Here is a 57,671-nt window from a genome sequence, read left to right as displayed (position 1 = left end):
TTATCCCAGTTGCGGTTTGCAGGCTCCGACCACAATGCTTCGGCGATTGCGAATGAACGTGGATAGGTCATGTATTGAAGATGGCGGTAGTTGAACAATTGCTCCGACCATAAATTAGCCTGGCCTCCTTTGACCAATTTAGCATCTACGCCTTCAGGCACCGGATTAAAGGCATAAGAATCGCGCAAACGAACCGTTTTATAAACCGGAGGTTCAATGGCTTTATCACCTTGCATCAAGTCGATGTACACATGGTTATTGGGTGTCATCACAACCTCGTGACCGTCTTTCGCGGCTTGGATTCCCCCTTGCATGCCACGCCATGACATCACGGCAGTGTTTTTCGGCAGACCACCACCCTCCAAGATTTCATCCCAGCCCATCATGCGTTTGCCTTTGGAAGTAATGATCTTTTCTAATTTTTGAACGAAATACGCCTGAACTTCTTGAGAGTTTTTAAGACCTAATTCCTTGCGCATGGCCAAGATTTGAGGGTTTTTATCCCAATAATTTTTAGGACACTCATCCCCACCCATATGAATGTATTCGAAAGGGAATAATTGAGATATCTCTCCAATGACGGAATTTAAGAAGGTATACACTTTCTCATTGGCCGGACATAAGGTATTGTCCTGCAAAGCCTCGGGATGCCCATGCGACCAATCGATAAATGGCTCACCGGAGATTACTTGGTAATTCACCGCTTCGGGCGTACACGATAATTCGGGATAGGATGCTACTGCAGCCATTGAGTGACCTGGCACATCAATTTCAGGCATGATGTTGACAAATCGCTCCTGCCCATATTTCACTAATTCTTTGATATCTTCTTGTGTATAGAAGCCACCATAGGTACGAGGCTCGCCGGGAAGTGGCTTCGAGAAGTCGGTGAAATGACCCACCTTTTTCACGTTGAAAGCTCCTTTTATGGTCAGATTTGGAAAGGACTTTATTTCCACGCGCCAACCTTCGTCGTCGGTCAAATGAAAATGTAAGACATTGTATTTGTAAGCCACCATCTCATCGATAAAACGCTTCACTTCTTCTTTGGTAAAAAAGTGACGGGCTACATCGAGCATGATTCCTCGCCAAGCAAAACGGGGTGTATCGGTGATGTTGGCATAGGGAATGGACCATTTAACACCAGTAACCGCTTTGTTCGACTCGATTTCCTTTGGCATTAATTGCAAAAGGGTTTGAATGCCGTAGAATAATCCCACCGGTTTATTCGCCGTAATTTGAACACCCTTCGCATCGGAAGTCAATTGATACCCTTCATTACCGAGCACAACATCGGCATTCCTATTTAACTTAAATCGAATGGCCGCTAAGGAAGCGGTAGAACCTTGATCATACAACCATTGAACCTTTTTGCCAGCTACCCGACTCAATTTATCGGTCAAATTAGCGTAGGTCGTTGTCAAAGCTGCGTCTTTAGGACCAGCAATGATGATCGAACTCGCGAGTGTATAGGAGCCCTTCGAATAAACAGCCTTGGAAGGAACCGGTATAATGTAAGGATTTTGAGCGAAAACAGAACTTGCCAGCAAACAAGTTATCCCGATGAGGGTGATTTTTTTAAGCATGTTGAATAGGTTTATAAACTTGATTAAAGTTCAAGTTAATTGCGATAAATTCCAAATCGTTTTTTATTTTTGCAAGGATTAAGCATTATATACTAATAACAAAACCATGAATGAATCTGCTACCCTTGCTGCTCAGCAAGCGGAATTAACACATGCCATTGATACGGTTTGGGTCGCCATCTGTGCGGCGCTCATTTTTCAAATGGAAGGCGGTTTTGCCCTCTTAGAGGCAGGATTTGTCCGTTCGAAAAACGCCGTCAGTATTATCGCCAAAGTGATGATTGACATCATGTTCGGTGGAATCGCCTTTTATTTAGTGGGCTTCGGAATTGCTTACGGCCAATCGAATGGCTATTGGGCATTCGATACCGGAATTATGGAAGGTGATTTGGGCTTGGGATTAACCATTTCAAATTCATTATTCTGGTTCATCCAAATGGGATTCGCAGTTGCCGCGATTTCGATCGTCTCGGGTGGTGTAGCAGAACGGATGAAGATGTGGTCCTATGCAGTTTATGTAACTATTTTCTCGGCGGTGATGTATCCCTTGGCGGCCAATTGGGTTTGGAATCCCAACGGCTGGTTGGCACTACAAGGCTTTAACGACTTCGCAGGATCAGCAGCCATTCACGCGATGGGTGGATTTGCAGCTTTGGCGGGAGCAATTGTATTAGGACCTCGTATAGGTAAATACAATGAAGATGGAAGCCCTAATGCGATTCCAGGTCATAACTTGACATTATCTGCCGTGGGTGCCTTTATCCTGTGGTTTGGTTGGTTCGGATTTAACCCAGGATCTACCCTGGGTGCCGTAGGCAAATGGGATTTGATCGGTTCCGTGGCAACAAACACATTTTTAGCCTCTGCATCGGGTGGTATTGCGACGATCTGTTATACCTTTTTACGTTACAAGAAGGTTGATATCACGATGGTGATCAATGGCGTATTAGCCGGTTTGGTTGCGATTACGGCAGGATGTAACGTAGTAAGTCCCAATTCAGCTCTCTTAATTGGCTTGGTAGCTGGAACGATTGTAGATATCGCCGTCGTATTGGTGGACAAAATGAAAGTAGACGATCCCGTAGGAGCCGTGGCGGTACATGGCGTGAATGGATTTTTTGGAACGATTGCAGTAGGACTATTCTCAACAAAGAATGGTTTATTTACAACCGGACAATCGGAGCAATTTATGACGCAATTAACTGGTGTAACGGTCATTTCAATCTTCTCCTTTGTCTTAACATTTGTGATATTCAAGGCCTTACAAAAGACGATGGGAATTCGCTTGAGTCACAAGGAAGAATCGGCGGGAATCGATGCGGTGGAATTTGGGGTGGAGTCATATACAACATTTGAATAAGAACTATGAAAAAGATAGAAGCAATTGTAAAGCCGTCCAAATTAAAAGCCATCCAAAAGGGCCTAATTGACGCAAATATTCCATGTATGACGGTGGTGCCGGTGCGTGGTGCGGGGCTCCAACAAGGTTATTCGGAGATCTATCGGGGTACCGAGAAATCCATGATCTTATTGCCCAAGGTGATGATCATCTGCGTCGTAAGCGACGAGAACTTAGAGAAATGCATTGATGTGATCTTGGATAATGCTTCTGAGGGTAACACCGGCGATGGCAAAATCTTTATCTACGATGTGCAAGATGCGATTCGGATCAGAACGAAAACGAGGGGGGTGGAAGCGATAAGGTAGGAGACAGTAGTCAGTGGGCAGTAGTCAGTAGTAGATAATCGCTTTTACCTATAGGTAAGGAAAAGTTAAGTGTTTACATAGAAATAGCCAAAGTCTGTTTTAGGATTGATTTTGGCCATTTTAATTTTAATCAGAAATATATTTGGGTACTGAATAATGCCCACTGACTACTGCCCACTGACTACTGAATACTGTTTTACCACCTTCATCCTCACAAACATCTCCTCCTTATACCAATCATATTTCCGGGTCTTCTTGATCATCGGAGCGTGTTCTTTGCTTTGATAGGCAAATTGGTCTAATCGCTTTGCAGAATCCCAAAGCGAGAAGGTGGCTTGTTCCAATAAAGGGAGTTCCCCTACCCCTTTGGCGTAGATCAAGCCCTCCTTGCCTTTCAAATGTTTACTGGCAGAGGGAACGTTCCACCAAAAGAGTAAGGCTTTCGACCAACGTATACTTGCGCGCGTGATGACCGCAATGGAACCCGTCCAATCCGCATCCGCTTCCGAAAAATCAAATGGAGACAATTGGTTCCAAGTTCCTTTGCCTTTGAGTGGTTCACCGTCCCAACCGCTTATTTCCTCGGATAGGCTAATTAAGGATAACCAGCGAGAATCCGATTGAAAAAACGTAACAGCGGATTCGGGTGTATCCCATACACCCAACCAGGCATATAGACCAAAATCAGGGAAAATCGAGAATCCATTGCCTGCACCGGTTCCGAGGTGTTTGGCGAATACTAAACCAGGTGCCGACCAGCTTAAAAACAACGAGCGGCCCATTTCTGAAAAGGCCGCTCGACGGGCTTTGAAACCCGAATATTTTATAAATCGTATCGTGATATACTTCCCGTTTGTCAAGTTCTTGAATTTGAAATTAAAGCTATTCAATTTCAACGCACGAGACAAATGTTCTATAGGCTTTTATCATTAATTATTCGTGTACAATAAGGCAGTCGTCGTTGTCGTCCCTTTGATACCCGTTACCTTTCTAGGAGTTGCCACGGTCTTAATATAAGTCTGAACCTCCGCTGGAGTTTTCGTCGTGTTCACGGATAAATATTGAGCGACTACACCCGCCACGTGCGGTGTTGCCATCGATGTTCCACTTAAAGCACGAATGGCGTTGTTGTCACCGATATAAGCCGAGTTGATACTCGAACCCGGTGCAAATAAATCAACCACCGAACCAAAATTCGAGTAAGTTGCAATCGCATCGTAAGACGTTGATGTAGTTGTAAATCTACCTGTTGCCCCAACAGTTATCGCATTTTTAACACGGGCAGGTGAATAACGACCTGCATCTGCTGAATTATTTCCTGCGGCAACACACATGACAATGCCGTCTTTAATAGCATTTTCAACTGCTAAATCCAAAGCAGATGACGCACCACCTCCCAAAGACATATTTGCAACAGCAGGTTGGCCCGCAATATGATCTGAAATTGCCCAGTTAATACCTGCAATAACTCCCGAATTTGTTCCAGATCCATTCGCGTCTAATACACGAACAGCCACCAAGGTTACATCTCTCGCAACGCCGTAATTCAATCCACCAATCGTACCCGCCACATGTGTACCGTGCCCATTACCGTCAATCCAATCCGTTGCTGTATTTATCGCAGAAAAACCACCAATCGCTCGTCCACCAAATTCACTGTGTGATAGTAAAATACCCGTATCAATTACATAAGCTTTTACACCTAATCCACTATTAAAATAGGTAAACGAATAAGTCAAAGGTAGATTAGCCTGATCAATTCGATCGATGCCCCAAGATGTAACGTTTGTAACCGTCGCATTCAAGGAAACCTCTTGATCTTTCTCAATAAAATCAACCATTGGATTCCGACGTAATTCCGCTAATGCGTCAGGAGATAAACGTGCGGCGAAACCTTTGATCGCTCGTGAATAAACATGATCAGGGATTGCATTGTAGCGTTTCTCAAGACCTGCTACTTCCTTCTTTAATTCGGTTATCGTAATTGAATCCTTATAAACGACAATATATGAGTCATCTGGGATACCTACTTTGTTTTTGACAACGGAAGGTTCAACTAATTGAATCGAAGCATTTGGTGGCGAAAGTTTTTCACCATTTTCTAAGAATTGTTCTGTACAACTAGCTAAGAATAAAGTTACCGAAAGTAACAGAAGAGAGGGTAGTCGAAAGTATCGCATGGCGTGGTTGGATTTGGTTTATTGAAATTAATTCAAATAAAAACCATACTCAAGACACATAAAAGCGAATATGTACCAATGTTAAAATCTAGTCCAAATTTATTTAGGATAACGTCAATGAACGATATAATTGATAATTCTTACTTACCGATACAGAATTTCCCAAAGATGTTCTTCAACAAATCGTCATTCGAAATTTGACCCGTAATCTCACCCAAATCATGCAAAGCATAACGAAGATCCTGCGCGATCAAATCCCCTGTCAAACCTACTTGTAATCCCCTCAAAACAGACTCCAATGTTTCCTGCGTTTGTAAGAGGTGTTGGTAGTGACGCAAATTAGTTACCAAAGTCCCTCCGGTACTCACTTGGTCCAAACCAATAATGTCCAGCAAAGCCTTTTCAAGATCCGCTAAACCTATTCGGTCCTTCGCCGAAATTTCAATCAATTCAGGGATACGCGATTTAAATGTAGCTACCTGGGAGTCATCTACTTGATCTACTTTGTTCAACAACTTAATAACAGGAATATCAATCTCTCCCAAAGCTGCAATGGCCTCGCGATATCCATCAGGCGTTTCTGTGACAGCATCTGCTAAGTAAATAACAACCTGCGCCTTTTTAACCCATGCCTGCGTTCGTTCGACGCCCATCGCCTCAATCACATCTTCCGTCTCACGTAATCCCGCCGTATCAATCAAGCGAAATTTAATACCACCCAACAACCAAGTATCCTCTAAACTATCGCGCGTCGTCCCAGCGATATCGGATACAATCGCACGATCCTCATTTAATAAGGCATTTAAGAGAGTAGATTTTCCCGCATTCGGCTTCCCAACGATGACCGTAGCCACGCCGTTCTTAATGGCGTTACCCGCCCGGAAACTCGCTACTAAAGGTCGGATCGCCACAAGCAATTGGTTCACCAAATCTTCCAAATCCTTACGATCCGCAAATTCGACATCCTCCTCACCAAAATCCAACTCCAATTCAATCAAGGAGGCAAAGTGAATCAATTGCTCTCGTAATGCCGCCAATTCATTCGAAAAGCCACCGCGTAACTGATGCAAAGCCGCAGCCTGCGCAGCCGCTGAATCTGCCGAAATTACATCCGCCACCGCCTCAGCTTGGGCCAAATCAAAAGCCCCGTGCATGAACGCACGTTGGGTAAACTCACCCGCCTTGGCTAAGCGTGCTCCCTTTTCGACAAATAACTGAATAATACTCTCCTGAATAAACGGAGAGCCATGACACGATATCTCGACCACATCCTCCTTGGTATAACTTTTTGGAGCGATGTAAAGACTAACAACAACCTCGTCATAAACCCGACCCGCATCTTCGATCCGCCCATAATGTAGGGTATGCGAAGACTGCTTACTTAAATCCTTGGGTTTAAAGACCGAATTGACTATAGGGATCGCGTTAGGACCAGATAAACGGATAACACCAATCGCCCCCACCCCAGCGGGTGTAGCCAATGCGACTATCGTGTCTTGAAATAACATTACAACAAGTTTTGAAGCTTCATAGCAACGGACATGTCGCCAGAAATTTTCACTTTACCTGTCATCACAGCCATCATGGGATTCAATTCACCTTTCAATAAAGCGGTAAAATTTTCTTCCGTTGCCGCAATCGTACAATCTGCATCCACATTTTCATTGGTCACAGATCCATCACCATTAACCACAATGATACCCGAAGGAAAAGCAAATTTAAAGGATACGCCCATGCCACCCTTTTCAGCAGCTAGAGCACTAATACGTTCGTTGATTTGTTGAAATGTCATATTGATAATTTTAAAACACAAAACTACGACTTAAATCTCCCGATGGCAAATTACCTTGAAGTCACAAAATTGACAAGCATCCAAATCTTTTGTCTTTTCAAAGGCAGTCGTTCGATCCAGAATCCGATTAATCCAAACTTGAATGACCTTTTCCGAATCGATCAGGAATTCCTCCATGCTTTGAGCCTCCGAAAACCACAAACCAGTACCCGGCACGGTTAATACCTTAGCACCTAAATTTCGGAATGAAATGATTCCCGGCTCTACCTGAATTTGACGCCAATCCAAATCGGCAAAAATTTCATGTGTTGCCGCCTGAACCGACTTGACTAGTAAATATTTATATAACCACAATTGTAAAAGCTTCCCCTTTAAGTCCTCAGACTCCAATTTGCCCTTCAACCCAATCTCTCCAATCGTTAAATCCTTCTGCTCCACCTTACCCGTCTTGTAGTCTATAATCCGATAAACAGAGGCTAAGCGATCTAAACGATCGACACGCCCTTTTAATTTGACTTCAAATGACTGACCCTCATATTGAACCGGAACCATGGTATTTAAATCCAACTCCGTATCCAACAACTGCACACGTTCCGTATTCCACGAACGCTCTGCTTGATAATAACGCTCCAATAAAGTTTTGGCAACCTCCTTCAAAACAAAATTAAATCCCTTCTCCATCTCGAAAACCCCTTCACGCTCTTGGATTTCAGCCATCGCTTCGTCCAACAAGGTATCAAGATGCTGAATTCTTTCTTCCACATTCGATTGATCTACCCAACCCTGATGCTCTTCCAATATTTTCTGATCAACATTCTCCAATACCTTGTGAACCCACGTACCGAAAACATCCGCCCCCATCTCATCCTCAAATTCTTTCTCTTTCCGCAAATTCAATACATAGCTGTAATAATACTGCAAACTACAAGTCGCAAATTGATTCATCGCTGAAGGCGATAGCCCGCGCTGTTCCAAGGTTATTTTCAAGCGCTCAATGACCTCATCCGTTTTCTCAATTCGGTGGACATAATCCACTTGATTACGCTCCTCCAAGGCAAAACGAACCTGTGGCTCAGACCACCGTAAATTTGGGTTCTGATTGGGCCAGTCCAATCGCAATTGCTTGATGAACCGACTCATTTCTTTGATACTCGATTTCTCCGAAGGTTGAACATAAATCAATTCCACCTGACGAGGTCTTTGCAATAAACGATGAAAGTGATAAGACGTTACCGCATCGGCCTGCGTGAACGTAGGCAAATCAAAGGTATTCATTTGCGCAATGTCCAAAGGAATCAAACTTTCCCGCTTCCGCGTACCCGGCAAACTTCCCTCATTTAACGACAAGACAATTACCCGATCAAAATCCAAGGTTCTCGTCTCCAAAAGACCCATGACATGCAAGGTTCGATTCTTTTGCTCCGCTACCTCAAAAGTCAATTTCTGTTGTTGGACCAAATTCAACAACAATTTCAAGCCCACCTTCATCGAAACTTCCTCAGGTAATTCTTTCAACGACTCCGACAAATTATCAATCACACGGCTTGCCTGCGTTACTGCTTGCGCATCAGCCCCCCAATCTGCATTGGGTATCTCCTTTAAAATCTTATCTATAGCCTTGGTTAAATTTGACAAAAGCGTTTTGAAATCCCCAAATTGAAACAAATCAGCCAACACAGGTAAGGCGACCAAAGATCGTATGGACTCTGTCGAAACATACAAATCCTGTTTCCCAAATAAAGCCCTCCAATCCCGATTCAAATCCTTCGATGCTTTCTTCGATCGACCATCGATGTAATACTGCATAATGGGATGCTGCATCAAGGATTGAAAAACACCAACGGGAATGCGCGACTGAACCGGACGCTTATAAATCTCACCAATAAGATTCAAGAATGAATACGCAGGAGTCTTCTTCAGCGAATAACCCATCGTAATGTTCAGTCGGTCCTTAAACTCTCCCACAAACAACAATACCTGGTCCAATAACGACTCATCCCCCAAAACCAAAGCCACCTGTTCCTCAGCGCCATATTCAGCTTGCCAAGATCGTATCAATTCCATGGCCACAAATACCTGAGCACTCGGATTCGCTACGCCCAAGATATTTACCTCCTTTGGATTTTGGGCGAAATGCCTTTCCATCCATTGAAACTTATTTTTCCCTAAAAATTTAGCATGACTCGGATCTGAAAATTCACGTAACCAATTTCCTGCACGATGAAAGGGGTTAGTTACATAGTATTCATCCGCATCCCAAAGTGTCTCCGCTAAATCCAATTTGAGTAATTTACGAATGATCTCTTCCTCTCCTTTAGATAAGGCGTTAAAACCTACAAAATAAACTTTCTTATAATTTTTGGCTAAAGGGCGGTTTTCATCCAATCGGGCAACTAATTCCCGGTAGGCCATCCCACGATAGACCAAACCTCGATCTTTCATTCGTGCCTGTAAACGACCATATACTTCCAATAAATGGTCATAGAGCTTGAAATAAGCCTGGGTATGTTGGGTAATGTATTTACTCGTATCCTCCTCGCCATAGGCCTCTCCCCAGCGTTCCAACGATTTCACTTCAGATAGAAAAGAGAAGATTTGATAGGGCTCGACTAAATACATGTCGAGCGTATCAAAATCCTTAAGCATCATTTGGCCCCAGCCCATGAATCGATCAAAGTCGACCAAAGGATCAACTTCCTTAAAACATGTGTAGGCCTCAAAAAGCAAATCGATCGGATCAATCAACGTCGAATCCGTCATCTGCAAAGCAAACTCCTCAATCGTCATGAAGTCGGGCGCTAAAAAAGGACGATCGCCTAAATAGGCCAACTCCTTTTTAAGGTACAAAACGCCACGCTGGGAAGGCATCACCACGGCAATGTGCTGCAACTCCTCCATTCCATGCGCCTCCCACAAATACTCGGCCGTCTTCCTTAAAAATGACTTCATTGACTAGATATTTCCTTTACGCATCTCTTTTACTGCATAATCAACTGCACGAGCCGTTAAGGCCATATAGGTCAAGGATGGATTTTGCGTCGAAGTAGAGGTCATACAGGCTCCATCCGTCACAAAAACATTCTTCACCGCGTGCATTTGATTCCACTTATTCAACATCGATGTCTTAGGATCAGCCCCCATGCGAACACCCCCCATTTCGTGAATATCCAAGCCCGGAGCTTGTTTTGAATCACGTGTACGGATGTTTTTAAATCCGGCTTTCGTGTACATCTCCGTAAATTGTTCGATGAAATCTTGAACCATTTTATCGTCATTGTCATCGTAGGAAACATCCATGTGCATGATCGGTAAGCCATGTGCATCCTTCTTTGACGGATCTAAACGAACCTGATTCGTTTCCTTCGGAATCGTTTCCCCCATCATATGAGATCCCGCATACCAATTCGTATTTAATTTCGGATTCAAAAGGGAATTCTTCAAACTCTCCCCGACTGAATTTTGATCCGAGTGACTGCCTCTTCCCGCACTCATTCCCGCCGCATAACCCCTTAAGAAATTCGTTTCTTGCTTGTATAAGTTACGGAAACGTGGTACATAACCGGATGTTGGACGGGAACCCTCTGTTTTCGAATCCAAATAACCCTCATACTCTGCTGACAATGATGCTCGGTAATTATGGAACGCAATGTATTTGCCCAACACACCACTGTCATTACCCAAACCATTCGGGAAACGATGTGATTTAGAATTCAATAAAACCGCATTCGTATTTAAGGCCGCAGCCGTTACAAAAATCACTTTTGCGTAGTATTCCACCATTTCATTGGTATGCGCATCAATCACTCGAACTCCCGTCGCACGCCCCTTCTTCTCATCGTATATGATTGATTCTACAATCGAATCCGGACGTAAAGTCATATTTCCCGTTTTCGCAGCCCATGGCAATGTCGAGGCATTGGAACTGAAATAGCCCCCATAAGGACAACCACGTTGGCATAAATTACGGCTCATGCAACGCCCACGACCTTGTTGGTAGTGAATCTCCCGTGGCTCCGACAAATGCGCACACCGCGCCACGATCACATGACGATCCTTGTAATGCTTCTTCATTTCGGCCTGGAAATGTTTTTCCACACAGGTCAACTCATACGCCGGCAAGAAATCGCCATCCGGCAAGGAGTCCAATCCGTCCTTATTTCCTGAAATTCCCGCAAAATGCTCTACATAACTGTACCATGGATCGATGTCCTTGTAATTAATCGGCCAAGGCGTCGCGAAACCATCACGTGCCGGACCCTCAAAATCAAATTGAGACCAACGCTGGGTTTGACGTGCCCAAAGCAAGGACTTACCCCCGACTTGATATCCCCGGATCCAATCAAAAGGTTTATCCTGTACATAAGGATGCTCTACATCTTTCACCATGAAATGCTTCGCATCTTCGCGGAAAGCATAACATTTACTCACAATTGGATTGGCCGCAATTTCCTCATTTGTCAATCGACCGCGATGTTCAAACTCCCAAGGACTCATTAAAGTCGTCGGATAATCTTCATTATGTGTCACCTTACGGCCTCTTTCCAGTACCAAGGTTTTGATACCTTTGTCACAAAATTCTTTGGCAGCCCAGCCACCCGCGATACCGGAACCAATGACAATGGCACCATAGGTACGCTTCTCCGCATGATTTAAAATTTCCATTGTCTATTGTTTTACAGGTACACAAGGGTTCCAAAATCCAGGTGCCATTTGATAATTTAAATGATTTACCATGACATATTCGCTCGTCACATAGCCTTGAATGGTCAAGCCCTTCAATGTCGACATCGCCTTCTTCGCGTCTGCCCCATGTTTTCCGTTATCTAACTCAAACAAGAACGCCTCCAAGGCAGGTCCATTTGCCTGCGACCAATCCCCTTTGAATAGACTTGGTATTTGCCCTAAAACACTTCGGAATGTTTCCTGAGCCTTCGGTTCATAACAGTCTTTCAACATCGTTTTGACAAAGACCGGCACCCCTAAACTCAGCGCTCCGGGAATAGAAGATTCTGGGATAATTCCGCCAATCCAGCGATTGAGGGTATCTTCTTCGGCAATCGATAAAGAAAAAGAGGTGGGTTTGGATTTAGCCGACAAATCATAATAGGCAACGGTTCCTAGGGCTGCTAAGGTCATCCCTTTTAACCAATCACGGCGACTCGACATTCTCATGTTTGATAGGTTTTAAAATACCCTACAAACATATTAAAAATTAATCAAATAAAAGCCACTTGACACCAAAGGCGAAGCCCCGACTCATGGCAGGATACAGATAGGCCGAATAATAATTATCCGTCAGGATTCCTTGCGTCACATTGGCCATTTTGAAGAAGACACGTACGCGATTGATACGAAGTGAAACATACGGATCCACCTGAACGAAAGCTGGCAATTCATACCGATTTTGCAGGTGATATTGCTGAATAGCAGGTTGATAAGTATCCCCAAAATAGGCTGATTGATGAATCACATCCAAACCAAATTGCATGTAGAGTAATTTCTTGTATTGAACGTTCAAGGCCAAATTCGCATTGGCCACCAAGGCCGGCATACGCATCACATCAGGTCCCGTCTGCGTATTAGCATGTACATTCGTGCTCCATTCAAATTTCCCCACATTTCCACCCATGGTCAGGGAAGTCCTAAACACGGCAATGGCAGCATTGCTTTGATGGGCGGTAGCTAAACTATCGTAATAAACCCAAGAGCCGATTCGCTGAATCGTCACCGAAGGCTTAATATTAAAATGCTTGGATTGAACTTCGATTCCTCCAGCTAATTCATCAAATTCAATGTTCTTAAAATCATTCTTCCAACGGTAAGACGAGTTATATACCCATTGATTCACCAAGGTCGGACTCACCGAAGTCCGCTGATATTTCGCCCAAAACCAAGGAGAACTCAAATTTGCTTTCAGTAAATAATCTGAACCAATTAAATACTCCCCTTCGGCTTGAAAATCGAGATTCTTGCCCACTTGTTGGCGCAACCATAAACCCACATAATTTTCCAACTTATCTAAGGTCGTTTCATTGAGCGGGTTATATGCTGACCAATATCTTTGCTTGACATGCGCACGATAGGTAAACTGACGGAAGATTCCTTTGATACCCGTTTGGTGACTGTACATTTTCCACTGATTCTCATTATAAAGCGAATCGTCCGTAGGTGCTTGAATGTAATTAATGTAAGTGCGTGGATAAAAACCTGTGGATAAATTCGTTTGATAAGCTAAATCCCTGTATTTCACCTTACGTGTTTCGGCGTCAAGACTTTGAAATAACTGCAAGCCTTTGAATCCAATAAATTCATGGTAGAGATGTAACTTTAAAAATTGATCATTCGATTGGGTTTTCGAATCAGGTAAAAGAGCCGTATTATCGATGTATTTGAGCGCAGCAGCAGGTGTTTGACCGCTGGTTAATTTTATTCCACCTTGATCATTTGTTCCTTGATCGAAATAATTGATATGCCCCAAAAAACGGTAGCGCTTATTTTTGGAGGTCAAATTCGTATGCAAAACAACTCCCCATTGTCCCGTCAAGCTTTGATCACCCGATTTAAATGCAACATCGGTCAAGTTTTTATCAGCTACCAAACGTTGCAATTCAATTCCTACATTCCATAAAGAATCGACATTACGCGCAAAAGCAAAGTTGAGATTTGTTTGCCCACCGGCCCCCAAATTATAGGTCACGTCCGAATAGGGCGATTTCGTTTGATAGTATTTAATCTGGTCGGCTTGAAACGAATAAGGCAAATAGGCATTGTAACCTAATTGTGTACCTATATTTCGAGGCGCTAGGGTAAAAATATGCCGGTATGCGGTTCCTTGATTGCCGAGATTTGTGGATAAAAAAGCATCCCTTTCTTGATATAAATAACGATGCATGAACGTTAAGGACGTATCAACTCGGCGTTTGATCACATCGCTATTAATGGCATCCGACTCCAAAAAATAGTGCACTGTATTCGGCCCATAAATTTGTTTGGTGGAATCATCCAAAGCTGCCCGACCGGTTTTATTGGAGGTATTTTGCCCTGTATTCTTCTGTAATTTGGGGTCAGGAAATCCAGCATTCGCGGGATTGATAGCACCTTGTTGGTTCGTAGGGAATTGACCAAATACCTCCAAGGAAACAAAAAGCAAAACAAGAAAGGGGTAAATCGACCGCATTTTCACAGCGCAAAGGTAATTAATTATTTTTAGCGCTTCAGGCTTTGCTTCATCCAAGCCCAAAATTCTGATTCCGATGAAACAAATTCCATCTGCATCGGTAAATAATATAATCGTTGAGCAAGGGTTGGATATCCCGACAAACGTTCCTGAAAACGCATGTAATCCTTGTGAGTCGTTAAAATGGCCGTGTCCGATGAACATTGCTTCGCTATGTATTCCCAATATTGAAAATCAGCCTCATAAAAGGCATAATGATCCTCATAGGATTCTTGGCTTCGAATATCCCCTAATTGCTTGGCATGTTTAAAAAAGGGCATGGGATCCGCAATGCCTGCCACTAAATGCCATTGATTTATCTCTTCCAGATTAGCCCCATCGGGCATTCCATACGTTACTTTTGTATAAAAAACAGGTTGACCGTAGGACTCAAATGCTGCTTTCTTTTCGGCTGATAAAACATCCGGACAGCGATTGACGATAATGGCATTCGCTCTCTTGATTCCTTCCACCGATTCACGCAATCGGCCTAAGGGCAACATTTTATCCGCAAAAAAGGGTTTATCGTAGGTTGTACAAACAAAATTCAAATGGCCTTTAATGGCACGATGCTGGAAGGCATCATCTAAAAATAGCATATCCACCTCGGATTGCAATTTTTCAACCCCCATCACGCGTTTTTCACAAACTGCCACCGTCATCTCGGGCATCATTTTTTTGTAGGCCAAAGGCTCATCCCCCACTTCGCTGGCAGTAGAATCTGAATTGACCATTCGAAAGCCATGGGTCTTCCGACCGTAACCTCTGCTTAAAATCCCTAAACGTTCGTCAAAGGGCCAATTTTGTGCTAAATAAGCGACAAATGGACTTTTGCCGGTACCGCCAACCGCTAAATTCCCGACCACAATCGTTTTTGGCTTTTCGAATGAAGTCGATTGGAAAATGCCATTATCATAGAGCGTGTTTCTCCAGGCAGTAATCTGACCGTAGATTTTGGCTAAACAATAAAAAAGGAGGCGTTTAAACATTCGTTAAAACTACTAAATAAACAATTCAATAGAAAATAATAACTTGCAGGCATGATTCAACTGAAAGCCCATACTTTACATTTTCACTTTGAAGCGGGTACTTCACGGGGTGTATTGACCGAGAAAACAAGTTACTTTATCCAGATTGAAAAAAATGGAAAAAAGGGAATCGGGGAAGCGGGGCCCTTGAAGGGATTAAGTCCGGAATTTGAGGCAGATTGTTCAGAGACCTTTCAGCGAATCATACAATCCTTACCCGAGTTGCCCACATCGTTTGATGCTATCTCAAACTATATTGAAAACATCCCTTTTGAATATCCTTCCCTTCGCATGGCCATGGAAATGGCTTTAATTGATTGGATGAATCAGGGCAATGGGCTCTATTTCAGTAATCCATTTTCCTTACAAGAGCAGCCGATTCGGATAAATGGCTTGATTTGGATGGGGAATCCCGCCTTCATGCGAAAGCAGATTGATGCCAAATTGGCGGATGGTTATAATTGCCTGAAACTTAAAATAGGTGCCATTGATTTTGAACAGGAGATTGAAATCCTGAAGGAAATCAGAAATCGCTACAGTCCTGCAGAGCTGGAAATTCGAGTGGATGCCAATGGGGCTTTCCGGGTCAAAGAAGCTGAAGCCAAACTCGAACGCCTCGCGGCATTTGATTTGCACTCGATCGAACAACCCATTCACGCCGGCCAATGGGACTCCATGCGCGAATTATGTGAACGTAACATCCTTCCCATTGCCTTAGATGAGGAATTAATAGGTGTTCAGAAACGAAAGGAATTACTGGAGGCCATTCAGCCGCCCTACATTATCCTTAAGCCTACTTTATTAGGCGGATTCCAAGCGACAAGATTATGGATTGAGGCAGCAGAATCCTTAGGAATTAAGTGGTGGATTACCTCGGCTTTGGAATCGAACATGGGTTTACAAGCGATCGCTCAGTTCACGGCAAGCTTCTCGAATCCATTACCCCAAGGATTGGGAACGGGACAGTTGTATACCAATAATTTTGAAAGTGGCCTTTATATCCAACAAGGGAATATTTACCAAAAAACTGATGTACAAAGAGCCACGCCTTTTGACTAAAAACGCTATCTTTGTTTTGCAAAAATTAAACTTATCCGCATGAATACGATTGACGAGGCGATGATTGCCATTTTAGAGCAACGATTGAAATTAAGTAAGTTAAGCTACTCAGATGATACCTACGATGATGTAGAGGAGTTGTTACATGACTTAGAAGATGATTTCAACGAAAAATATGGTGATCAGCTCGAAGAGATATTAGAGAAAGTTCACTTGAAACACTGCCCAGAGTCGGACGTATTGCTTCCTACGGCATACTTAGCGAAGAAATTCGTAGAGACGGAAGATGGTGAAGTGGAAATCAGTAAGAAAGAAGGCGTCGAAGTTGAATGGATCGAGGACCCGGCTGCAGCTGCTCGTTTGGTCTTGCTTCCCTCACCTACCCGCGTTTTACTCATGACGCCCAAAGGACTCGAAATTGTCTGGGAAGAAAAGAAATAAAGAAAAAAGGTGAGGAACGAAATCCTCACCTTTTTTTATGCTAACCAATCAATTCCCTTTTTTAAGAGATCCAAGGTTTGTTGGCCCTCTGGATACCCCGAGGCATCATACATATACTCCCAGGATGCCAAAGGAGGTAGACTCATGAGAATCGACTCCGTCCGGCCGTTCGTCTCCAAACCAAATTTGGTTCCGCGATCGTGCACTAAATTGAACTCGACATAGCGTCCCCGACGTAATAATTGAAAATTACGTTCTTGCTCACTTACCGCTTTATTGGCATTTGCCAGCATTAGATGGCTGTAAATAGGCACAAACGATTCACCTACCGACTTGACAAAATCGAAAGTCTTTTCTTTATCCTCTTTTAAATAGTCAAAGAAAATCCCCCCAATCCCACGCGTTTCGTGTCGGTGGGTATTGTAAAAGTAATCATCTGCCCAAGTCTTGTATTTGGCATAGACATCGGGACCGAATGCGTCGCAGGACGCTTTAACTTGCTGGTGAAACCACTTCGCCTGCTCCGGAATAATAATATGTGGGGTCAAATCGATTCCACCGCCAAACCAGGATTGTCCATTACTCAATTCAAAATACCGAACATTCATGTGAATGATGGGTACCCAAGCGTTTATGGGATGCATAACAATGGATACCCCCGTTGCGAAGAATTCAACTTCCTCTGTAACGTTCAAACTCGTGACCATTTTGGGATGCAATGGACCTGATACGGCTGAAAAATTAACTCCTGCTTTTTCTAAAATAGAGCCATTTTGAATCAAACGGGTTCGACCGCCCCCGCCTTCAGGACGATCCCAAAGGTCTTCCACAAATTGACCACTTCCATCGGCAGCCTCAATACCCCGACAAATTCGATCTTGTAGATCACGAAAGTAATCAGCTATTTGCTCTTTAACCATAATTAATTAGGGGAAGAAGTACTGGTATCAGCAGATGACTCCGTTTCCTCAATAATTGAATTTAATGAATCTAACTCAGCGTCAGAAACCTGTAATGAATCAGGTAAAATACTTTCTCCTGCGCCGCAGTCAAAATCCTTTTTGACAACACGTTTATCTAACTTATCGAAAGGCACAGGTTTATACATGGCTAGGGCTGGGTCATTAACCACTTTGATCATAAAGCGCTTGAAAATAGGCAATGCCGTTTTTGATCCTTCACCCAAAGCCCCCGTTCGGAAGTGGATGGAGCGATCATCTCCGCCTACCCAAACACCCGAAATCAGGTTTTGTGTCATCCCAATAAACCATCCATCCGAGTGATTCGAGGTTGTCCCCGTCTTGCCCGCAAAATTATGTGCATATCGATTGTTCCCTGTGGGTAAAAGAACAGCACCATCCCCCCAAAGCAATGAACTTGCTGTTCCTCCTTCGTGTACGACGCCTTCTAACATATATCGCATCAATTGAGCGGATTCTTTTTTAAGAACTCGCTCGGTCGTTGGCTCAAAATTCGCCAACACCTTTCCATTCTGATCTTTAATTTCGGAGATAATCATCGGCTCGACATGAATGCCCTCATTCACAAAGGCCGAATAGGCTCCTATCATCTCGAAGAGAGAAACATCAATTGAACCCAATCCGATCGAGGCAACTGCTTTCATGGGACTTTTGATTCCCATCTTTTTGGCATAATACATGACGGTATCGGGACCTACTACTTCATTGGTTAATCGCGCCGCAACGGTATTTACGGATTTAGCGATGGCACGTTTCAAAGGCATGTGACTGTAAGAGAATGTTCCATCCGCATTGTGGGGATTCCACATTTTCTTTTCACCATTTTCCCCAATGACTTCAATGCTATATGGCGCATCCTCAACCGTAAAGCAAGGTGACACATCCCTTGGCCCATCAATGGCCGCCGCATAAACAAATGGCTTAAAGGTTGAACCTGCTTGACGTTTACTCTGTTTAACGTGATCGTATTTGAAATATTTAAAATCCAATCCCCCAACCCATGCCTTGATATGTCCCGTATACGGATCCAATGTCATCATTCCCGCTTGAAGAAAACGCTTATAATAATTAATGGAATCGAGTGCACTCATTTCCCGCTGCTCCTCGCCCATGGCATTTCGCGAATACACCCACATTTTGCGTTTGACATTTTTCATGTAATGCCAAACCGAATCGGGATTTTTAGGAAAACGAGTCACCAATGCCTTGTAATAATCTGTCCGCTTGGCAGCTGAATCTAAAAAGCCAGGAATTTCGCGTCCCGCTTCATCCACCCAAGGATTTTGTCCCGACCAATGATTATCGAAAGACTTTTGCGTACTCCGCATTCCATCTTCCACGGCTTCCTCCGCATGAATTTGTAGACGCGAGTCTATCGTAGTCATGATTTTCAAGCCATCTCGATATAGGTCAACCTCCATCTCATTGGCTTTTGCCCAATCCTGAATGTATTTCGCGACAGCAACTTTAAAATAATTACCCGTTCCGTCATAGGGAGATTCCTGATTTTCATGCAAGACAATAGGCATAGGTGCCAAAGAATCATATTCCGATTGCTTCAAATATCCCGCCTTAACCATTTGAGCCAAAACAACATTGCGGCGTTTCCAAGCCTTATTTTCAGCCAAGGGCTTACCATCGTAACGTTTTGGATTGTAGGTTGTTGTCGCCTTTTGAAGGCCTACTAAAATAGCCGCTTCTTGAATAGTTAAACTATCCGGTGAAGTATTAAAATAGGTTTTCGATGCGACCTTAATCCCATAGGCATTATTGCCATAGTCTACCGTATTTAAATACCATAAAATAATCTCATCCTTTGTGTAAAAGCGCTCTAATTTGATCGCTGTGACCCACTCTTTGGATTTATAAATGAGTTTATTTAAACCCGGGATATACCCCAAAAGACCCGTTTTGGTGAAACTCTTTTTCGTGCGGGTTTTAAACAAATTCTTCGCCAATTGCTGCGAAATGGTACTTCCTCCTCCGCGATCACCGCCTTTAACAATCCCCACCGCTACACCGGCCCACGCTTGAAAGTCGATCCCCGTATGATCATAAAAACGAGCATCTTCCGTAGCGACTAAGGCCTTCACCAAATACGGTGAAATCAATTTAAAATCACGAATTGGCGTACGGTTTTCCGCAAAATACTTACCTAAAAGAACCCCATCCGCTGAATAAATTTCAGATGCCTGGGATAATTTAGGATTTTGAAGATCATCCACACTTGGCATCGTGCCCGTTAACCAAAAAATATTTGTCTCAATGACAAACAGATAAATACAGATATACAAAAATGTCTTACCCGCAATTCGCCAAACTCGCACAATGGGCTTGTAATATGGGGATTCCTTATCGACACGCGTATCATAATATGCTTGTAATTGATTCCATCTTGACTCATACTCGGTACGAATTAAAAGCACAATGGCTTCCAATTTTGCATAATTCTTTTGCCCCAAAAGCTTTTGCATACCCTTTAGAACAAGGTTAATTAGAATGATCAACATTCGTAACACCCCGTCTTTCAGCAAAGAGTAATAGTTTTTTATCTTTTGAAACATAACTTATTCGGTTTCTAGTTTTTCTAAGATATTCATTAAATCGGTAAAATCCCGAAATCCTGGTCGGTCTTCTTCTCCCGACATCAATCCAATCCCTTTAATCGAGCTTTGCTCAATCCATTCCTCCAAATCATCCTCGGGAATCTCTAAACCCAAAATAATCGGATATTGCGCCGACCAAATTTCGACGGACCCTTCCATTCCTTGCAAGGAATCTGGCCCCTCACCGACTAACAAAAAATGGCTAACATAAGGCGCTGATGCGGCAAATACCGCTGGAAGATTATCCGTATCGATATTAACACGTAAAATTTTAGGAATATCGATATCTTGAATGGCAACTAAATTCACCTTCGTGTCAATTTCTAAAACGTCAGGCTTATATTCTTCAACTTTCGCTTTAATTTCCGCTGCATCGTGTGTAGAAAATTCGCCTACGATTTGCACACCGGCCAACCAGTTACGAATTTCCGTGAATTGATCAATTGAAATTTTCCCGAGCGGGAAACCCAATAAATCCACTCCCATTCCCGCACAATAACGGGCATCGGAAAGATTAGTGATGGCAGAAACTTTAACGAGAGTTTTTAACATAGGGTTTAATCATGCTTAGACGTAAGAACAAAACTACGCTTTCAGAAAAATATATCCTAACTTGCAGGAAATTTTCAACAGGCTTTGAACCTGGATCAGAATATGGAATCAAAAGGACGCGTTTTAGTCGCCATGAGCGGCGGAATCGACAGCTCAGTCGCAGCTGTTTTGTTACACGAACAAGGATATGAGGTCATTGGGATGACCATGAAAACTTGGGACTATGCAAGTTCCGGGGGTGATAAAAAAGAAACCGGCTGTTGTTCCTTGGATTCCATCAACGATGCGCGCCATATTGCCGTTTCACTTGGATTCCCCCACTATATTTTAGATATCCGCGAAGAATTTGGGGATTCTGTGATCGACTACTTTACACAAGAATACGTGGATGGGCGCACCCCCAACCCTTGCGTTATGTGCAATACGCACATCAAATGGGATGCCTTACTCCGCAGAGCAGATCAACTTGGTTGCGAGTTCATTGCAACAGGACACTACGCGCAGATTCGCAAGGAAGGTGGCCGTTACATTATCTCTAAAGGTGTAGATAATTTAAAAGATCAAAGTTACGTGCTTTGGGGTGTTTCTCAATCGAGTTTAGCACGAACCATTCTCCCCTTGGGAGGACTGACTAAAGCCCGCATTCGTGAAATGGCTACCGAACGTGGATTCGTCGACCTCGTCAATAAATCCGAAAGCTATGAAATTTGCTTTGTGCCCGACAATGACTACCGTGGCTTCTTAAAGCGTCGATTACCCGAATTGGAAGCTCAAGTAGCCGGTGGAAATTTTGTGGATGTAAATGGAAAGGTAATAGGCAAACATGAAGGATACCCTTTCTACACAGTTGGCCAACGAAAAGGCTTGGGTAAAGCCTTTGGTTTCCCTGCTTATGTCATTGAAATTAGAAAAGAAACGAATGAAGTTGTGATAGGTCAAGTAGAGGATCTAAACCGTACGGGAATGTGGGTAGGCCAACTGAACCTTCAAAAGTACGCCGAAATACCATCCGATGGAATTGAAACCTTGACCAAGGTACGCTACAAAGATGCCGGAACGGATGCGATCATTCACCAATATTCAGATAAAATCAACGTGGATTTTCACGATGCTGTCAGTGGCATTGCACCGGGTCAAGCAGCCGTATTCTACGAAGGAAATGATGTTATCGGTGGTGGATGGATCCTTAAATCGTACCAGCAGGGTTCGGTATTTGAAAATTACCAATCTTTTGAAGTAAACAAAGCCTAAGTGTAGCTCAAAGCAATTTCGCTTCCTCAGGAGATAATTTCACCTTGATACGTGGCATCTGGATAACTTCCATGTCAAAGATCCGCGAACCATCAATCTTAAATCGCAATGCCGTTTGCTCCGGATGAAAACCATGTTGGCCCGCCGCCCCTGGATTCAAAAAGAGCATATTATTTCGTTTCGCATCCCTTTTCACTTGCAAAATATGGGAGTGTCCACACACGAAAATCATCGGCAATCCCATTGAAAATGCTTCCAATGCATCCGGCTTGTAATTAGAAGGGGCACCGGCAATATGCGTCATGGCGACCGTCACATCTTCACAACGAAAACGCTTGATTTTGGGATACATGTTACGAATCGTTCGATCATCAATGTTGCCATAAACCCCAGCGATAGGCTTCCCATACGCTGCTAATTTATCCGCTAATTCCACCGAACCCCAATCTCCCGCATGCCAAATTTGATCACACTCCTTTAAATGTTCATCTAGGCGAGGGTCTAAATAACTATGTGTATCCGAAAGCAAAACGACCTTAACCATCCCTATTCTGAACGTTTTCCTTTTAATGAAATCAACTTTTCTGAGCTAATTAATTCATTTTTCTTCCAAATAACTCGCTCTTGGTTCAAAGCATCGACCACTTTCGCTTCCTGCTTCACCCAAGCAGGTGAGCCCGCATCCTTCCAAGCGGAATACCAAAAGGACGCTACCCGAGATGAGGCAAGCATCATCCGCTCCGGAATAGAACCCCCCAATTTATTACCATAAGATTGAATAAATGCTTTCGTATAGTACCGTTGCTGCCGGCCATTTCGCTCCACCATCTCAAACGAGCCTGCTTCTCCCAATTCAGCTCGCACCTCTTTTTCTGCGGCAAACATGCGAGGCAACATCGCGTGTGATTCCAACAAAATTTGAAAGATAAAATCTTGTGGTTTAGCGATATATTTAACTCCTTCCACTTGATTCAGCGCATAGGTAGCTAATTGAGCTTCCGGCACCAAACTCTCCCATAAGACGTGCATCCCTTTCTGACCTGTTAATTGACCATCGTGGTTCGCCGTTGTATGCAAAGGCACGTGCGCATCTGACACATAATGGCCTAAATCAGCTGCATAAAAAATAACGGAATCCCGCATCTCATTTTTAAAAGAATGCACCAAACGACCATAAACGCGGTACACCTCCCAAGGCACCAAACCCTCTTTACGCAAACTATCCATTCCATACTTTTGTACTGCCTTTACAAAATCATGCGGTATGGATGTTTTGTAATCTTTCCCAAATAGATGTGCGTCCATATCTAAATAATGCTTCGCATCTTCGGATTTATCATCTCGCCGACGAACATCCGGACGAATCGATTGTTGTACAATATAATCCTGATTGGCATAAAAGTACCCGGCCAAGTCATCCGGCAACTGATAAATTGAAATCTGTTGCAAAGTTTTATGCGCCAAAAACCCCCAAGAGGCACAGACAATTAAAACGAGGATACTAATTCTTTTCATTACTTGATTGATTTACGGATTTTGGCGTGAGGCCATATTGTTTTTTAAACGCTCGGGTAAAATAGGCTGGATCGTTAAAGCCAACTTGATAGGCCACTTCGGATATATTCAAGGAGCTTGTTTCCAATAAAATTTTAGCTTGTTGTAAACGGATTGAACGAATAAACTCATTTCCTGCTAGGGATGTCAAATTCTTCAATTTACGATACAATTGCATCTTACTCATGTCGAGCCCTTTCTCTAAATTATCGACATCAAAATCAGGGTCCGATAAATGTTCAATAATCAACTGCGTTGCCTTCACTAAAAATGCATCTTCAAAAATAGGCATTTTCCCTTCACTCAACTCCTGTTGGATCATTTGTTTCTGCCAATTTTTACGAAGTCTTTCTTTGGCTTCCAAAAGCGTATTTACCCTGATTTCAAGGATATCTGCGTTAAATGGCTTACTAACAAAATCATCTGCCCCCGATTGCATGCCTTCAATTTGGCTTTCCTGCGAACTTTTTGATGTCAAAATAACAATCGGAATATGACTCGTTTTTGAATTTTGGCGAAGTGCACGGCACAAATTGATCCCACTCATCCCCGGCATCATCCAGTCGGTAATCACCAAATCCGGCAAATATACCTGAGCTTGCTCCAGCGCATCCTCACCCCGATCCGAGTAAAGCACTTGGAATCGATTCTCAAAAATTTCACCAATAAACGTGCGCATTTCTGCATGATCATCCACCACCAACAGAATAGGTTTTTCCTTTTCGATCGCATCAGAAACGGATATAACGGGTAACTTCATGGTTGGAATGCTTTGATCAACATTCCTCACCCAGCTCTTTTCAAAAGCCTCAAGTTCCACAGGAAACTGAAGCGTAAACGCACTGCCCTCCCCGAGACGACTCTTAACCTGAATATCACCCCGATGCAGCTGCATCAACTCCTTGCAGAGCGATAAACCCACCCCAGTTCCAACGACCTGTGCGGCATCTGGGATTTGATAAAAACGATCAAAAACATGGGGTAAATGAGACTCCGATATCCCTCTCCCGGTATCCAATACCTTTAATTTTACATTTCGAACATGGGATAGTTTACCTACAAATACCTCATCCAATTCTAAGACGACCCCTATTTTTCCGTCCTCAGGTGTATGCTTGAAGGCATTCGACAAAAGATTGCTTAAACACTTTTCAAGAATGTCAGCATCATAATATACCCACAAGGACTCCACCGGAAATTCATGCTTCAAACTTATTTGCTTTTGCAACGCATAGGATTCAAAACCTTGAATAATCTGATTCAGTTGCGAAATCATGTCATGTTTAGCAATGATAGGATGTTGCTTACCTGCCTCAATTTTGGAAAGATCTAATAACTGGTTAATCAATCGAAGTAATTTCTGCGCATTCTGATGTATAGACTGTAATCGTCCTTCTTGCTCCTTGGGTAGGGAATTATTTTTCAAAAAGTATTTCTCTATCGGACTAATAATTAGGGTCAAAGGAGTCCGAAGCTCATGGGAAATATTGGTAAAAAATGAAGTCTTGATCTGTTCAAGTTCTTTAATCCGTTCTTTCTCAATCTCTTTCAAGCGTATATCCGTCCGAAAAGATTCGCGGATTTGTATTTCGCGCATGAAAGCATAGACGATTCCCACCAAAGAAATGAAATACAACAAATAAGCCCACCAAGTACGATACCATGGTGGCAAGACCTCTATTTGTAGCTCCACTGGATTTTCGCCCCAAACACCATCTGAATTCGTTGCCTTTACTTTAAAAGTATAGGTTCCCGGACTCAAATTGGTATAAGTTGCCGTCCGCTGTGTACCTACATAGTTCCAATCCTCATCAAAACCCTCCAGCATATAGGCATAGCGATTGTTCTTAGGTCTTTGGTATTCAATCGCAACAAAGTCCAAACTAAATACAGATTGCTCAGGTTGCAAAACCAAGGTTTTCAAATCAGGTAAATCGGATGTTAAGGGCGAATTGGGAGCACCCACGGCTACTGATTTATTGAAGATTTTTAAGCCCGTTAAATACACATGCGGAACATCTAAACGCATTCGTAGACTATCCGATTTTAAATAGTTCAAACCATTCACCCCCCCAAAAAACAACCAGCCTTGTTTGTTTTTAGCATGCGCTGTTATGATGAATTCCTTCCCTTGTAAGCCATCCGCATCATCATAATTCACGAATTTGAATGTTTTAGCATCCATTTTCGAAATACCCCCATTGGTCGTCAACCATAGATCCCCCTTCTTATCTTCCTCCATCCCACGAAGTGTATTACTTCCGAGACCATCAGCAACGGTAAATACTCGAAATCCTTTTGAATCACCCAAATAAAGATGTAATCCCCCACCATTCGTTAAAATCCATATACGGCCTTGGCGATCCTGTTTAATACAAGTAATATGATTGTACTTTAAACTATTGGAAGAATTATTTTTTTCAAAATGAATGGTTCTATTAGACCTAGGGTTATAAACATAAATACCGTGCATCGTAGTACCTATCCAAATTCGACCGTCAATCCCGTGTAAAATGCTATTGATGTTTTTATTTCGAAGCTCAGTATTACTAAAACGGCCAAATGGATTTTGGAAAGACTTATTTTTCAAATCAAAAGCAAATAAGCCTTTGCTTTGTGTTCCTAGAAGTAGACGATTCCCATCTAACAAGGAAGATGTCCAGTTCATTCCAACTTCTCCTAAACGAAAAGGATATGATTTCAAATCATTGGGGGGAGTAAAATGATATAATCCTTTACCCCAGGCGGCTATCCAGACAGATCCATCGGGTAATGCTTGCAAAAGATTGACATCAAAGCCTGTTGTTACATTCAACTTATTGACGACAGCCTCATTTACCAAATGCTTAACTTTCCCTGTCTTATGATTAAAGAAAGACAGACCTACATTACTACCCAACCAAACACCTTGATCATTTCCAGCACTCAGAGAAGTAACTTTATTGCTCAATAAGCCCTGAAATGTATTGGGTTTATAACGCAACACAGAAAAACGAGACTTCTGAAAGAAACTAATGTTTAATCCTGCCTCCCAAGTTCCAATCCACGTATTTCGATTGGAATCCGTAAACAAACTCATCACCGAAAAAGACGAAATCCCTAACTCCGGATCAGGGTTTGAGGGAATATGCTTGGCATGTCCAAAATCTTCTCCATTCAAGGTATAAACCCCGTTATCCGTACCAATCCATAAATTACCTTGCGCATCATGAATCAAAGAACTGACAATATTTTGACGAGAAAGCGGCTCCTTTGAAGTATAAAACACATTGGAAAATTTTTGATTTTCAGGATTAAATCGAAAGAGGCCTTTACCTTCCGTACCCACTAGAAGATCACCCGTTTTGGATTCATATAAAGCCCGAACGCGGTAAGAGGATGACATTGTTTTTCCTGAAAAATCAAATGGAATAATTACCCGTTTCCCTCCATAAGAAATTAATTGACCCGTTTTGGTGCCTAACCAAATACTTCCATTGCTGTGTTTATACAATCGGACGGCATCTTTGACAAGCGGATGGTTAAATTCAGATTCATTCAACAAAAATTGATTTGTTTTTGAATCAAAAGCCAATAAGCCTACACCCACCGCGGTTGCAAATATTCGATGATTTTCTACTCGGAGCAACGAGGAAATCGTCAAGGAAGAAAAATCAATACCCCTAATCTTCTGCCTAAACCTCAGTATTTTTCCTGTTTTTAAATCAATTTTATTAAGCCCAGAACTCCTGGCAGCCACCCAAATGTTACCTTCATCATCTTCAACAACCGATGAAATATCACTTCCACTTAATGTGTTTACTTCCCCCGGGTCATGACGATATATGACAAACGAATGCCCATCATAGCGATTTAATCCGTCAGCAGTCGCAAACCAAAGAAATCCACGCTTATCCTGTATTATCTTAAAAACCGTACTCTGAGAGAGACCTGAAGCGGTACTTAAGCGTTCATAACGCTGCGGGGGTTGGGCCTTTGCGACAAAACAAAGAAACAACAAACAAATCCATAGGTATCGTTTAATCGCCATCATAATTCAGATAGCTAAAATAGAAAAATTATCACCAAGTCCTTGCCGAATTAACAGGGTCTTACTGAAGAAAATCTTAGCATATTCTTTTCAAGACAATACTTTGCAAGAATAATCCTTGAATTTGAAAGATTTGTCCCAATCCAAAACGAATTCAAGAGCTAGATTTGCTTAGGCTTTGAAATCAAAGACAACCGTGTAATTCAAGGTTAGCACTATGGTAAAAACATTTATTTCTTTTTCGGCGAAAAATGCCGACAATAAATTGCCAAAATACCAGCAGCTGATTAACTCCCTGCTGCGCGACATTGAGATGGGTGAATTAAAACCCGGCGAGCGACTTCCGTCGATCAACGAAGCATCTGAAGAATGCTACCTCTCTCGAGACACCGTTGAACGCGCTTACACCGAATTACACAAAATGGGGGTCATCACCTCCATCTTTCGCAAAGGTTATTTTATTTCAGACTCCAAGGTTAAAACGAAAACCAAAGTATTGTTTTTAGTAGGAAAAATCACCAATACCAATAAAGTTGTTTTCGATTCCTTCTGCGAATCTTTGGGAAAAAACGTCATGGTAGACATATACACCTACCAATACAAAACGAGCCAATTTCAGGAGATTATGTCTCAGCAATTGGGGAATTACCATTATTATGTGATTATGCCTCATTTAATTGAGGAAGAGGAGGAGAACATTAAATGCCTCAAGAAGATTTCGGGAGACCGCCTAATTCTTTTGGACCAAAATTTCAATAGCATTTCGCATGCGCACGCGAGTATCGTGAGCCAACCGAAAGAGCAATTGATCGCTTTATTTGAAAACCAACTAAACCTGTTTAATAAGTACCACTCATTTAATTTGGTTGTGACTGAGGAAGATTACTTCGATCCTGCCTTGATTAATGGGTGTAGTGAATTCTGCGAATCCAATGGATTGGATTTTCAAGTATTGGATGGCCTCGAAGTGGACGATGTGCGTGATGGGGTAATTTATTTCACCCTTGACGACCAAGATTTGGTTCAGGCCATCAAATACGCAGAAGCAAACAAATTAAGCATTGGTCAGCAAGTGGGACTTATCGCCTTTAACGATTCACACTTCAAAGAAATATTGGTGGGAGGTATTTCTGTTCTTTCGAATCAACCGACAAGAATGGGCGAAATGGCCGCTCAACTCATTAACGACAACGATAAGGGTAGCCATGAACTCGCGCTACAATTCATCACAAGAAAATCACTTTAGGGTTTAATTTGCAAAAAGGGGTCATGACATTCATGACCTCATTTTTTTTGCATGCGCAATGTTCCGACGGATCCCATTGATTTTCGTCCGATTGATCGCTGAATAGCGAAATAGAGATTTAAATAAATCTTCTGAGAGTCCCTCCCAATCCGATTTAGACAGGCCCAACATGGTTTGATTCGGTTCAAAACGAGCTTCTAAATGCGGCTTCGAATGTCGGTTCCATGGACAAACATCCTGGCATATATCACACCCAAAGATCCAATCCTCAAAATCCTGATGCAAGGCAATCGGTGAATTTTCTTTCAGCTCAATGGTGAAATAAGAAATGCATTTAGAACCATCAACTACATAGGGAGTGATAGCATCCGTCGGGCATGCATCGATACAACGCGTACAGGTACCGCAAAAATCTTTGATTGGACCATCGGAGGTAGCCGGTAGATCAATCAATAATTCAGCAATAAAGAAAAAACTACCCTGTTTGGGGATGATGAGATTCGCATTTTTACCTATCCAACCAATACCCGACTTTCTTGCCCAAGCTTTTTCCAAGACCGGTGCAGAATCCACAAACATGCGTCCCTGTATCTCCCCTAGCTCATTTTGAATATCATCCCAAAGTTCCTGCATTTTATCCTTGATAACCCGGTGATAATCCTCACCCCAGGCGTATTTAGAGACTTTAAAGGAATCAGCTAAGGGTTGGAAAGATTCAGATGGGAAATAATTGTAGACGAGCGAAACGACTGTTTGGCAGCCATCCACCAACAAACGAGGATCGAGCCTTTTGTCAAAGTGATTAGCCATATAGGCCATTTCACCCTGCATGTTTTGATTTAGCCAAGCTTCAAATTTAGGGGCTTCCTCCTCCAAAAAATCCGCCTGCGAAATGCCACAAAAAGCAAAGCCATGTTTTTGGGCTAAACGCTTAATGGTTTGTGCATTGGAGGAAGCTGACTGATTCATGTGCCATAAAATTACGAAGCTATGTGAATTTATGCCAAACTGTCAGAAAATACTTTCTGGTCTATGATTTGTGTAGCCAAAAAGCATATTAATTTTGCCTTATGAAAAAGAAAGAGAACGAACAGCCAATTGAAGACTCAACAACGCAAGAGCCGATCACAGATGCGGCTACTGAAGCGACCAATACTGAGGAACAAGTAGCTCCGGATGAGTTAGAGGAAATGAAAAAGAAATACCTGCTTTTATATGCAGATTTCGAGAATTTCAGAAAAAATAAAGCAAAAGAACGTATCGAATTGTTACAAACTGCAGCTGCCGGTGTCATCACAGATTTGTTGCCAAGTATTGATAACTATGAGCGGGCCTTAGCCAATGCACCTGAAGGTGAGATTTCCGAAGGAATTCAATTGATATTTAAAGGGATACTTAATACCCTTCAAACCAAAGGGTTAAAGGAATTACCGGCTAAGGGGGAGGTATTTAATGCCGACTTTCATGATTGCATTACACAATACCCCGCTCCTTCTGAAGAAGACAAAGGAAAGGTACTCGACGTGCTTGAAAAAGGATATACATTAAACGATAAAGTCATTCGCTTTGCAAAAGTGGTGGTAGGAAATTAATTCAAAAATGGCTCAAAAAAGAGATTATTACGAGGTTCTTGGCGTATCTAAGTCGGCAAGCGAAGAGGAAATCAAAAAAGCTTACCGCAAATTAGCCGTTAAATATCACCCGGATAAAAATCCAGATGATAAGGAATCGGAGGAGAAATTTAAGGAAGCTGCTGAAGCCTACGAGGTATTAAGCAATAGCCAAAAGAAAGCGCAGTATGATCGTTTCGGTCATGCGGGCATGGGTGGTGCTGCAGGTGGCGGTTTCGGTGGCCAAGGAATGAACATGGAGGATATCTTCTCGCAATTCGGCGATATTTTCGGCGGAGGGGATGATAGTCCTTTTGGTAGTTTCTTTGGCGGAGGTGGTCGCGGAGGACGTCGTCAGCGCAAGGGAACTGATCTACGAATCAAGTTGAAGCTCAACTTGGAAGAAATCGCGAACGGAGTTGAAAAGAAAATCAAGGTAAAACGCCATGTGGCTTGTAAAACCTGCTCAGGCAACGGGTCTAAAAACGGTACTGATTTAAAGACTTGTGGAACTTGTCAGGGATCGGGTCAGGTAAAAAGAGTCCAGCAAACTATGTTGGGCCAAATGGTTACCTCATCTACCTGCCCTACCTGTTCTGGAGAAGGAAAAAGCGTGGGCGCCAAATGTGATGCTTGCTTCGGCGAGGGTCGCGTGCTTGAGGAGGAAATCATCCCGATTAAAATTCCTGCGGGTGTTTCCAACGACATGCAATTATCGATGTCGGGCAAAGGAAATGTACCTCCCCGCGGTGGTGTGGCCGGTGATTTATTAATAGTTATCGAAGAAGAGGCCCATGAGGTCTTGCACCGTGATGGAAACAATGTCATTTACGATTTATACATTAGTTTCGTGGATGCAGCCTTAGGAACATCTGTAGAAGTTCCAACCATCGGTGGCAAGGCGAAAATCAGCATCGATGCCGGTACGCAAGGAGGCAAAATCCTTCGCTTAAAAGGCAAAGGAATTAAAGAGTTGAATGGATATTCGATTGGAGACCAATTAGTTCACGTAAATATTTGGACGCCGAAGCAGGTCAACAAAGAGGAACGTGAGTTATTGGAGAAATTAAGAGAATCTGAAAACTTTGCGCCCCAACCCGGAAAATCGGAAAAGGGATTCTTCCATAAGGTGAGAGATATGTTTTCTTAGACGTTAGACGTTGGACGTTAGATAAAAAAAGCCCAAGCATGACGCTCGGGCTTTTTTTATGAATCAATACGCTCTAATTGAATTGTTTACTCCACTTATCAACAGGCGCTAGAATAGACGCATATCGATTCGCGGGTATCGGTGAATTCGTCAGAATTGAACCAATAATACTCATCTCATACCAGGCAATTTGAATATCGCGATCATGTCCCCGAACGGAATCACCCGATAAATAATAGTTCAAAGCTCGATCATTGCGAGAAATCATCGTTTTGGAAATATCAAGTGCTTTAGTATAATCCCCAACTTCAATGAAAAGGGCAACCATCCTTGCCGAGAACTGATCGTAAGGAATTACCTTATCTGGCATTACTTTCTCCAAATGATTTAGTACTTTCTTCGCCATCGCATTATTCCCTTCTTGAATAAATTGATCAGCCAAACGAAGCGTACTTAAACGTAAAGTAACACTCGGAATACCCATGTAAAAATCACCATGGTAATAGATTTTATCATCATTTAATCCTCGCCAATACATTTTGTTCAACATATTATCAGCCATGATCTTAGAATCAACAAAACCATCTAAGGCTCCTGGTATTTTAAATGGCATTAATCGATACGCATAGCCCTCTAATTGCATGCTTTCCTTAAGTCCCAAATATTGATCTCCTGGTAAGGTAGATGCGAAATAAATAGGACGCTTCCAGCCATTTACCGCATTATTGGCAATAATCTCCAATTGAATCAACTCCCCTTTAAAGATATTCTTAGAAGGTAATTTCCAGCCCATAATTCCAGCCGTGATCGGTGCATAGCGTTTAGGAAACCATTTTTCATTGGTAACTTGAGCAACATTCACAGGTATCGTAAGCGAATCACATGGAAAGGTGAAAATCGTCTCTCCCATCGACGTTTGCGCTTGGATCGTTGGTGATTCTTTATGCAACAAATCCAAATAATCCGGCAAGGACATTGAAAGAATATTCTTATTTTCATCATACATGATCTGATCATTCACTCCCTCCAAAAATTGATCTTTCGTTAAACTAATAGGAAGTGGAGCCGACTCATAAGTCTGACGCTTCATTTGATCGATGTACCAATCCGTACCCAATAAAGACAAATTACATACACGAACATCCGTGCGGAAACCTTCTACCTCTTGCACATACCATAGCGGGAATGTATCATTATCACCGCCCGTAAATAGGATCGCATTAGGCGCACAAGAATTCAACAGATTCTTGGCAAAATCAATCTGATGATAGCGACCACTGCGATCATGATCATCCCAGTTTTGTTGTGCCAAAATCACAGGTGCTGAAAAACTAAATACGGTCAATAAGGCCCATCGAACTTGCGGTGCCTTAATCAATTTAGTTAACCATTCAGCCAACTGCATCACGCCTAAGCCAGCCCAAATTGCCAAGAAATAAAAAGAACCTACATAAATGTAATCCCGTTCACGTGGCTCCGCGGGAGGTGAATTCAGATAGACTGCAAGCGCAATGCCCGATAAGACAAACATCATGATAGTTACCAAAAAGTCTTTTTCATTCTTGCGATAAAGCAAATAGAACCCTAAAAGCACCATGATAATCGGCAAATAATAATAGTTATTCCGCGCCTTATTATTCTTTAAAACATCGGGCAAATTACTTTCATCCTCAAACGGATTCGAAATCGCATAAGCGCCTTCTAAATCACTTTCCCGACCGATAAAATTCCACAACAGGTAACGCGTATACATATTTCCCAATTGATGCGTAAACATGAAACGGAGATTGTCCCCAAAGCTAGGCTTCTGACCCGCTGGAATACCCAACATCTCCTGATACATCTGAACATGAGATCCCGAATTACTCCAAACGCGTGGCAACAACATTTGTTGGTCCTTCTGATAAACGTACTCCGGCTTGTTCGTATAAACCTCATATTTACCATCCTTCATCTTATAAACATCCTCACCTTTCTTAAAATCCTCAATTTGCGCCGTATAAACCGGACCATACAACAAGGAACGAGAACCATATTGTTCACGCTTTAAATACTTCAAGAAATTCAAGATGTTACTCGGATCATTTTCATTAATCGGTGGATTGTATCCTGAACGTACCAAAGCAACCGTGTAAGTTGAATAGCCAATCAATAAAAATACGAAAGAAAATAAGGCCATGTTCAACAACAATTTACCATGTTGGTAAGAATAGCGTATCCCAAAAACAACCGCAGCCAAAAGACATAAAAGGAAGAAAATAGCTCCTGAACCATAGCCCATCCCTAGGTTATTAACGAACTGCAATTCAAACCAAAAAGCTACAGATGGCAAACCCGGAATAACCCCAGAATTAATAATTCCTAAAATAAACAAGCCCACTAAAACGGCGATAAAACCACCTTTGTAAGTTGGTGTTTCCGTCTTCTTAAAATACCATAACAAGGCTAACGCAGGCAAGGTAACTAAGTTCAATAAGTGGACCCCGATTGATAAGCCAACTAAGTAGGCGATAAACAAAATCCAACGATTCGCTTTGGCTTCATCATCCACCAATTCCCATTTAAATGCCGCCCAAACGACGATTGCTGTAAAGAAAGAGGACATCGCATATACCTCGGCTTCTACCGCGGAGAACCAAAAAGTATCTGAAAACGCATAAATCAATGAACCTACTGCTCCGGATAACAATAGAATCGCTCCCTCAGACTGAGACAATTCAGCAAATGGCTTTCGAAGTACCTTTCGACCTATCATTACGATGGTCCAATGCATAAATAGAATGGTAAACGCACTTGACACCACCGACATCATATTAATCCAAAAGGCCACACGTGTCACATCCCCTAAGGCTAAAAAGGAGAACATCCGACCAATTAACAGGAATAAAGGAGCTCCAGGAGGGTGCGGCACCTGTAATTTATAGGCACAAGCAATAAACTCACCACAGTCCCAAAAAGAGGCTGTAGGCTCAACAGTTAATGTGTATGTAACAAGTGAAATAAGAAAGACAATCCAACCAACCAGGTTATTATTGCGTTGAAAATTTTGCATAGGTTATAATTAAAACTCAAAGAAAATGGATTAAACCGAATCCATCAGGTTAATTCTTGTTAATTAAATTGACGCAAGAAACGAACGTCATTTTCGGTAAATAACCGAAGATCTTTAATCTGGTATTTCAGCATCGTAATCCGCTCAATGCCCATACCAAAGGCAAAACCCGAATATTTTTTGGAATCGATACCTACATTTTCCAAGACATTGGGATCCACCATTCCAGCGCCCCCGATTTCAACCCAACCAGCCTGCTTACATACATTACAACCATCGCCTTTGCACAAAAGACAAGTAATATCCATTTCAGCACTTGGCTCCGTAAATGGAAAATAGGACGGGCGAAAACGAACTTTCGTATCTTTGCCAAACATCTCTTTGGCAAAATGATAGAGACTATCTTTCAAATCTTTAAAGCTAACACCCTCGTCCACATAAAGTCCTTCTACTTGATGAAACAAACAATGCGCACGCGCTGAAATTGCTTCATTACGAAAAACACGACCCGGCATAATCGAACGAATCGGCGGCTTTTGATATTGCATTAAACGAACTTGAACATTCGAGGTATGCGTACGCAACAAGACATCATCTTGAATTTCACCCTTCCCTTTTTCGATAAAAAAAGTATCCTGCATTTCACGTGCCGGGTGATTAGGTGGAAAATTCAAGGCGGTGAAATTATAAAAATCAGTCTCTATCTCAGGTCCATCTGAAACCGAGAAACCCATCCGATTGAAAATTTCCAAAATCCTTGCTCGAACAATGGTCAAGGGGTGCATGGAACCCTGTTGCACCGGATCCGTTAACGTTAAATCATCCGGAACTTTTATACTCGAATCGCCATCTGCAAAGGCCTCTTGGGCTAAGGTAAACTTACCCTCCGCTAAATTTTTTAACGCATTTAATGCTTGACCAACCTCCCGACGATTCTCGGCAGGAACATCCTTCAATCCATCAAATAAAGCCGCAATACGGCCTTTCCGACCCACGAATGCAATACGAAATTGCTCTAACTCCGCCTCGTTACTTATTAAAAATGACTCAACCTCGGATTGAATCGCTTGAATTTGCTCGTTCATATACTATTATAATATTTTCATTCCCAAAGTTGCATGCCATAAAGAAGCCTTTTGAGAAAAATTAACACCCTGAGGCAATGGTACCGTCTTCGATAAGTCGGTCAAACTCCCCTCATAGCGAACATCCAATGTTAATCCCAATAAATCAATACCCGCTCCTGCCGTATACGAAAAATACGCATTTTGCGTAGCAGCTTGCAATGAGCCCAAATTGAGACCCAGTGTTTCAGCGATCGAACTATTAGAAGTCATACTGTAAGATACGACAGGGCCTGCCATAACATGCAAAGGACCAAGGCGGTAGCCCATCATAATGGGTATATCCAAACTGGTATATTTCACATCAAACTGCAATCGCTGCGTTGTCAACGATTTGAACACATCAAATGAACCACTTTTATAGGAAGCTAATAATTCAGGCTCTATAAAAAATTTACGACCTAAACGCATGTAAATACCACCGGTATAACCTGATTTTGCGTTAATATTATCAACAACGAATCCACCAATGTTATTGACTGTTATACCATCTGTTTTTATATCAGCCATGGTGACACCACCTTTGATACCCAAACGAAAAAAGCTACCCGTCACCATCTTAACAGGCTTCAACAATTGTGCCTGTAAAGGATTTGCTAACACACTTAAACCGATAATTAAAAAGAGTAAACGCAATTGCTTCACCATAGAGATTGTGTATTTTTCAATGAAACAGTAAAATTATCCTTTTTCAATCGAAAAAAAAGAAAAACCCAACGAAAAGCGTATTTTTGAGGCTTAATTAAATCAACCTGTGGCAAAAGCAAAAACCTCCTTTTTCTGTCAATCTTGTGGACATCAAGCCCCTAAATGGCTCGGCAAATGTCCATCTTGTCAAGGATGGAACACCTTTGTAGAAGAATTGGTAGAAGTTAGCAGCCATCCTGCTGAAGTTTGGAAATCCCCAAGCCAATCTCGAAATAAGCCACAGCCCAAATTATTACAAGAAGTCGACTTCGAAAGCCTTCCCAAAATTGCTTGTTCCGACACGGAATTCAGTCGGGTATTGGGCGGCGGAATCGTACCCGGAAGTCTTGTGCTCATTGGCGGAGAACCGGGCATTGGAAAATCTACGCTACTTCTACAAGTTGCTCTTTCGTTAGCGGGTACCAAAATACTTTACGTGACCGGAGAGGAATCGGAACAACAAATCAAACTACGAGCAGATCGATTAGAAAAGAAGTCGGAGAGCTTGTACATTCTAACCGAAACCAATACCCAAGCGATATTCAAACATTTGGTTGAGCTTGAACCCGAATTAATCATCATCGATTCAATTCAAACGCTCTTTTCAGATCAAATCGAATCAGGTCCTGGATCCGTATCACAAATTCGCGAATGCGCCTTAGAGCTCATGCGCTTTGCGAAAGAATCCAATACCCCCATTTTCTTAGTGGGTCATATTACCAAAGAAGGCTCCATCGCTGGCCCCAAAGTCCTCGAACACCTCGTGGACACCGTCTTACAATTTGAAGGAGACCGCCATTTGATCTACCGAATTCTTCGGACAACGAAGAATCGCTTTGGTAGCACATCCGAATTAGGCATTTATGAAATGTTAGGTTCAGGCTTACGTGCCGTAACCAATCCTTCGGAAATATTATTGTCTCAACGAGATGAACCCGCATCAGGTGTGGCTATCGGAACGTTGATGGAAGGAAACCGTCCCCTCTTAGTGGAGATACAATCCTTAGTCTCCACCACCTCCTATGGAACAGCCCAACGAACCGCGAATGGATATGATGGAAAACGCCTGAACATGCTCCTAGCGGTGATCGAAAAACGGGGTGGCTATAAATTAAGCACGCAAGATGTGTTCCTGAATATCACGGGTGGAATCCGAGTAGATGACCCAGCATTGGACTTGGCGACATGCTTGTCGGTCGTATCCTCCTACGAAGACAAAATCATTGATTCCTCCAAATGCTTTGCCGCTGAAGTAGGCCTTGGTGGAGAATTACGTTCCGTCACGCGCATCGATCAACGAATCGCTGAGGCGGAAAAACTAGGATTTAAAGAAATTTGGATTTCGAAATACAACTTGAAGGGCCTGAATTACAAACCCAAAAGCATTCAGATTAAATCGGCCGCTAGCCTGATGGATGTCATTATGAACATCTGGCGCCAAAGCTAGCCTCCGGATAAGTCACCTGGATGAGGTGCAATCCCTGAGCGGGAACCGCGCGGCCCGCTTCTTGCCGACTCTTCGATTCCAATATCCGCTGTAAATCAGCCTTTGTCCATTTTTCCATCCCGATTTCCAAGAGCGTCCCAACGACCGCACGAACCATGCCTCGTAAGAAGCGGTTCCCCTCAATGGTAAAGACCAAGGTATCGCCACGCATTTCCCAGAAAGCACGCATGATTGTACAATTAAAGGTGTTAACCTCCGTCTTCACCTTCGAAAAACATTGAAAATCAGTATGATCTAGCAGTAATTGGGCTGCCTCATTCATCGCCTCCACATCCAAGTCTGCTTCATACCAATAAGCAAAATCGCGCAAAAATGGATTCTTATGGCGGGTGATTCGATATTCATAGATCCGCGAGGTAGCATCAAAACGCGCATGAAAATCATTGGATACAGAATAAACAGCTTGCGCTGTCAACGCAGGCGACAACATTCGATTCAAGAGGTAAACAAAATTCGAATCAATGACTGAGTTTGTGTCAAAATGGGCAATTTGATGGGAGGCGTGAACGCCTGTATCTGTCCGACCGCTACCTGTGATCGCGATGGGCTCTGCCATCAAAAGACTCAATTTTTCCTCTAATTCCGCTTGCACACTCAGTGCATTCGGTTGGATCTGATATCCATGAAACGAGCCGCCATCATAAGCGAATTGCAGTGCATAGCGGCTCATCTTGAAATTATTTTGTTAAGGCTGTTTCCAAAGCCGTGAAATAAGAACCTGAAGCCTTCGCTAAGGTACTTACCACTTGCCCATCAACTACCATATCGGAGCCCTTCACAGTACCTAATTGGGTCGACTTCAAGCCTAAACCAGCTAAATACGTGTCAAATTCTGCCTTTTTCGAAGGAGATACCGAAACAATCACGCGCGATTGTGCCTCGCCAAACCACATGGCATCTTGACGAATGCCAGTGGTTGATTTTACATCAAATCCTAATCCCCTTGGGAATGCAGATTCAGCCAAGGTAACCAAGACACCTCCATCTGACACATCATGCGCCGATTGGATTAATTTACCTTCGATTAAGCCTAAGATTCCTTTTTGAACCAATTGCTCTGTCGGTAAATCAAAATGCGGTGCCGGCGAGGCCTTCACCTTGCGGTATGAATACAAGAATTCAGAAGAAGCGATGTCGTTCACTGACTCCCCTACTAAATAAACCAAATCTCCTTCGGCCTTAAAGTCCAAAGTCATTTTATTGTCAGGCTTCTCCAAAATACCCAACATACCAATTGTCGGCGTTGGGAATACAGGTCCCTCATCCGAAGACTGATTGTAGAAACTCACGTTTCCGCCCGTTACTGGTGTTTCAAACGCCTCACAAGCCTTCTTCATTCCCTTAATAGCACCCACGAATTGCCAGTAAACTTCTGGAACGTAAGGATTACCGAAATTAAGGCAGTTGGTAATCGCCACTGGCGTTCCTCCTGAACAAACAATATTTCGAGCCGCCTCCGCAACTGCCATCGCACAACCCTCCTCAGGATCCGCGTTTACATAACGTGAATTACAGTCGACCGTAATAACGATTGACTTATCCGATCCATGGACCTTCACAACTCCCGCATCCGATGGAGCGTTCGTGTTACGATTCGCCCGACCAATCGATGAATCATATTGTTCCGCTACCCACTTCTTCGAAGCAATGTTTGGATGATTCATCAAGAAATCAAAAGCCTTTGGCAATTCTGCCGCTGGAATATCTTGAACGGAATTTATATCAAATTTCTTGTACTCTTGGTAATAAGCTGGCTCCTTATACTCCCGGTGATATACCGGTGCGCCTCCACCCAATACCAAATCATCCGCCGGAACATCAGCTACCAAAACTCCATCTTGATAGAATTCCAAACGTTTGGTGTCCGTTACCGTACCAATCTGCTCACAGTTCAAATCCCACTTATCAAAAATCTTCTTCGCCTCCGCTTCACGACCCTTTTCTACGACGATCAACATACGTTCTTGCGACTCTGATAACAAAATCTCGAACGGCTTCATGTTGGCCTGACGCGTAGGAACTTTCGAAAGATCGATAATCATTCCATGTTCTCCTTTCGCCGACATCTCCGAGGTCGAGCAAATAATACCTGCCGCACCCATGTCTTGAATACCAATCACACAACCCGCTTCAATGATTTCCAAAGAAGCTTCCAATAATAATTTCTCTTGGAATGGATCACCTACTTGAACCGCAGGTAACTTCTCCGTTGATTTAGCCGTAATGTCCTCCGATGCAAAACTCGCACCACCAATGCCATCCTTACCTGTCGCAGAACCCACGATAAATACCGGATTACCTACGCCATAAGATATGGCCGAAGCTTGCGTACCTACCTTTAAAATACCCGCAGAAAATGCATTTACAAGTGGGTTCACATTGTAACAGTCATCAAATTGCACTTCACCTCCGACCGTAGGAATACCAAAGGCATTACCATAATCACCAATTCCCTTCACAACTCCCTTTACCAACCATTTGGTTTTGGCTAATTCGATATTTCCGAAACGCAAGGAATTTAATTGGGCAATTGGACGAGCACCCATCGTGAAAATGTCACGATTGATACCACCTACACCCGTTGCCGCACCTTGATAAGGTTCTAAAGCAGATGGGTGATTGTGTGACTCAATCTTGAAGGCACAACCTAAACCATCCCCTAAATCCACTAAACCAGCGTTCTCTTCACCGGCTTTGGCCAACATACGTGGTGAGTCTTTTGGTAAAGTCTTCAACCAAACAATTGAGTTTTTGTAACTGCAGTGCTCTGACCACATGACAGAAAAAATAGATAACTCAGTAAAATTCGGTTTACGCCCTAAAATTTCCTGAATACGATCATATTCTTCAGGCAATAATCCCAATTTTTTGGCTGTTTCTACGGTTGGTAGGCTTTCGTTAGATTCCACGCTGGTATGTTAATTAAAAAATGTTGTTGCATCGATGCAAGGAAGCGACAAAGGTAATAAATTTAGTGTAGAGACGCGATACCTCGCGTCACAAAAATTAGAGGTAAACACCTTAGTATTTTATCTTCTGGTTTTAACCAACGGAACCAGCCATGGTATGTTTAAAGAATCCCTAGACTAATGTTTGAGAGTATTAATTGTGTAACTCTAGACCTCAGCCTAGGCATAATTGTGAAAACCAATCTTTGTTTGGCAATAATGACAGGCTTGCCAAAGAAAAAAAGACGCGAGGTATCGCGTCTCTACAAAAATTAAAATAGAAAGCGAAGTATTGCGCATCTACATTCCAACGTCTAACGTCCAACGACTAAAGTCTATCTAAATCCCCCAATATTCCCGATCCTCCGGAACATCGACATCCCTAAATTTATCCGAATAATGAACGATTTGACATAGCATTGGATTTTGGCGCCAAAATTTACCTAAACCTTGATCGCCGCTCCAATCCTTAAACAAAGGTCTTAATGCACTTGGAATCAAGACAGGAGGTGAATTAACGCCTTGAAATGACGCGACGATGGCTCTCTGTGGATTAGCCAATGAAGTCAAATTCGTTAAATGAGACGTTGTCAAAAAGGGCAAGTCGCAGAGTAACACCAATACATCCTGTGAGACATCGACAGCTTTCAGCCCAACGGCTAGCGTCTCCCCCATCCCTTTTTCCCATTCTTTTACTTGGACAAAAGACGTATTTGGAAACTCAATCTGCAAATTTTCAACAATCCGAGTCGATTGATCCACTTCAGCCCCTAGACAGACTACTACCTCTTGACATACGGAAAATGCTAGGCGAATGGATCGCTCCAAGAGGCTTTGGCCCTTGTATACTAATAATTGCTTCGCTTCCCCTAAACGAGAGGATGCTCCCGCTGCTAAAATTACACCGACCATTTATATGGAACTTAAATCAAATGGTAGCGTACGTACACGTTTTCCTGTCGCGAGAAATATTGCATTACATAATGCAGGGGCAATCGGCGGCAAACCCGGTTCACCAACACCCCCTGGCTCTTCCTCACTCGGCATAACAAATACCTGGCAAGGTGGAACTTCACCCTGGCGTAACACAGCGTAATCATGGAAATTACTTTGGTCGGTCTTACCATGGCTCCGACTAATCTGGTTTTTAATCGCAGCCGAAAGGCCATACACCAAATTACTTTCCACTTGCGCTTTGATATTATCTTCGTTTAATGGAAAACCACAATCAATGACGGAATAAACTTGCTTCATCTTCACACCCGTTCCATCCTTCTGAACTTCAAAAGCATGCGCAACGATACTTGCGAATGATCGCGCAATTGCAATACCAATCGCCACTCCTTTTTTACGCTTGGCTTCGTAATCAGATATCTCAGCAAGCTTATTTAATACCGCAACAAAACGAGGTGAATCACGCAATAGATGTAAACGTAGCGCCAAAGGATCCTTTTCTCCCTCGTGTGCTAACTCGTCAATAAAGGATTCCTGCGCATAGACATTTGTGGAGGCATAGACAGAACGCCACCATAAGACTGGCATTTGTGGATCCACCCAGGAAAATGAATTCCGACGAGCCGGAAAAGCATACGGGCTATCCGCCAAATTGATACCCTCGCCTGCCCATGGATCCGGATTATTGCGCATATCCGCCTTAAAGACAGATGCCATAATCGATGCACCATTAAGTCGATGCTCAAAGGCTAACACATTTCCATCTTTATCGACGCCACCTTGCAAGGCAGAAATCATCCCGGGACGATAAGGCCCTTGTTGGATATCATCTTCCCTTGTCCAAATGACCTTAACGGGCGCGTTGGTTTGACGGGATAAATTAGCGGCTTGCATGACAAAGTCGAAGACGGCTTTCCGACCAAAGGCTCCGCCTAAAAAGGTTACATTAACTTTAATCTTTTCTCGCTTCACACCCAGGTAAGTGGCCAAATCATTGACCAAACCATCGGGACCTTGCACAGGCGCCCAAACTTCAACTTGGTCTCCTTGTACATAGACCGTCGCATTGCATGGCTCCATCGGGGCATGTGACATAAACGGCGTTTGGTAGGTCGCCTGAATCTTATAATCGGACAACTGCAAGGCTTTGGTAAAATCGCCTACCTTATCTTCTTTGTATTCGTTTCCTTCTCGAAGTGCCGCCGCGCGTGCTTGATTAAAATATTGTTCGGTTGCCGTTTCAGCAAATCCCAAGGCATTCCAATCAACCGTAACTTCCTTCTTTGCTTTTACAGCAGCCCAATACGAATCGGCCACGACAGCGATGGCGTCCGACTTTGATCGTAATTTTTGATCGAATGCTGCATTTTCTGCAAAGGGTCCGTGAAAAAAGACACGCTCCGTTTTTAAGACGAAACGTACGCCTTTCACCGACATGGCCTTATCAGCTTGAAAGCTCTTGACCTTTCCATAAATATAAGGAGAGTGAATAATGCTCGCATAAAGCATACCCGGCAATTGAACATCCAAACCAAACACCGCACTCCCATCCACCTTGGCAGGAACATCCGGTCGCTTGGAAGGCTTACCCAATTGCTTAAATTCCGAAAAGGATTTCAATTTCGGTTTTTGAGGAACAGGCAAATGAGAGGCCTCTTCGACTAATTCGCCATAGGTAAATTGAGCCTTGCTTATCTTATTGATGACGACACCATTGTTCGTGCTACAATCCGATGGACTTACTTTCCATCGATTAGCTGCTGCCTGAACCAACATCTCTCGAACGGCCGCACCAGCAGTACGCATGGGGATCCAACGGGTACGAACGGAAGAAGAACCTCCGGAAAGTTGGGAACCAAAGCGAGCCGAACCATCCGTCATCTGAATTTCGACATCCTCCAATAAGACATCTAACTCTTCAGCTAATAACAGTGGAAGTGCTTGGTAAGTCCCTTGCCCCATATCGGGACGCGGATTAAATAATGTCACCTTCCCTGATTCATTAATAATGATGTAAGGATTGATTTCCACGCCTAAAGCGGGATTATATTTTTGAATCTGGGGTGCGCTTCCTTTCGAGGAGAATCCCAAAGCCAATATAAATGCAGATTGCGAGCTAATGCGTAAAAAATCGCGGCGAGAGGTTTGTGTTTTCATGGCTTAGGATTTTTTAGCGTTTTGAATCTTTTTAGCGGCAGCGTGAATGGCTTGACGCATGCGCGGATAGGTACCGCACCGACAAATATTTCCAGCCATGGCTGCATCGATGTCGTCATCACTCGGATTCGCGTTTGATGCAAGTAAAGCAGAGGCAGCTAAAATTTGTCCGGATTGACAATAACCACATTGAGGAACTTGGGCCTCTATCCATGCCTCTTGGACAGGATGAGTTGCCTTTTCGGATAAACCTTCGATGGTCGTAATTTTGTCGGTCGGCTTCAAAGTCGATACCGTCGTTGAACAAGAACGAATGGGCGAACCATTTAAAAGAACGGTGCATGCACCACAAAGACCCATCCCACATCCAAATTTTGTACCCGTGTACCCAATGGTATCCCGAATAACCCAAAGCAAGGGCGTGTCAGAATCCACTTCCACTCGATGCTTTTTCTTGTTAACGTTTAGTTGATAAATCGACATAAGAAATTGTTTATACAGCTAAATTTACAACAAACATTCTATTTTTGCTGTATGCTTCAAGCGGAAGAAATAAAATTCATTCAGGAACACCGACAGCAAGATCCATCAAGCCTTGCGTTAACAGCAAAAAAATATCCCACGTTGGATATCAAAAAGCTCGCTGCTCAGGTACAGGCGCGTCAAAAACTAGTTGAAAAACTACCTACCTGGGTAGCTAATCCGGCAATTTATTTCCCGGCACAAATCTCCCTAGAGCAAGCATCCTCCGAGGCAACGGCCTTATTTAAAGCAAGCTTAGTAAACGGAAAATTAATTGATATTACCGGTGGTATGGGAGTCGACGTTTGGGCCTTCTCACAAACCTGTCAAAAAGTTACTTATGTAGAACAACAAACTGAATTAGTTCATCGAACGCGCTATAATCATAGCGTTTTGGGTTTGTCAAATGTAAATCATGAGGAGGGTAATGGAATGGATTATATTTCAGCTGATTTTGATTGGATCTATGTAGATCCGGCTCGACGGGATCAGCAAGGCAATAAGGTGATTTTATTTAAGGATTGTCAACCCAACGTTTTGGACTTATTGAGCTATACGAAAAATAGTAAGTTATTAATTAAGACGAGTCCCGTTTTGGATATTCAACGTGCCATTAGGGAATTGGAGGGGGTTGAAAAGGTGTTTGTTGTAGCCTATCAACAGGAAGTTAAGGAGTTATTGTTTGTTAAGTCGGAGATCAACCTCCTCAATCCACCCATTGACTTGATCGAATTGGCCATTGAGCAAACTCTTCTACTTTCGAGTACCCTTGAAGCAGAAAAAGAAGCTAAAATGAACTTAGGCGATGCGGGAAGGTATATTTATGAAGTACACCCATCAATTCTAAAAGCAGGATTTTTCAAAAAGGTGCAAGAACTGGGAGTTTGGCAATTAGGTCAGCATACGCATTTATACAGCTCCAATGAAAGAGTTCATGATTTCCCCGGAAAAGTTTATGAAAAAATTTCTTCCGGGCCCGTGCAACGAGAATGGTTGCTGCCGCATCTTACAGACTCGCGGCTCAACATCAGTACGAAGAATTTTCCACTGAAGGCGGATGCGCTTCGAAAAAAATTTAAACTTAAGGATGGCGGAGATTTAACGCTATTTGGAATTCAAAACAAGAATGAAAAAAATGAGCTCATCTTGTGCAAAAAATGTCCTTAATAATTTACCTTTGCTCATTGCAATCAACAAATCAGTCCGTATGAAAAGATTCATTTTCGCAATTGTACTAAGTTTCTCGTGTATTTCACTTTTCGGTCAGGTCTTTACGGGCATGGACGAGATTGAAAAAGCAAAGAAAGAAGGTTTTTATACCTACATCAATTCAGAAGAAAAATACGTAATTGAATCTTGGAAAAAGTTTTTGAAAAAATACGGATCCGTAGAAGCTGGACGTGGCGGCGCAATCAATGTCTACCAAGCGAAAATTTCAGATATTTCTAGTTCTCCGATAACCTTATTGTCTAAAACAGGTGAAGAAAAGAACAAAACAAAATTATTTGTTTCTATTGCAACAGGCCCAGACAATTACATTCAAAACGGGCATGAAAAATACAGGGACGCGAGTAATTGGTTAGAAGAATTCGTAAAACTAATCAACTTAGAAGAGGATGTTCGTACACAAGAAAAAGCTTTAAATGAACTAATTGCGACGAAAACAAAGAATCAAAAAGCGGCAGAACGCATGATTCGTGAATTGGATTCCAATCGTCGGCAAACCGAATTATTAACCAAGAAATTGGAGGAAACGAAGATTGAAAAAGAGAAGATTTTAGCCAATCAAGAGCAAAACAAATTGGATCAAAAAGCCAATGAAGAGGCTATTTTAAAGCAAGCACAGAAATTTGAGGAGGCGAAGAAAAAAGTCAATTAATCTTATGAAGAAAATCTATTTCCTTTTATTGGTTTTGATTGCTCCCTTCTTATTCGGCAACTTTGGTCTTGTGGAGTATGCGGTCTTACACCCGAAAACGATTCAAACCGACTCATCCAAGGTGAAGCAAAAACGAATTGTGCTGTATGCAAATTCGGAAACGAAAGTAGAAAGTAAACCCGACGAAAAAGAGAGCCGTGAAAACGCGATGCAATGGACACAATACATTGCGATGGGCTGTAAAGCAATTGTAGGGTTTCTACTTCACATTTTGGCACGTTTTTAATGCCTAAATTCGAACTTACTTGCCGGGTTTCTGCCTCCATGCCCTTCGTATGGAAACATTTCACTGCGGACCTTTTAGCTAAATTAGCTCCCCCCTTCCCGATTGCTCGAATCATCCGTTTCGATGGTTGCCAAGCGAATGACCAGGTCATTATTGAACTTGATTTTCTAATTTACAAGACCCGCTGGACATCCAAGATTACCTCCTACCAATTTGATAGCCAATCGCATGTATTTGTTGATGAGGGTGTTATTGTTCCTTTCGGTATTGTGGCATGGAGGCATGAGCATCGCATTGAGGCAAGTGGAGAAAATAGTACGCTCGTCATTGATAAAATTCAATTTCAAACTAACAACAAACTTTTAGACTTGCTTTTATTTCCGTTAATTTGGGGAATGATTGCGTACCGAATGCCGCTCTACAAAAAGCACTTACGTCAACCGAAAACCTTATGAAACTTAGCTTAACTCAGAAAATCATCATTGGATTCGTACTAGGCCTTGTTTTGGGCGAATACCTCTTTATTACTTTAGCACCCGAAGTCAGCCATGATATTGCGAGCAAAGTTCAGGTGATTTCAAAAATCTTCCTTCGACTAATTAAAATGATTGTTGGCCCGCTCGTGTTTTGCACACTTGTGGTAGGAATTGCTAAACTAGGTGATTTTAAGGCCGTAGGGCGTATTGGAGTAAAAACCATCGGATACTTTTATTTTGCCACGATTCTATCTCTGGTTACGGGATTAGTGGTGGTTAATATTACTCAACCGGGGAGTTTACAAAGTTGGCCTAAACCCAGCGCAGGCACAGAGACAGGGATCGATGCCAGTAAAGCAAAATCGTTGGAGGATTTCATCTTACACATTTTCCCTGATAGTTTTTTTAAGGCATTAGCTGAAAATGAAATACTACAAATTGTTATTTTTTCCCTGTTTTTTGGGGTAGCCTTAGGTTCGATTGGCGAGACGGGCAAACGTTTAATTCATGTGATTGAGAACTTGGCAGAGGTGGTTTTCAAGATGGTAAATTACGTGATGGAGGTAGCTCCCTATGCAGTATTTGCGGCGATGACGACGGTAGTGGCCAATAAAGGCTTGAGTATTTTAATTAGTTACGGTTATCTCATGCTTTGCTTCATGGGTGGATTGTTGTTTTTCACAACGATCATACTCTGGTTGATTGCAGCAGTTAACGGAATCAATTATTGGAAATTACTGAAGGAACTGAAAGAGGCATTGTTGATTTCATTCTCTACAGCAAGCTCGGAGGCCTCTTTTCCACAAACTATTGCAGCTTTGGAGAAATTCGGATGCAGTCGGCGCATTGTAGGATTTGTCCTACCCTTAGGTTATAGCTTTAACTTAGATGGTTCGATGCTTTATATGACATTTGCCACAGGATTTATTGCTCAAGCATACGGGGTTCATTTGTCTTTGGAGCAACAGATTACCATGTTGTTGACATTGATGATTACTTCCAAGGGAATTGCAGGTGTACCGAGAGCTTCTTTGGTAATCATCGCAGGAACCTTGACGATGTTCAATCTACCTGCAGAGGGAATTGCCTTACTACTTGGAGTAGATCCATTCTTGGATATGGGACGTACGGTCACTTCAGTAGCTGGCAATGGCGTAGCGACCTGTGTCGTTTCGAAATGGGAAGGCGAATTTAACCCGACTACTTAAAATCAAAGGTCATTTGAATGGCCTTTTTGGCAGGAAAAATGGATGCAATAAACGTAATTACGATTACGGTAAGAGATGTCCACAGAAAATCCTCTACCTCCATTTTGATGGGGTAGGAATCGATGAGTGCATTGGGGATTCCTAAGGGAACAATCCCAAACTGCTGTTGGAGCCAAGCGATTCCAAAACCCAAGAGCATCCCTACCAGCGCGCCAGAAAAACTAATCAAAATTCCTAAATACAAAATACTACGGAGCATTTGGTTCGGCGTAATCCCGATGGCCATTAATGACCGTAGATCCCGGCGTTTCTCAATCACCAATAGTGAGAGCGCATAGAAAAGGGTAAAAGAAGCAATTCCCATGACAAAGGCCATGATTAAAAAAACGAAGAGTTTTTCGATTTTGATGGCTTTTAACAAAAGGGCATGCTGTTCATCACGCGTTTGAACAAGAATATCTTTCCCAAGAATAGCTTTCAGCTGTTCCTTCACCGCTACATCGCTGGCTTGGGGATTTAGAATAATCTCATAGGCTGAGCGCTTCCCTGGCATATTCATGAGATTCTCCATCCATTGAAGAGGAACAATAACGGTTTGGTTATCAAAGTTCTGCTCGACCTCCAAGACACCCGCCGGGAAAAAGGATTGACCACGGATAGTATTCTCATTTAATGAAAAGCGCCGTAAACGATCATGATCTGGATACCATGCCTGTATAGGCTCTACCGTATTCTCAAAACTCATACCCATATTCAGAAAAACCCCGATACCCACTAACGCGAATGCTTGGGTTGTATCCCCTAGAAAGTAATCGCCCTCGACTACTTGTTTCTTCAAGCGATTAGCGGCCAGAAAAGAGGAATCTACCCCCTTAAATCGCACAACGAGTTGTTTTTGATCGTAGCGAAGCAAACCTTGATCTTCCAAGACAGGATTCACACAATGAATCCCAGGAATGGATTGAATGGATTTGATTTGTGAAGGACTTAATTCAAAGGGTTGTTGAGCTGCCGATAACACCCGCAAATCGGGGTCAAAGGTTTTAAATAATCCCTTCTGAAAATCTTCTAGCCCATTGAATACGGAAAGAATAAGAATAAGAGCCATGACCTCTACACCTACGGAAATCATGGAAATACGGGAAATGAGGGAGATAAAACTCGCCTTACTTTTTGAAAAAAAATACCTTTTTGCAATAAATAAGGATAGATTCACGGGAAGGTCTAATTAGATTTCTTCGGAAGGAATGCCGTCTGATGGCGGAATCACGAGACCCTCGAATAGGGCCTCAATTTTTGCCGCATACGCTGCCGTATCGTCCAAGTAAAAACCTAAATGCGGGATAATACGTGCTTGTTTTCGAATGCGATTGGCCAATGCATTTCGGATCGCCTTGTTCTTATCGGCCAAGGAATCCATGATTTGATTGACATCATCGGCTAATAGAAAGCTTAAATATACTCGGGCTACAGACAAGTCGGGACTTACCTTCACATCCGTCACTGTCACCATCGCCCGGCCGAACAATTCTTTAAATTCTTTTTGAAAGATATCACTTAAATCTTTCTGAATTTGTCTCCCAAACTTTTGTTGACGTTTACTTTCCATATTTGCTCCGATGCTTTTCTACTCAAAAATCTTACAAATTTCACAATAATAATTGGATTCACCGTAATTTAGCGAATTCAAAATTCAATTATGTTTCAATTTCTCCGTTCGAACGCATCTATTCCCCTAATAATCATGTTGGTGATTTGGGGGATATCGACGTTTCTATTCGTTCAGGCAGAGATTGATCCCTTTTATTGGGAGCTAAAGAACAAATTAATTGGTCAAAAGCTAAATGAAGGCTTTCGAATGTATCAAGATATTCGGGACAACACGGGGCCATTCGCCGCAGGATTTTTTCAGTTATTAGATTTCTTGCGAATCCCTATTTCCATGAATGCCTATTGGGCTAGCGCGTTAATTATTTTCCAAGGTTTTGTTTTCCAGCGAACAATTCAGCGGTATGAACTCATGCCCCCCATGGGTTATTTGCCCTTTTTTATCTACGCCGTTTTCTTTCATTTCTCCCTTGATTTCATTGTTCCCTCGGCTGCTTTATTAGGAGTTACATTTTTATTACTGGCTTGGCGTGAAATCGTCAAACAACAAAGTACCTTAAATGTGGATGACCGTGTTTTTCTGATCGGTTTATTCATTGGGGCGGCAGGCTTATGTTATCCTAGCTATTTTTTATTCATCTTTTGGGCATTTTTGAGCTTAGTATTTTATTCGGGTATAAATATTCGTCAGTTATTACTTGTTCTTGTCGGCTTTTTAATTGTGAACATCATAACGGGCTTAGTGTACACCTACCATGGGAATTTCCCTTACTTGATTCAAGTATTCCAAAATTCAGCCATTGAATTTCATACACCCGTTTGGGCCCAACTCCAAGATATCGCTTGGGCCTATTTAGCACCCATTGCCTTTGCAGTCTATGGGTTCTGGAAAGTGGTCGAAAACCCAAAGGTAAAATCGAATGCTCAGAAGGCCCAACAAACCAATTTGATATGGATATTTACGGGGATTATTGCCGTCTTCACACTACCGGCGACAGAGAGCAATAATGTGCTATTTTTCCTGCCTGCATTGGCCTATTTTAGTCTCAATAGCTTTTTCCTGTTAAAAAAGTATTGGATCCGAGAAATGATGATTTGGGGAATGTTGGGATTAAGTTATTTTTCTCTGGCGTTGGATTGGAAAACACAAAGCCAAAAACGAATTCAAGAAAGCTCGCTGCCTATTCGAAATGAAAAAATCATGATCTTAGGGCCCCAAATTGAGGCCTATCGAAACAATACCATGGCTGGTCCCTTTGTTAATTGGGAATTATCTAAGTCGCTTTTTGATAATTTGAACCAATACAAGACCATCGTCCTACTCGATCAGTACATGAATCAGGATGCACCTAATTACATTTACGATCCCACTGGGAAGTTCAAACTTGTTCAAAACTACTTACCTTACCTCAAGACGAGGTACCAAGAAACTGGAAATCATTTATATAAGCGGGTCAACTAGCAGCAAGCTATCTTTCCTACCCGACCGGCATGACGGCCGCCCTCAAATGGCGTATCGATAAATGCTTGCAAACAGGTCTTTGCTTCCTCCAAGGAAATAAAACGAACAGGCAAGCAAAGTACGTTCGCATCATTATGTTGACGGACTAATTTCGCCACTTCAACATTCCACGCAAGACCCGCCCGAATACCCTGATGCTTGTTGGCCGTTATCGCAACACCATTCGCACTACCACATAATAACAAGCCGAACGTGGATTCCCCTTTCTCTACGGATTCCGCTACTGGATGTGCAAAATCTGGATAATCCACCGAATCAGCAGAATACGTTCCACAGTCTTTCACTGCGTATCCTTGTTCCTTTAAAAAATCAATTAATTGATCTTTGTAATCAAATCCGGCATGATCGCCACCAACGGCGAATGATTTTGCTAAGCTCATAAAAAAGGGATAATAAATTTCAACAAAGGTACGTTGATATCATGTACATTTACCAATCAAAAAACAGATTAATTATGACTGATCAATGGAGAGAGGATGAAGACCGAATTAAAAAGGTTTTTGGGGATAAAACATGGGCGCAGATAAAATCCGAAGAATCGTGGCGAATATTTAAAATCATGAGCGAATTCGTCGAAGGAATTGATAAATTATCCAAGATTGGACCCTGCGTAAGTATATTTGGTTCTGCAAGAACGAAGCCGGAAGATAAATATTACGGCATGGCAGAACAAATTGCTGCTAAACTTGTAAGACATGGTTATGGAGTTATCACGGGAGGCGGACCGGGAATCATGGAAGCTGGGAATAAGGGTGCAAAAAGTGAAAAGGGGCGTTCTGTGGGTCTAAATATCGAATTACCCTTTGAACAAATGCCAAACCCCTACATCGACCACGATAAGAATATCAACTTTGATTTTTTCTTTGTACGTAAAGTCATGTTCGTCAAATACTCCCAAGGATTCATCATCATGCCTGGGGGGTTTGGCACCTTGGATGAAATGTTCGAATCATTGACACTAATCCAAACGCATAAAATTGGGCAATTCCCGGTGGTCTTAGTCGGTACCGAATATTGGTCAGGACTTTTTGAATGGATGAAAACAACGATGGTCCAACATGGGAATATTCATGAGGAAGATTTAGAACTTTTTTCCATTGTCGATACGCCTACGGATGCCGTGCGGATCATCGATGAATTCTATGCTAAATATCTATTAAAACCAAATTTTTAAGATTTAGCAAAAAAGGCCAACAAATCATGTAAGGGTAAGGCATTTAGGGTCAGGGCTTTCAACAAGCCCCCCTTTCTGCCTACCCGAACACCATATTCCATGTCTTTTAAGCCCTCAATTTTATGCGCATCGGGGTTAATGGAAACATAAACTCCTTTATCCATCGCCTCATAAATATGCCGCCAATCCAAATCGAGGCGATATGGACTCGCATTAAGTTCGATACTCACCCCATTTGCTTGACAAGCATCTAAAATCTTACTCGTATCAATCGGATATCCCGACCGCGTCAGTAATAAACGACCGGTTGGGTGGCCAAGAATACTCGTATATGGATTCTCAATTGCCTTAATCAAACGACCCATGGCACGCTCTTGATCCATGACCAACTGCGCATGCACCGAAGCCACCACATAATCGAATGAAGACAAGATGCGATCGTTGTAATCCAAACTACCATCGGGTAAAATATCGGCCTCGATTCCCTTCAGAATCCTAAAATCGGTCCATCTTTGATTCAATTCATCAATTTCAGCATGTTGGCGAATCACATCCTCTTCCTTCAATCCACCTGCATACGCGGCATATTGGGAGTGATCAGCAATTCCAAAATAGCTTAAACCCATGGCCCGACAAGCCTCTGCCATTTCCAATAGCGAATTTTTTCCATCTGAATAGGTGGAGTGATTGTGCAAGCAACCGGTTAAATCGGTGTATTGGATTAAGTCGGCCGACTGGTATTTAGCTGCCCACTCAAACTCCTTATACCCTTCGCGCATTTCAGGCACGATGTACGGAAGATTTTGTGCGGAATAAATTGTATTTACTTCGTGGATATTTTTCTGTTGGAAAAAATTGACCAAAGCTAAATGTTCTGGATGGGAACCATGCTGGTATTGTAAAATCGCCAACTGTGACTCATCCGTCAAATGGATTTCGATAGGAATCAAATGACCTTCCAAATGTCCGCGCCAAGTAAAGGGAGATGATTGTTGGAAATCCGTCTGCATCCCAGAAATCCCTTCAATCAAGCCATGCGCGTCAAACATATCTTCGCTTTGCGCGATGAAAACAAGTGAAGAGATGACTTCACAATTCCGACTCAATTCCCCGGATATGAGAACTTTTGGGAAAACAGGAAGCAGTAGCTCCAACAAATGCTTACTTAACTTTTCGGCCTTATCTAACCGTAATTTTCGACGATTCTCTTTAAGGAAAAGGATGTAGGAAATCACATTCTCTTGAATCGCTTTACCAAAACCCTTTAATTGCTCCAATCGACCTGCATAGCAGACAGCCAATAAATCATCTAATTCGGTAATGCCCAATTCACGCCAAATGACGCCAACTTTCTTTGGCCCTAAACCTTTGATTTTCAAAATATCCAAAATACCGGGAGGCGTTTGCTCGGTCATAGCCTCTAGGTCGGGGCAAGTTCCTGTTTGCGCTAAATCTTGAATGATTTGCACCACGACTTTCCCCACACCCGGAATGGCGTAGAGTGCATCCGCATCCAAATTAGCGATACGTCCTGGAAATTTATCTAAGCCTCGAGCCGCAAAACTTAGGTTTTTACTTTTGAATTCATTGATGCCATGCACATCCCATAATTTTACCAATAGCTCGACAGCATCAACAATTTGTTCGTTTTCCATGTTAAAATAAGTTCATTTGTTGGTTCAATCCGACATATCCCTCATGTCGAAGCAACCATTCTTTCCGCCACAACTCACCTGCATAACCTGTCATCGTGCCATTGGAACCTATCACTCGATGACAAGGGATGCGCAACAAAATTGGATTTTGGCCATTGGCATTTCCGACAGCTTGCGCAGCTTTCGGCCGGCCAAGTAAGTCGGCAATTTCCCGATAACTACGTACTTGACCCACAGGGATATCCAAAAGCGTTCTCCAAACTTTTTCTTGAAACTCAGAACCGAGATGTGGGGCGATAGGACTTTGCCAAACATGATTTTTTTGACTAAAATACCCATTTAAATCACCCACTATACTTTTTTCTAAGTCGGGAAGCTCCGTGTAACTCTCCCCCATTGTCTCGACAAAACGAAGACTTGAAATACCTTGAGCTTGATACTCGACCCGTATGGGGCCGATGGGACTTTCGAAAAAGAGGAAATTCAATAAAATCATGGAACAAAAATACGGCCAAAATTGCGGTTAAAATTGTAAAATTTTGGTAATTAACTGAAATTTCCGACTAAGTTTTGAAAAATATGATCAGTAGCGGAAAGTATCTAAAATTAAAATTCTAAATTAATTAACAATCAGGCATTTAATTAATAGATAGGCGTATGAATTTCTCATTTGACGATTACAAAACAGACGGATTTTATGACGAAATGTTTACCGAATCAGGTGAAGTTCGTCCAGGCTATACACATTTCAAAGAGCGGGTAGAGCAATTAAAGCAGGTGGAATTCACGAGGCGTCAACAATCCGCAGAAAGAGCTTTGATGGCCATGGGAATTACCTTCAATGTCTATGCTGAAAATGAGGGAACTGAGCGCATCATGCCCGTGGATATCATTCCGCGTATTGTTGAGGCACATGAATGGGAGAAGATTGAAAAAGGGCTAATCCAACGCATTACGGCACTGAACCTATTCTTAAACGATATCTATTCGGATCAAAAAATCATCCAAGATGGGATTATCCCAGCAGAGGTGATCGAGTCTTCCAAAGACTTTTTACGACCATGCATCGGTATCAAGCCCGCTAAAAACATTTACATTCATATTACGGGAACGGATTTGATTCGGGGGGCAGATGGAGAATACATGATATTAGAGGATAATTTACGTTGTCCATCTGGCGTATCCTACATGATGGAGAATCGCGAATTATTGAAGCAAACTTTTCCGGAGGTCGTTGCCAAAACGCAGATCAGACCGATTTCGGATTACCCCCATAAGCTACTGGAAATGTTGCGATTCATTAGTGATCGTCCGGATCCGACAGTGGTGGTCTTAACACCGGGCATTTACAATTCGGCGTATTTTGAACATTCTTATTTGGCCCAACAAATGGGCGTTGAGCTGGTGGATGCCCGTGATTTAGTCGTGCATGAGGGATATGTGAAAATGCGTACGACCAAAGGCTTCCAAATCGTCGATGTAATTTACCGGAGAATCGATGATACATTTTTAGACCCAAATGTCTTTAATCCCGATTCGATGATTGGTATTCCGGGCATTTTTGAAGTATATAAAAATGGGAAGGTAGCCATCGCGAATGCGCCCGGAACGGGTGTTGCGGATGATAAGGTGATCTATGCATACGTTCCTCGGATTATTAAATACTACTTAAACGAGGAACCCATCATCCAAAATGTAAAAACCTACATCTGTTCTGAAGAGGAAGACCGTCAATATGTATTAGAAAATATTGAAAAATTGGTGGTCAAAGAGGCGAATGAAGCAGGCGGCTACGGGATGTTGATTGGCCCCAAATCCACCCAAGAGGAACAAGAAAAATTCAAGGCTTTAATCTTGAAAAACCCTCGAAACTACATCGCTCAGCCCACCATTTCCTTATCGCGCGTACCTTGTTTAATTGATGACCATGCGGAAGGTAGACACGTGGATTTACGACCTTATATACTCTATGGCGATGGCGTGAAGGTGATGCCGGGTGGATTAACGCGGGTGGCATTACGCAAAGGTTCGCTGGTCGTGAACTCATCGCAAGGCGGTGGATCGAAGGATACGTGGGTGCTTTATTGAACTAAGAGTTAAGAGTTAAGAGTTAAGAGCCGCGATACTTCGCGGCTTTTTCATTATACTGAAGTTCTAACTGTATTATCGACATCTATTCGGTATAATAAAATGTTAAAAAGATGGATCATATAGCTAATTAGAGCTAAAATAAAGATAAAAACGGGGCAATTGCCCCGTTTTTATCGCGCTACTTAAAAAGACTTAAAATTCCCGCTGTATCATAAACAAGCCATTCCTCTTTGATTTTACCATCTTTTATCAAATCAACCGCATTGATAATCACTTTAACAATTTTATCCCCCTTTGTCAAGACCGCGTGCTGATAGGAAATCACATAATAGTCCGTCGAATTCATTTTTTTTGTTTTGTGGACATATTCCCAAATGGGTGCAACTCTTTCAAACTTAACAGCAATACCATTGGATTTTAAACTCATCAAAAAAGCAATATTTTGAGCTATATTTTTTTGCTCTTGGTTATCATGAAACTTGACATCCGTGGCATAAAAAGATTTGTAGGCAGTCGTATCCAAGGCCTCCAGGGCTTTGACTGAATTCAACACCCAATTCGTATTCGGCGAATTCTCCAAACTATAGCCCGCATCTTCACCTTGTATTAAGCTACCTGAGGTTGATTTATTCGTTGTTTGGGCAGTTGCGATAGTTGAAACACAAAGCAACAAAAGAATTAATTTTTTCATAAAAATTTATTTAGGTTAAAAAGCTGCAAGTTGGAAAAGTGGTGCAAAAAGGGCTAGCCATTTTCTGTCCAGTATGTTCCATTTTGCTAGATTGGAACATGTTGAATTAATTGGAATTTAAATTAACTTGGAGTGAAATCAA

48 protein-coding genes (1 of these 48 cut by a window edge) are annotated in these 57,671 nt (G+C 42.4%); 17 read left to right on the top strand and 31 right to left on the bottom strand.

From position 1 onward, the window contains the following. A protein-coding gene (locus tag ACMH5P_RS00800) for a beta-N-acetylhexosaminidase (RefSeq protein WP_459492415.1) crosses the window boundary here: on the bottom strand, window positions 1-1,586 show its 5' portion. The gene continues 325 nt to the left of window position 1, outside the view; only the first 1,586 of its 1,911 coding nucleotides appear in the window; it begins with the start codon at window positions 1,584-1,586; its stop codon lies beyond the left edge, outside the window. Between the two features lie 106 nt (window positions 1,587-1,692). On the opposite strand from ACMH5P_RS00800, the gene ACMH5P_RS00795 reads away from it, so the two are divergent. Both ACMH5P_RS00795 and ACMH5P_RS00790 read left to right on the top strand, forming a co-directional pair. Continuing rightward, window positions 1,693-2,946, top strand: coding sequence for an ammonium transporter (locus ACMH5P_RS00795; RefSeq protein WP_459492414.1), 1,254 nt, complete (start codon window positions 1,693-1,695; stop codon window positions 2,944-2,946). A gap of 5 nt (window positions 2,947-2,951) precedes the next feature. Further along, window positions 2,952-3,293: a P-II family nitrogen regulator gene (locus ACMH5P_RS00790; protein WP_459492413.1), complete on the top strand. Its 342-nt coding sequence runs from the start codon at window positions 2,952-2,954 to the stop codon at window positions 3,291-3,293. A 167-nt stretch (window positions 3,294-3,460) separates the two neighbouring features. Here the strand turns inward: ACMH5P_RS00790 and ACMH5P_RS00785 are convergent, their stop codons facing one another. The 9 genes from ACMH5P_RS00785 to lpxK all read right to left on the bottom strand — a co-directional run bounded on the left by ACMH5P_RS00785 (window position 3,461) and on the right by lpxK (window position 15,470). Then, window positions 3,461-4,153 (bottom strand): spheroidene monooxygenase, encoded by a 693-nt coding sequence (locus ACMH5P_RS00785; protein WP_459492412.1) that lies wholly within the window; start codon window positions 4,151-4,153, stop codon window positions 3,461-3,463. Window positions 4,154-4,222: 69 nt separating this feature from the next. Next, window positions 4,223-5,473, bottom strand: a complete 1,251-nt coding sequence (locus ACMH5P_RS00780; protein ID WP_459492411.1) for a S8 family peptidase — start codon at window positions 5,471-5,473, stop codon at window positions 4,223-4,225. A gap of 140 nt (window positions 5,474-5,613) precedes the next feature. Next, entirely contained in the window at window positions 5,614-6,981 is a 1,368-nt protein-coding gene (gene mnmE, locus ACMH5P_RS00775; protein WP_459492410.1) for a tRNA uridine-5-carboxymethylaminomethyl(34) synthesis GTPase MnmE, read from the bottom strand. Next, window positions 6,981-7,265 carry an SCP2 sterol-binding domain-containing protein gene (locus tag ACMH5P_RS00770; protein ID WP_459492409.1) on the bottom strand — a complete coding sequence of 95 codons (285 nt, stop codon included), beginning with the start codon at window positions 7,263-7,265 and terminating at the stop codon, window positions 6,981-6,983. The genes mnmE and ACMH5P_RS00770 overlap by 1 nt, the downstream gene beginning before the upstream one ends. Window positions 7,266-7,295: 30 nt before the next feature. Further along, the gene (locus ACMH5P_RS00765; RefSeq protein ID WP_459492408.1) at window positions 7,296-10,214 is read right to left on the bottom strand and encodes a PD-(D/E)XK nuclease family protein; all 2,919 of its coding nucleotides are present in this window, start codon (window positions 10,212-10,214) and stop codon (window positions 7,296-7,298) included. Window positions 10,215-10,217: 3 nt separating this feature from the next. Continuing rightward, window positions 10,218-11,927, bottom strand: a complete 1,710-nt coding sequence (locus ACMH5P_RS00760; protein ID WP_459492407.1) for a GMC oxidoreductase — start codon at window positions 11,925-11,927, stop codon at window positions 10,218-10,220. A gap of 3 nt (window positions 11,928-11,930) precedes the next feature. Continuing rightward, on the bottom strand, window positions 11,931-12,437 hold the full coding sequence (locus ACMH5P_RS00755; RefSeq protein WP_459492406.1) for a gluconate 2-dehydrogenase subunit 3 family protein: 507 nt from the start codon (window positions 12,435-12,437) through the stop codon (window positions 11,931-11,933). Window positions 12,438-12,477: 40 nt separating this feature from the next. After that, window positions 12,478-14,442 carry a putative porin gene (locus tag ACMH5P_RS00750; RefSeq protein WP_459492405.1) on the bottom strand — a complete coding sequence of 655 codons (1,965 nt, stop codon included), beginning with the start codon at window positions 14,440-14,442 and terminating at the stop codon, window positions 12,478-12,480. Window positions 14,443-14,471: 29 nt separating this feature from the next. After that, window positions 14,472-15,470 (bottom strand): tetraacyldisaccharide 4'-kinase, encoded by a 999-nt coding sequence (lpxK, locus tag ACMH5P_RS00745; protein WP_459492404.1) that lies wholly within the window; start codon window positions 15,468-15,470, stop codon window positions 14,472-14,474. A gap of 51 nt (window positions 15,471-15,521) precedes the next feature. Between lpxK and ACMH5P_RS00740 the strand changes: the two genes are divergently transcribed. Beyond that, entirely contained in the window at window positions 15,522-16,568 is a 1,047-nt protein-coding gene (locus ACMH5P_RS00740) for an o-succinylbenzoate synthase (RefSeq protein WP_459492403.1), read from the top strand. Window positions 16,569-16,607: 39 nt separating this feature from the next. Then, window positions 16,608-17,009, top strand: coding sequence for a hypothetical protein (locus ACMH5P_RS00735; RefSeq protein WP_459492402.1), 402 nt, complete (start codon window positions 16,608-16,610; stop codon window positions 17,007-17,009). A gap of 35 nt (window positions 17,010-17,044) precedes the next feature. On the opposite strand, the gene hemF is transcribed toward ACMH5P_RS00735, so the two are convergent. From hemF to ACMH5P_RS00720, 3 genes are read right to left on the bottom strand one after another with little or no spacing between them, the layout of a single operon-like run. Next, a complete protein-coding gene (gene hemF / locus ACMH5P_RS00730) occupies window positions 17,045-17,929 on the bottom strand; it encodes an oxygen-dependent coproporphyrinogen oxidase (RefSeq protein WP_459492401.1) in 885 nt (294 codons plus the stop codon). 2 nt (window positions 17,930-17,931) lie between these two features. Continuing rightward, on the bottom strand, window positions 17,932-20,553 hold the full coding sequence (locus ACMH5P_RS00725; RefSeq protein WP_459492400.1) for a transglycosylase domain-containing protein: 2,622 nt from the start codon (window positions 20,551-20,553) through the stop codon (window positions 17,932-17,934). A gap of 3 nt (window positions 20,554-20,556) precedes the next feature. Continuing rightward, window positions 20,557-21,147, bottom strand: coding sequence for an N-(5'-phosphoribosyl)anthranilate isomerase (locus ACMH5P_RS00720; protein ID WP_459492399.1), 591 nt, complete (start codon window positions 21,145-21,147; stop codon window positions 20,557-20,559). A 102-nt stretch (window positions 21,148-21,249) separates the two neighbouring features. Between ACMH5P_RS00720 and mnmA the strand changes: the two genes are divergently transcribed. Next, window positions 21,250-22,398 carry a tRNA 2-thiouridine(34) synthase MnmA gene (gene mnmA / locus ACMH5P_RS00715; protein ID WP_459492398.1) on the top strand — a complete coding sequence of 383 codons (1,149 nt, stop codon included), beginning with the start codon at window positions 21,250-21,252 and terminating at the stop codon, window positions 22,396-22,398. Between the two features lie 7 nt (window positions 22,399-22,405). Here mnmA and ACMH5P_RS00710 read toward each other — a convergent pair whose 3' ends face one another. From ACMH5P_RS00710 to ACMH5P_RS00700, 3 genes are read right to left on the bottom strand one after another with little or no spacing between them, the layout of a single operon-like run. Then, window positions 22,406-22,942: a metallophosphoesterase family protein gene (locus ACMH5P_RS00710; RefSeq protein ID WP_459492397.1), complete on the bottom strand. Its 537-nt coding sequence runs from the start codon at window positions 22,940-22,942 to the stop codon at window positions 22,406-22,408. Window positions 22,943-22,944: 2 nt separating this feature from the next. Then, entirely contained in the window at window positions 22,945-23,913 is a 969-nt protein-coding gene (locus tag ACMH5P_RS00705) for a zinc dependent phospholipase C family protein (protein WP_459492396.1), read from the bottom strand. After that, window positions 23,900-27,985: a hybrid sensor histidine kinase/response regulator transcription factor gene (locus ACMH5P_RS00700; RefSeq protein ID WP_459492395.1), complete on the bottom strand. Its 4,086-nt coding sequence runs from the start codon at window positions 27,983-27,985 to the stop codon at window positions 23,900-23,902. The genes ACMH5P_RS00705 and ACMH5P_RS00700 overlap by 14 nt, the downstream gene beginning before the upstream one ends. 214 nt (window positions 27,986-28,199) lie before the next feature. Here ACMH5P_RS00700 and ACMH5P_RS00695 point away from each other — a divergent pair, with 214 nt between their 5' ends. Next, a complete protein-coding gene (locus tag ACMH5P_RS00695; protein ID WP_459492394.1) occupies window positions 28,200-29,228 on the top strand; it encodes a GntR family transcriptional regulator in 1,029 nt (342 codons plus the stop codon). 30 nt (window positions 29,229-29,258) lie between these two features. Here ACMH5P_RS00695 and queG read toward each other — a convergent pair whose 3' ends face one another. Continuing rightward, window positions 29,259-30,197, bottom strand: a complete 939-nt coding sequence (gene queG / locus ACMH5P_RS00690) for a tRNA epoxyqueuosine(34) reductase QueG (RefSeq protein WP_459492393.1) — start codon at window positions 30,195-30,197, stop codon at window positions 29,259-29,261. A gap of 101 nt (window positions 30,198-30,298) precedes the next feature. Here queG and ACMH5P_RS00685 point away from each other — a divergent pair, with 101 nt between their 5' ends. Then, window positions 30,299-30,820, top strand: coding sequence for a nucleotide exchange factor GrpE (locus tag ACMH5P_RS00685; RefSeq protein WP_459492392.1), 522 nt, complete (start codon window positions 30,299-30,301; stop codon window positions 30,818-30,820). Window positions 30,821-30,827: 7 nt separating this feature from the next. Further along, window positions 30,828-31,988 (top strand): molecular chaperone DnaJ, encoded by a 1,161-nt coding sequence (gene dnaJ, locus ACMH5P_RS00680; RefSeq protein WP_459492391.1) that lies wholly within the window; start codon window positions 30,828-30,830, stop codon window positions 31,986-31,988. Window positions 31,989-32,061: 73 nt separating this feature from the next. On the opposite strand, the gene ACMH5P_RS00675 is transcribed toward dnaJ, so the two are convergent. The 3 genes from ACMH5P_RS00675 to ACMH5P_RS00665 are packed head-to-tail and all read right to left on the bottom strand — an operon-like array spanning window position 32,062 to window position 36,812. Continuing rightward, on the bottom strand, window positions 32,062-35,040 hold the full coding sequence (locus ACMH5P_RS00675) for a glycosyltransferase family 117 protein (RefSeq protein ID WP_459492390.1): 2,979 nt from the start codon (window positions 35,038-35,040) through the stop codon (window positions 32,062-32,064). Between the two features lie 59 nt (window positions 35,041-35,099). Further along, a complete protein-coding gene (pheS, locus tag ACMH5P_RS00670) occupies window positions 35,100-36,125 on the bottom strand; it encodes a phenylalanine--tRNA ligase subunit alpha (RefSeq protein ID WP_459492389.1) in 1,026 nt (341 codons plus the stop codon). Between the two features lie 6 nt (window positions 36,126-36,131). Further along, window positions 36,132-36,812: a porin family protein gene (locus tag ACMH5P_RS00665; protein WP_459492388.1), complete on the bottom strand. Its 681-nt coding sequence runs from the start codon at window positions 36,810-36,812 to the stop codon at window positions 36,132-36,134. A 106-nt stretch (window positions 36,813-36,918) separates the two neighbouring features. Between ACMH5P_RS00665 and radA the strand changes: the two genes are divergently transcribed. Next, on the top strand, window positions 36,919-38,298 hold the full coding sequence (gene radA / locus ACMH5P_RS00660) for a DNA repair protein RadA (protein WP_459492387.1): 1,380 nt from the start codon (window positions 36,919-36,921) through the stop codon (window positions 38,296-38,298). Here the strand turns inward: radA and truA are convergent. From truA to ACMH5P_RS00635, 5 genes are all read right to left on the bottom strand, one after another. After that, on the bottom strand, window positions 38,273-39,028 hold the full coding sequence (truA, locus tag ACMH5P_RS00655) for a tRNA pseudouridine(38-40) synthase TruA (protein WP_459492386.1): 756 nt from the start codon (window positions 39,026-39,028) through the stop codon (window positions 38,273-38,275). The genes radA and truA overlap by 26 nt on opposite strands. Before the next feature lie 7 nt (window positions 39,029-39,035). Beyond that, window positions 39,036-41,267, bottom strand: coding sequence for a phosphoribosylformylglycinamidine synthase subunit PurL (gene purL, locus ACMH5P_RS00650; protein ID WP_459492385.1), 2,232 nt, complete (start codon window positions 41,265-41,267; stop codon window positions 39,036-39,038). 378 nt (window positions 41,268-41,645) lie between these two features. Next, a complete protein-coding gene (locus ACMH5P_RS00645) occupies window positions 41,646-42,218 on the bottom strand; it encodes a nucleotidyltransferase family protein (RefSeq protein WP_459492384.1) in 573 nt (190 codons plus the stop codon). Next, the gene (locus ACMH5P_RS00640; RefSeq protein ID WP_459492383.1) at window positions 42,219-44,417 is read right to left on the bottom strand and encodes a xanthine dehydrogenase family protein molybdopterin-binding subunit; all 2,199 of its coding nucleotides are present in this window, start codon (window positions 44,415-44,417) and stop codon (window positions 42,219-42,221) included. A gap of 3 nt (window positions 44,418-44,420) precedes the next feature. Next, complete coding sequence (locus tag ACMH5P_RS00635; protein ID WP_459492382.1) at window positions 44,421-44,900, bottom strand: (2Fe-2S)-binding protein; 480 nt, start codon at window positions 44,898-44,900, stop codon at window positions 44,421-44,423. 51 nt (window positions 44,901-44,951) lie between these two features. Here ACMH5P_RS00635 and ACMH5P_RS00630 point away from each other — a divergent pair, with 51 nt between their 5' ends. Genes ACMH5P_RS00630 through ACMH5P_RS00610 form a run of 5 tightly spaced genes read left to right on the top strand, consistent with a single transcriptional unit; the run spans window position 44,952 to window position 48,788 of the window. After that, window positions 44,952-46,106, top strand: a complete 1,155-nt coding sequence (locus ACMH5P_RS00630; RefSeq protein ID WP_459492381.1) for a THUMP-like domain-containing protein — start codon at window positions 44,952-44,954, stop codon at window positions 46,104-46,106. 40 nt (window positions 46,107-46,146) lie between these two features. Continuing rightward, window positions 46,147-46,818, top strand: coding sequence for a hypothetical protein (locus ACMH5P_RS00625; RefSeq protein WP_459492380.1), 672 nt, complete (start codon window positions 46,147-46,149; stop codon window positions 46,816-46,818). 4 nt (window positions 46,819-46,822) lie between these two features. Continuing rightward, window positions 46,823-47,104: a hypothetical protein gene (locus tag ACMH5P_RS00620; protein WP_459492379.1), complete on the top strand. Its 282-nt coding sequence runs from the start codon at window positions 46,823-46,825 to the stop codon at window positions 47,102-47,104. After that, window positions 47,104-47,559 carry an SRPBCC family protein gene (locus ACMH5P_RS00615; RefSeq protein ID WP_459492378.1) on the top strand — a complete coding sequence of 152 codons (456 nt, stop codon included), beginning with the start codon at window positions 47,104-47,106 and terminating at the stop codon, window positions 47,557-47,559. Before ACMH5P_RS00620 ends, ACMH5P_RS00615 begins: the two co-directional genes overlap by 1 nt. Beyond that, complete coding sequence (locus tag ACMH5P_RS00610; RefSeq protein ID WP_459492377.1) at window positions 47,556-48,788, top strand: dicarboxylate/amino acid:cation symporter; 1,233 nt, start codon at window positions 47,556-47,558, stop codon at window positions 48,786-48,788. The genes ACMH5P_RS00615 and ACMH5P_RS00610 overlap by 4 nt, the downstream gene beginning before the upstream one ends. Here the strand turns inward: ACMH5P_RS00610 and ACMH5P_RS00605 are convergent. Both ACMH5P_RS00605 and rbfA read right to left on the bottom strand, forming a co-directional pair. After that, window positions 48,781-49,920, bottom strand: coding sequence for an ABC transporter permease (locus tag ACMH5P_RS00605; protein ID WP_459492376.1), 1,140 nt, complete (start codon window positions 49,918-49,920; stop codon window positions 48,781-48,783). The two genes, ACMH5P_RS00610 and ACMH5P_RS00605, sit on opposite strands and share 8 nt — an antisense overlap. Before the next feature lie 96 nt (window positions 49,921-50,016). Continuing rightward, the gene (gene rbfA, locus ACMH5P_RS00600) at window positions 50,017-50,397 is read right to left on the bottom strand and encodes a 30S ribosome-binding factor RbfA (RefSeq protein ID WP_459492375.1); all 381 of its coding nucleotides are present in this window, start codon (window positions 50,395-50,397) and stop codon (window positions 50,017-50,019) included. Window positions 50,398-50,487: 90 nt separating this feature from the next. Between rbfA and ACMH5P_RS00595 the strand changes: the two genes are divergently transcribed. Continuing rightward, the gene (locus ACMH5P_RS00595) at window positions 50,488-51,858 is read left to right on the top strand and encodes a DUF6427 family protein (RefSeq protein ID WP_459492374.1); all 1,371 of its coding nucleotides are present in this window, start codon (window positions 50,488-50,490) and stop codon (window positions 51,856-51,858) included. Here ACMH5P_RS00595 and rpiB read toward each other — a convergent pair. Next, window positions 51,855-52,298 carry a ribose 5-phosphate isomerase B gene (gene rpiB, locus ACMH5P_RS00590; protein WP_459492373.1) on the bottom strand — a complete coding sequence of 148 codons (444 nt, stop codon included), beginning with the start codon at window positions 52,296-52,298 and terminating at the stop codon, window positions 51,855-51,857. The genes ACMH5P_RS00595 and rpiB overlap by 4 nt on opposite strands. A gap of 74 nt (window positions 52,299-52,372) precedes the next feature. Here rpiB and ACMH5P_RS00585 point away from each other — a divergent pair, with 74 nt between their 5' ends. Beyond that, window positions 52,373-53,092, top strand: a complete 720-nt coding sequence (locus tag ACMH5P_RS00585; RefSeq protein WP_459492371.1) for an LOG family protein — start codon at window positions 52,373-52,375, stop codon at window positions 53,090-53,092. Here ACMH5P_RS00585 and ACMH5P_RS00580 read toward each other — a convergent pair. Both ACMH5P_RS00580 and ACMH5P_RS00575 read right to left on the bottom strand, forming a co-directional pair. Continuing rightward, window positions 53,089-54,747, bottom strand: a complete 1,659-nt coding sequence (locus ACMH5P_RS00580) for a PHP domain-containing protein (protein ID WP_459492370.1) — start codon at window positions 54,745-54,747, stop codon at window positions 53,089-53,091. The two genes, ACMH5P_RS00585 and ACMH5P_RS00580, sit on opposite strands and share 4 nt — an antisense overlap. A gap of 1 nt (window position 54,748) precedes the next feature. Then, window positions 54,749-55,243 carry a methylated-DNA--[protein]-cysteine S-methyltransferase gene (locus tag ACMH5P_RS00575; RefSeq protein WP_459492369.1) on the bottom strand — a complete coding sequence of 165 codons (495 nt, stop codon included), beginning with the start codon at window positions 55,241-55,243 and terminating at the stop codon, window positions 54,749-54,751. Between the two features lie 161 nt (window positions 55,244-55,404). Here ACMH5P_RS00575 and ACMH5P_RS00570 point away from each other — a divergent pair, with 161 nt between their 5' ends. Next, window positions 55,405-56,835 carry a circularly permuted type 2 ATP-grasp protein gene (locus tag ACMH5P_RS00570; RefSeq protein ID WP_459492368.1) on the top strand — a complete coding sequence of 477 codons (1,431 nt, stop codon included), beginning with the start codon at window positions 55,405-55,407 and terminating at the stop codon, window positions 56,833-56,835. Between the two features lie 181 nt (window positions 56,836-57,016). Here the strand turns inward: ACMH5P_RS00570 and ACMH5P_RS00565 are convergent, their stop codons facing one another. Further along, on the bottom strand, window positions 57,017-57,529 hold the full coding sequence (locus tag ACMH5P_RS00565; RefSeq protein ID WP_459492367.1) for a hypothetical protein: 513 nt from the start codon (window positions 57,527-57,529) through the stop codon (window positions 57,017-57,019). Window positions 57,530-57,671 lie beyond the last annotated feature (142 nt).

This window comes from Aquirufa sp. 5-AUSEE-100C1, assembly GCF_054558655.1.
This window is presented reverse-complemented; position numbering and strand designations above follow the sequence as displayed.

What these genes read in the sequence shown, in the direction of transcription:
- ACMH5P_RS00795 (WP_459492414.1), top strand. Translation starts at nt 1,693, where the DNA reads ATGAATGAATCTGCTACCCTTGCTGCTCAGCAAGCGGAATTAACACAT.
- ACMH5P_RS00615 (WP_459492378.1), top strand. Translation starts at nt 47,104, where the DNA reads ATGCCTAAATTCGAACTTACTTGCCGGGTTTCTGCCTCCATGCCCTTC.
- dnaJ (WP_459492391.1), top strand. Translation starts at nt 30,828, where the DNA reads ATGGCTCAAAAAAGAGATTATTACGAGGTTCTTGGCGTATCTAAGTCG.
- ACMH5P_RS00725 (WP_459492400.1), bottom strand. Translation starts at nt 20,553, where the DNA reads ATGTTTCAAAAGATAAAAAACTATTACTCTTTGCTGAAAGACGGGGTG.
- rbfA (WP_459492375.1), bottom strand. Translation starts at nt 50,397, where the DNA reads ATGGAAAGTAAACGTCAACAAAAGTTTGGGAGACAAATTCAGAAAGAT.
- ACMH5P_RS00620 (WP_459492379.1), top strand. Translation starts at nt 46,823, where the DNA reads ATGAAGAAAATCTATTTCCTTTTATTGGTTTTGATTGCTCCCTTCTTA.
- queG (WP_459492393.1), bottom strand. Translation starts at nt 30,197, where the DNA reads ATGAATCAGTCAGCTTCCTCCAATGCACAAACCATTAAGCGTTTAGCC.
- ACMH5P_RS00720 (WP_459492399.1), bottom strand. Translation starts at nt 21,147, where the DNA reads ATGTTAAAAACTCTCGTTAAAGTTTCTGCCATCACTAATCTTTCCGAT.
- ACMH5P_RS00700 (WP_459492395.1), bottom strand. Translation starts at nt 27,985, where the DNA reads ATGATGGCGATTAAACGATACCTATGGATTTGTTTGTTGTTTCTTTGT.
- pheS (WP_459492389.1), bottom strand. Translation starts at nt 36,125, where the DNA reads ATGAACGAGCAAATTCAAGCGATTCAATCCGAGGTTGAGTCATTTTTA.
- ACMH5P_RS00755 (WP_459492406.1), bottom strand. Translation starts at nt 12,437, where the DNA reads ATGAGAATGTCGAGTCGCCGTGATTGGTTAAAAGGGATGACCTTAGCA.
- ACMH5P_RS00760 (WP_459492407.1), bottom strand. Translation starts at nt 11,927, where the DNA reads ATGGAAATTTTAAATCATGCGGAGAAGCGTACCTATGGTGCCATTGTC.
- ACMH5P_RS00605 (WP_459492376.1), bottom strand. Translation starts at nt 49,920, where the DNA reads ATGATTTCCGTAGGTGTAGAGGTCATGGCTCTTATTCTTATTCTTTCC.
- ACMH5P_RS00790 (WP_459492413.1), top strand. Translation starts at nt 2,952, where the DNA reads ATGAAAAAGATAGAAGCAATTGTAAAGCCGTCCAAATTAAAAGCCATC.
- rpiB (WP_459492373.1), bottom strand. Translation starts at nt 52,298, where the DNA reads ATGAGCTTAGCAAAATCATTCGCCGTTGGTGGCGATCATGCCGGATTT.
- truA (WP_459492386.1), bottom strand. Translation starts at nt 39,028, where the DNA reads ATGAGCCGCTATGCACTGCAATTCGCTTATGATGGCGGCTCGTTTCAT.
- ACMH5P_RS00635 (WP_459492382.1), bottom strand. Translation starts at nt 44,900, where the DNA reads ATGTCGATTTATCAACTAAACGTTAACAAGAAAAAGCATCGAGTGGAA.
- ACMH5P_RS00640 (WP_459492383.1), bottom strand. Translation starts at nt 44,417, where the DNA reads ATGAAAACACAAACCTCTCGCCGCGATTTTTTACGCATTAGCTCGCAA.
- ACMH5P_RS00585 (WP_459492371.1), top strand. Translation starts at nt 52,373, where the DNA reads ATGACTGATCAATGGAGAGAGGATGAAGACCGAATTAAAAAGGTTTTT.
- ACMH5P_RS00610 (WP_459492377.1), top strand. Translation starts at nt 47,556, where the DNA reads ATGAAACTTAGCTTAACTCAGAAAATCATCATTGGATTCGTACTAGGC.
- ACMH5P_RS00710 (WP_459492397.1), bottom strand. Translation starts at nt 22,942, where the DNA reads ATGGTTAAGGTCGTTTTGCTTTCGGATACACATAGTTATTTAGACCCT.
- ACMH5P_RS00780 (WP_459492411.1), bottom strand. Translation starts at nt 5,473, where the DNA reads ATGCGATACTTTCGACTACCCTCTCTTCTGTTACTTTCGGTAACTTTA.
- ACMH5P_RS00625 (WP_459492380.1), top strand. Translation starts at nt 46,147, where the DNA reads ATGAAAAGATTCATTTTCGCAATTGTACTAAGTTTCTCGTGTATTTCA.
- ACMH5P_RS00630 (WP_459492381.1), top strand. Translation starts at nt 44,952, where the DNA reads ATGCTTCAAGCGGAAGAAATAAAATTCATTCAGGAACACCGACAGCAA.
- ACMH5P_RS00570 (WP_459492368.1), top strand. Translation starts at nt 55,405, where the DNA reads ATGAATTTCTCATTTGACGATTACAAAACAGACGGATTTTATGACGAA.
- ACMH5P_RS00665 (WP_459492388.1), bottom strand. Translation starts at nt 36,812, where the DNA reads ATGGTGAAGCAATTGCGTTTACTCTTTTTAATTATCGGTTTAAGTGTG.
- ACMH5P_RS00750 (WP_459492405.1), bottom strand. Translation starts at nt 14,442, where the DNA reads ATGCGGTCGATTTACCCCTTTCTTGTTTTGCTTTTTGTTTCCTTGGAG.
- ACMH5P_RS00565 (WP_459492367.1), bottom strand. Translation starts at nt 57,529, where the DNA reads ATGAAAAAATTAATTCTTTTGTTGCTTTGTGTTTCAACTATCGCAACT.
- hemF (WP_459492401.1), bottom strand. Translation starts at nt 17,929, where the DNA reads ATGGTTAAAGAGCAAATAGCTGATTACTTTCGTGATCTACAAGATCGA.
- ACMH5P_RS00695 (WP_459492394.1), top strand. Translation starts at nt 28,200, where the DNA reads ATGGTAAAAACATTTATTTCTTTTTCGGCGAAAAATGCCGACAATAAA.
- ACMH5P_RS00765 (WP_459492408.1), bottom strand. Translation starts at nt 10,214, where the DNA reads ATGAAGTCATTTTTAAGGAAGACGGCCGAGTATTTGTGGGAGGCGCAT.
- mnmE (WP_459492410.1), bottom strand. Translation starts at nt 6,981, where the DNA reads ATGTTATTTCAAGACACGATAGTCGCATTGGCTACACCCGCTGGGGTG.
- ACMH5P_RS00705 (WP_459492396.1), bottom strand. Translation starts at nt 23,913, where the DNA reads ATGAAAAGAATTAGTATCCTCGTTTTAATTGTCTGTGCCTCTTGGGGG.
- ACMH5P_RS00685 (WP_459492392.1), top strand. Translation starts at nt 30,299, where the DNA reads ATGAAAAAGAAAGAGAACGAACAGCCAATTGAAGACTCAACAACGCAA.
- ACMH5P_RS00770 (WP_459492409.1), bottom strand. Translation starts at nt 7,265, where the DNA reads ATGACATTTCAACAAATCAACGAACGTATTAGTGCTCTAGCTGCTGAA.
- mnmA (WP_459492398.1), top strand. Translation starts at nt 21,250, where the DNA reads ATGGAATCAAAAGGACGCGTTTTAGTCGCCATGAGCGGCGGAATCGAC.
- ACMH5P_RS00595 (WP_459492374.1), top strand. Translation starts at nt 50,488, where the DNA reads ATGTTTCAATTTCTCCGTTCGAACGCATCTATTCCCCTAATAATCATG.
- ACMH5P_RS00675 (WP_459492390.1), bottom strand. Translation starts at nt 35,040, where the DNA reads ATGCAAAATTTTCAACGCAATAATAACCTGGTTGGTTGGATTGTCTTT.
- ACMH5P_RS00580 (WP_459492370.1), bottom strand. Translation starts at nt 54,747, where the DNA reads ATGGAAAACGAACAAATTGTTGATGCTGTCGAGCTATTGGTAAAATTA.
- ACMH5P_RS00740 (WP_459492403.1), top strand. Translation starts at nt 15,522, where the DNA reads ATGATTCAACTGAAAGCCCATACTTTACATTTTCACTTTGAAGCGGGT.
- lpxK (WP_459492404.1), bottom strand. Translation starts at nt 15,470, where the DNA reads ATGTTTAAACGCCTCCTTTTTTATTGTTTAGCCAAAATCTACGGTCAG.
- ACMH5P_RS00575 (WP_459492369.1), bottom strand. Translation starts at nt 55,243, where the DNA reads ATGATTTTATTGAATTTCCTCTTTTTCGAAAGTCCCATCGGCCCCATA.
- ACMH5P_RS00645 (WP_459492384.1), bottom strand. Translation starts at nt 42,218, where the DNA reads ATGGTCGGTGTAATTTTAGCAGCGGGAGCATCCTCTCGTTTAGGGGAA.
- ACMH5P_RS00735 (WP_459492402.1), top strand. Translation starts at nt 16,608, where the DNA reads ATGAATACGATTGACGAGGCGATGATTGCCATTTTAGAGCAACGATTG.